This window comes from Actinoplanes sp. NPDC051475, from assembly GCF_040689425.1.
Taxonomy (GTDB): Bacteria; Actinomycetota; Actinomycetes; order Mycobacteriales; family Micromonosporaceae; genus Actinoplanes.
On the sequence record NZ_JBFAZZ010000032.1, the window covers coordinates 1 to 42,230 of the forward strand.

General features: G+C 70.3%; 32 protein-coding genes, 3 pseudogenes and 1 other annotated feature. Of the genes and pseudogenes, 19 read left to right on the forward strand and 16 right to left on the reverse strand.

Going from position 1 to position 42,230, the window contains the following annotated elements; all coding sequences use genetic code 11:
* Window positions 1–84 (reverse strand): annotated as a pseudogene (locus AB0368_RS37230) (deaminase); the annotation flags it as partial.
* Between the two features lie 163 nt (window positions 85–247).
* On the opposite strand from AB0368_RS37230, the gene AB0368_RS37235 reads away from it, so the two are divergent.
* Window positions 248–517 carry a hypothetical protein gene (locus AB0368_RS37235; RefSeq protein WP_366158762.1) on the forward strand — a complete coding sequence of 90 codons (270 nt, stop codon included), beginning with the start codon at window positions 248–250 and terminating at the stop codon, window positions 515–517.
* Between the two features lie 842 nt (window positions 518–1,359).
* Here AB0368_RS37235 and AB0368_RS37240 read toward each other — a convergent pair.
* Both AB0368_RS37240 and AB0368_RS37245 read right to left on the reverse strand, forming a co-directional pair.
* The gene (locus AB0368_RS37240; RefSeq protein WP_366158763.1) at window positions 1,360–2,247 is read right to left on the reverse strand and encodes an SDR family oxidoreductase; all 888 of its coding nucleotides are present in this window, start codon (window positions 2,245–2,247) and stop codon (window positions 1,360–1,362) included.
* Window positions 2,244–3,740: an NAD(P)/FAD-dependent oxidoreductase gene (locus AB0368_RS37245; protein WP_366158764.1), complete on the reverse strand. Its 1,497-nt coding sequence runs from the start codon at window positions 3,738–3,740 to the stop codon at window positions 2,244–2,246. The genes AB0368_RS37240 and AB0368_RS37245 overlap by 4 nt, the downstream gene beginning before the upstream one ends.
* 298 nt (window positions 3,741–4,038) lie before the next feature.
* On the opposite strand from AB0368_RS37245, the gene AB0368_RS37250 reads away from it, so the two are divergent.
* The 6 genes from AB0368_RS37250 to AB0368_RS37275 are packed head-to-tail and all read left to right on the forward strand — an operon-like array spanning window position 4,039 to window position 16,319.
* The gene (locus AB0368_RS37250; protein ID WP_366158765.1) at window positions 4,039–11,148 is read left to right on the forward strand and encodes an amino acid adenylation domain-containing protein; all 7,110 of its coding nucleotides are present in this window, start codon (window positions 4,039–4,041) and stop codon (window positions 11,146–11,148) included.
* On the forward strand, window positions 11,145–12,314 hold the full coding sequence (locus AB0368_RS37255; protein ID WP_366158766.1) for an FAD-dependent monooxygenase: 1,170 nt from the start codon (window positions 11,145–11,147) through the stop codon (window positions 12,312–12,314). The genes AB0368_RS37250 and AB0368_RS37255 overlap by 4 nt, the downstream gene beginning before the upstream one ends.
* 22 nt (window positions 12,315–12,336) lie before the next feature.
* The gene (locus AB0368_RS37260; RefSeq protein ID WP_366158767.1) at window positions 12,337–13,086 is read left to right on the forward strand and encodes a 2-oxo acid dehydrogenase subunit E2; all 750 of its coding nucleotides are present in this window, start codon (window positions 12,337–12,339) and stop codon (window positions 13,084–13,086) included.
* Window positions 13,083–14,045: a phytanoyl-CoA dioxygenase family protein gene (locus AB0368_RS37265; protein ID WP_366158768.1), complete on the forward strand. Its 963-nt coding sequence runs from the start codon at window positions 13,083–13,085 to the stop codon at window positions 14,043–14,045. The genes AB0368_RS37260 and AB0368_RS37265 overlap by 4 nt, the downstream gene beginning before the upstream one ends.
* Window positions 14,042–15,424 (forward strand): condensation domain-containing protein, encoded by a 1,383-nt coding sequence (locus AB0368_RS37270; RefSeq protein WP_366158769.1) that lies wholly within the window; start codon window positions 14,042–14,044, stop codon window positions 15,422–15,424. The genes AB0368_RS37265 and AB0368_RS37270 overlap by 4 nt, the downstream gene beginning before the upstream one ends.
* Complete coding sequence (locus AB0368_RS37275) at window positions 15,417–16,319, forward strand: SDR family NAD(P)-dependent oxidoreductase (protein ID WP_366158770.1); 903 nt, start codon at window positions 15,417–15,419, stop codon at window positions 16,317–16,319. The genes AB0368_RS37270 and AB0368_RS37275 overlap by 8 nt, the downstream gene beginning before the upstream one ends.
* A 160-nt stretch (window positions 16,320–16,479) precedes the next feature.
* On the opposite strand, the gene AB0368_RS37280 is transcribed toward AB0368_RS37275, so the two are convergent.
* The gene (locus AB0368_RS37280) at window positions 16,480–16,920 is read right to left on the reverse strand and encodes a protealysin inhibitor emfourin (protein ID WP_366158771.1); all 441 of its coding nucleotides are present in this window, start codon (window positions 16,918–16,920) and stop codon (window positions 16,480–16,482) included.
* A gap of 953 nt (window positions 16,921–17,873) precedes the next feature.
* A complete protein-coding gene (locus tag AB0368_RS37285; RefSeq protein ID WP_366158793.1) occupies window positions 17,874–18,140 on the reverse strand; it encodes a hypothetical protein in 267 nt (88 codons plus the stop codon).
* Here AB0368_RS37285 and AB0368_RS37290 point away from each other — a divergent pair.
* From AB0368_RS37290 to sulP, 4 genes are all read left to right on the forward strand, one after another.
* A complete protein-coding gene (locus AB0368_RS37290) occupies window positions 18,039–18,419 on the forward strand; it encodes a hypothetical protein (RefSeq protein ID WP_366158791.1) in 381 nt (126 codons plus the stop codon). The two genes, AB0368_RS37285 and AB0368_RS37290, sit on opposite strands and share 102 nt — an antisense overlap.
* 514 nt (window positions 18,420–18,933) lie before the next feature.
* Window positions 18,934–19,119: a hypothetical protein gene (locus AB0368_RS37295; RefSeq protein ID WP_366158772.1), complete on the forward strand. Its 186-nt coding sequence runs from the start codon at window positions 18,934–18,936 to the stop codon at window positions 19,117–19,119.
* Window positions 19,120–19,248: 129 nt separating this feature from the next.
* The gene (locus tag AB0368_RS37300) at window positions 19,249–19,413 is read left to right on the forward strand and encodes a hypothetical protein (protein ID WP_366158773.1); all 165 of its coding nucleotides are present in this window, start codon (window positions 19,249–19,251) and stop codon (window positions 19,411–19,413) included.
* A 93-nt stretch (window positions 19,414–19,506) separates the two neighbouring features.
* Window positions 19,507–21,213 (forward strand): sulfate permease, encoded by a 1,707-nt coding sequence (gene sulP, locus AB0368_RS37305; RefSeq protein ID WP_366158774.1) that lies wholly within the window; start codon window positions 19,507–19,509, stop codon window positions 21,211–21,213.
* Window positions 21,214–21,690: 477 nt separating this feature from the next.
* Here the strand turns inward: sulP and AB0368_RS37310 are convergent, their stop codons facing one another.
* The 5 genes from AB0368_RS37310 to AB0368_RS37330 all read right to left on the reverse strand — a co-directional run bounded on the left by AB0368_RS37310 (window position 21,691) and on the right by AB0368_RS37330 (window position 27,233).
* Window positions 21,691–22,647, reverse strand: a complete 957-nt coding sequence (locus AB0368_RS37310) for a nitroreductase (RefSeq protein ID WP_366158775.1) — start codon at window positions 22,645–22,647, stop codon at window positions 21,691–21,693.
* A 35-nt stretch (window positions 22,648–22,682) separates the two neighbouring features.
* Window positions 22,683–23,684: a nitroreductase gene (locus tag AB0368_RS37315; protein ID WP_366158776.1), complete on the reverse strand. Its 1,002-nt coding sequence runs from the start codon at window positions 23,682–23,684 to the stop codon at window positions 22,683–22,685.
* A gap of 256 nt (window positions 23,685–23,940) precedes the next feature.
* Window positions 23,941–25,665, reverse strand: coding sequence for a GAF domain-containing sensor histidine kinase (locus AB0368_RS37320; protein ID WP_366158777.1), 1,725 nt, complete (start codon window positions 25,663–25,665; stop codon window positions 23,941–23,943).
* Between the two features lie 57 nt (window positions 25,666–25,722).
* Window positions 25,723–26,235: a flavodoxin domain-containing protein gene (locus AB0368_RS37325; protein WP_366158778.1), complete on the reverse strand. Its 513-nt coding sequence runs from the start codon at window positions 26,233–26,235 to the stop codon at window positions 25,723–25,725.
* Between the two features lie 749 nt (window positions 26,236–26,984).
* Window positions 26,985–27,233: an SHOCT domain-containing protein gene (locus AB0368_RS37330; protein ID WP_366158779.1), complete on the reverse strand. Its 249-nt coding sequence runs from the start codon at window positions 27,231–27,233 to the stop codon at window positions 26,985–26,987.
* A 196-nt stretch (window positions 27,234–27,429) separates the two neighbouring features.
* On the opposite strand from AB0368_RS37330, the pseudogene AB0368_RS37335 reads away from it, so the two are divergent.
* Window positions 27,430–28,416: pseudogene (locus tag AB0368_RS37335) on the forward strand (pyruvate formate lyase family protein); the annotation flags it as partial.
* Here AB0368_RS37335 and AB0368_RS37340 read toward each other — a convergent pair.
* The gene (locus AB0368_RS37340; protein WP_366158780.1) at window positions 28,412–29,056 is read right to left on the reverse strand and encodes a response regulator transcription factor; all 645 of its coding nucleotides are present in this window, start codon (window positions 29,054–29,056) and stop codon (window positions 28,412–28,414) included. The pseudogene AB0368_RS37335 and the gene AB0368_RS37340 overlap by 5 nt on opposite strands.
* A 215-nt stretch (window positions 29,057–29,271) precedes the next feature.
* Here AB0368_RS37340 and AB0368_RS37345 point away from each other — a divergent pair, with 215 nt between their 5' ends.
* A complete protein-coding gene (locus AB0368_RS37345; protein ID WP_366158781.1) occupies window positions 29,272–29,823 on the forward strand; it encodes a cation-transporting P-type ATPase in 552 nt (183 codons plus the stop codon).
* A gap of 597 nt (window positions 29,824–30,420) precedes the next feature.
* On the opposite strand, the gene AB0368_RS37350 is transcribed toward AB0368_RS37345, so the two are convergent.
* From AB0368_RS37350 to ppdK, 3 genes are all read right to left on the reverse strand, one after another.
* On the reverse strand, window positions 30,421–31,098 hold the full coding sequence (locus tag AB0368_RS37350; protein ID WP_366158782.1) for a hemerythrin domain-containing protein: 678 nt from the start codon (window positions 31,096–31,098) through the stop codon (window positions 30,421–30,423).
* A gap of 228 nt (window positions 31,099–31,326) precedes the next feature.
* A complete protein-coding gene (locus AB0368_RS37355) occupies window positions 31,327–31,650 on the reverse strand; it encodes a hypothetical protein (protein ID WP_366158783.1) in 324 nt (107 codons plus the stop codon).
* 9 nt (window positions 31,651–31,659) lie between these two features.
* Window positions 31,660–34,317 carry a pyruvate, phosphate dikinase gene (gene ppdK / locus AB0368_RS37360; protein ID WP_366158784.1) on the reverse strand — a complete coding sequence of 886 codons (2,658 nt, stop codon included), beginning with the start codon at window positions 34,315–34,317 and terminating at the stop codon, window positions 31,660–31,662.
* Between the two features lie 129 nt (window positions 34,318–34,446).
* Between ppdK and AB0368_RS37365 the strand changes: the two genes are divergently transcribed.
* From AB0368_RS37365 to AB0368_RS37385, 5 genes and pseudogenes are all read left to right on the forward strand, one after another.
* Window positions 34,447–35,487: an alcohol dehydrogenase catalytic domain-containing protein gene (locus AB0368_RS37365; protein ID WP_366158785.1), complete on the forward strand. Its 1,041-nt coding sequence runs from the start codon at window positions 34,447–34,449 to the stop codon at window positions 35,485–35,487.
* Complete coding sequence (locus AB0368_RS37370) at window positions 35,484–36,158, forward strand: SRPBCC family protein (protein ID WP_366158786.1); 675 nt, start codon at window positions 35,484–35,486, stop codon at window positions 36,156–36,158. The genes AB0368_RS37365 and AB0368_RS37370 overlap by 4 nt, the downstream gene beginning before the upstream one ends.
* 21 nt (window positions 36,159–36,179) lie before the next feature.
* The gene (locus tag AB0368_RS37375; protein ID WP_366158787.1) at window positions 36,180–36,506 is read left to right on the forward strand and encodes a CBS domain-containing protein; all 327 of its coding nucleotides are present in this window, start codon (window positions 36,180–36,182) and stop codon (window positions 36,504–36,506) included.
* 2 nt (window positions 36,507–36,508) lie between these two features.
* Complete coding sequence (locus tag AB0368_RS37380) at window positions 36,509–36,778, forward strand: BON domain-containing protein (RefSeq protein WP_366158792.1); 270 nt, start codon at window positions 36,509–36,511, stop codon at window positions 36,776–36,778.
* Between the two features lie 789 nt (window positions 36,779–37,567).
* Window positions 37,568–38,815, forward strand: a pseudogene (locus tag AB0368_RS37385) (IS3 family transposase).
* Window positions 37,849–37,977, forward strand: a sequence feature (AL1L pseudoknot). It overlaps the preceding pseudogene by 129 nt.
* Before the next feature lie 261 nt (window positions 38,816–39,076).
* Here AB0368_RS37385 and AB0368_RS37390 read toward each other — a convergent pair.
* Complete coding sequence (locus tag AB0368_RS37390) at window positions 39,077–40,363, reverse strand: ABC transporter substrate-binding protein (protein WP_366158788.1); 1,287 nt, start codon at window positions 40,361–40,363, stop codon at window positions 39,077–39,079.
* A complete protein-coding gene (gene fucP, locus AB0368_RS37395) occupies window positions 40,360–41,691 on the reverse strand; it encodes an L-fucose:H+ symporter permease (protein WP_366158789.1) in 1,332 nt (443 codons plus the stop codon). The genes AB0368_RS37390 and fucP overlap by 4 nt, the downstream gene beginning before the upstream one ends.
* Window positions 41,692–42,044: 353 nt before the next feature.
* Between fucP and AB0368_RS37400 the strand changes: the two genes are divergently transcribed.
* The coding region (locus AB0368_RS37400; protein WP_366158790.1) for a hypothetical protein at window positions 42,045–42,230 on the forward strand (186 nt) is incomplete at its 3' end.

The following is a 42,230-nucleotide window of genomic DNA, read 5'->3' on the forward strand; positions in this document are numbered from 1 at the left end:
GTGCGTCTCGTCGTCAGCGATCCCCTCCTGGTGGTCGACGCAACCGTCCAGGGTGAGATTGAGACTGAAGATGAGCGGTCCCATGGCCCGCGAGTCTAACGACACTCGGCGGCGCCCCGGACGCGCACGAACCGGTCATTAACGTCGTTTTTCACCAGGTCTGCTTACCCTGTTCGGCGGCGCCGAATCACCGCCACGAGCGCTCCCATCATCTCGGCGCCGGGTTTGCGGGTATGAAGATCCGGTCTTGCGGGCCGTTGGGGCCGCGACGGCCCCCACGGCCCCCACGGCGAACGCCACCGCCACCGGCCTGCGATCGTTTCTGAGTCAGCACACCGCACCGCATGGGGGAACGAGAAATGAAGCTCTTCAGCTGGTCCGGTTCGCGGACAACAAGGTGATCACCACCGCGACGTACCACCGCGCCTATGTGGTGAAGGTGACCAACACCAACGGCTGGGGTGGCTGCGCCGCCCATGACGGCAAGATTCTGCTCGGCCGCTTGGAGCTGGCGTGACGTCTTTAGTAATCTCGGCCGTTGAGGAACATCAGAACGAAAAGTCATGCTAAAGGCGGGCCTGGCGTCAGCGAGCTCGAGGCACACGCGCCCCGTCTCGTTGAAGTCGTCGGTCTGGACGAGCCCGCGCTCGCGGGCGTCGCCAGCTCGACACGGGTCCCAAACTCACGCCCGATGAAACCTGCCGGAAGATGCCGGGACCCAGACTCCCGCCCACCCGGGACCGCTACTCTCGCCGAAGACGGCGGCGGTGGAAGATCCGCGCGCGTGCGGGGACGACGCCACGGTGGGGACGCCGACGCGGATGGGGCAGGGAAGATCCCCGCGCGTGCGGGAGGACCAATGGGGTATCCCCGCGATCGCGCCGGTGCTGGGAAGATCCCCGCGCGTCGGGGACGACAACACGCGTGCCCGCCGGGTCCTGCTGTGGACGGGAAGATCCCCGCACGTGCGGGGGCGACCAGCAGAAGGATTACGACACCGGGGAACCCAAGGGAAGATCCCCGCGCGTGCGGGGGACGACTCACGTGTGCAGGCCGGCAGCGGTGACTCCGGAAGATCCCGCCGCGATCCGACCGTTCGACTCGCCAGGAGGTCCGCACACGCCAGAACAACCCACGACCGTGACGCCAAAGCCTGCGCTCTCGACGGCCGCCGCAACCACGCAAGCAACTGCTTCCGCTCGTCATCAGTGAGCCTGATCGGCGCCGCAACCCTTGACAACGATTTGGCGACTCATGACAGAGGTGCATTGATGACTTCATAGACCGGTCGAGCCCCAGCGTAGGAAGAGGCCAAGGTCACGTCGCCGACCGTTCAGTTGGATTCGTTCCGTTGGCTGTCTACTTGCCGAGGGCTTCGGTGTGCCGGCCGAAACTGCGGCCCAGCCGCCGGACCTGGCCTTCCAGCTCCGGCACTGTCCGTGCGGCGACGCGGCGCAGCGCCATGTCGGCGGCCGCACTGCCGAACATGCAGCGGACAAGCTGTGCCACCGCGAGGTACCGGGGTACGTAGACGCGGCGGCTGCGGCGGGCGACTCCGCGAAGGAACGCCCGGGCGCACCTTTCCGGGGTGGTGTAGAGACCCAGACGCCGAGGCAGGCCGCTCAGCATCTGACCGAATATGGGCAGGTCCTCTTTGACGTCGCGCATCATGTCGGTGTCGACCCAGACCATGTGGGCAGTGCCGACCGTGACGCCCAGATGAGCCACCTCGAGGCGGAGCGCGTTGCCGAACTGCTCGATCCCGGCCTTGGACGCACCGTACGCGGCCATACCGGGCAGCACGATGAACGCCGCGGCGGACGAGACCAGCAGGTAGTACCCGTGACGTGCGGCGACGTGTGGCAAGGTCGCCGAGACGGTACGCACCACCCCGATCAGGTTGACCTCGATGGTGCGCACGAGCGCATCGACCGGGTCGACGGCGACCGTGCCGTTGTTGGTGATGCCCGCACTGGCGAGCACGACGTCGATGCCGCCGAGCGCGGCGACCGTGCCGGCGACGGCGCGCTCCAGCGCCTGCTGGTCGGTCACGTCGCACTCGAACCAGGCGTGCTGCGGCCCCAGCTCCTCAGCGAGTGCCGCGAGCAGCCGCGGCTCCAGGCCGAGCAGCGCAACCCGGGCTCCCCGGGCGGCTGCGGCGCGCGCGGTCTCGGCGCCGATTCCGCGAGCCGCACCGGTCACGAGCACGACCTTGCCGGCCAACTCGCCGGCCAACAGGTCTGTCATGGCGTCCCTCTCATCGCGCAGGAGCGATCCTGGACCACGTCGTAGTCGTCTGGCTGGAACCGTGCGAGCCGGCGGCGGAACGCCCATGACGTGCCGGGCCACATGGTCCAGTTTCTGCCGGCCGCGTCCAGGTACCAGCTTCGACAGCCGCCGGCGTTCCACACCGTTCCGGCCAGCCGGGTGTCCATTTCGGCGGTGTACGCCGCCTGGACGTCGGCGCGCGGCGAGAGCGCCGCATACCCGCCCTCGCGGAGGAACCGGAGCGCGTCGAGCACGTGACCGTGCTGCGCCTCCATCATGAGCACCACCGAGCTGTGACCGAGCCCGGTGTTCGGCCCGAGCATCAGGAACAGGTTCGGGAAGCCGGCGACCATGGTCCCGAGGTGCCCCGTGGGGCTGCCCGACCACTGCTGAGCCAGGGTCCGCCCGGCCGGGCCGCGGATCCGGTGCGCGATGGGCGGGTCGCTGACTTGGAAACCGGTACCGAAGATGAGGACGTCAACGCTGCGTTCGACGCCGTCGGCGGTCACCACGGCGTGTGGTCGTACCTCGGTGATCGGTTCCGTCAGGACCTCGACGTTTGGCCGGGTCAGGGCCGGCAAATAGTCGTTCGACAGGACGATCCGCTTGCACCCGACGGTGTAGCTGGGGGTGAGCCGGGCGCGCAGCGCCGGGTCGGGGACGGACCGGCGCAGGTGGCGCGCGGCAATGCGCTGGACCAGCAGCTGAGCCAGGCGAGGGTGCCGGTTGGTGACTACCAGAGTCTCGCGCAGCGCGCCGATGGTGCCGCGGGCCAGTTGCTGCAGCACCGGCGCGGCGCGGTAGGCACGGCGCTCCAGGCCGGTGATCCCGCGGTCGCGGCGGGGCAGCACCCATGGAGCAGTGCGCTGGAACACGTACAGCGCGGCGGCCCGCGGGGCGATCTCCGGCACGAACTGGGCGGCCGACGTACCCGTGCCGATCACGGCCACGCGACGACCGGCCAGTTCGGTGTCGTGGTCCCAGCGGGCGGAATGGAACGCCGCCCCGGCGAAGCTGTCCAGCCCGGGCAGGTCCGGCATTGATGGCTCGGCGAGTCCGCCGGCGGCCGCCACGAGCGCGTCGGCGGTGACTGCGCCGTGGCTGGTCTCGATCCGCCAACAGCGCCGGTCGCTGTCCCAGGTCGCGCCCGTCACCCTGGTGTTGAGGCGTAGGTGCCCGGCGATGCCGGACCGCCGTACGCATTCGCGCAGGTAGGCCCAGATCTCGGGCTGCGGCGCGAACATGCGCGTCCACCCCGGGTGGGGCGCAAACGAGAACGAGTACACATGCGACGGTACGTCGCAGGCGCTTCCCGGGTAGGAATTGTCCCGCCAGGTGCCGCCGACCTCGCCCGCCTCGTCGAAGACCGCGAAGTCCTCGACGCCGTCGCGCCGCAGCCGGATCGCCATGCCCAGCCCGGCGAAGCCGGCGCCGACAATAGCTACGTGCAGGTGCGGAATCGCTTGTCTCACCCGGCCTCCAATGTGGTTTCCCCGGCAGGCCGTCGATTGAAGCTCCGCTGTGGATCGATCGCCGACGCTACGTGAATCTCCTTCGGGTGGCCAGCTCGAGCGGATGTTGGATCTGTCACCAGAGTCGATGAATCGTGGGGGTTCCCGCCACTGCTCGACGCGCATAGGGTCGTCGACGTTGCAAAAAGACCCGGGCGGGTTGTCCGCAGCGAACCACGGTCCCTGGGCGACGTGTGAATTTCGCGTTTCCCGCGTGTAAACGCATTGATGCTGACCGGCTCACCTTCCTGAGGATGTTATGAACGCCGATTTGTTGATTCCACTGACCGCCTACCAACGCGACGTCTGGGCCGCGAGTTCTCAGTTTCCGCGGCTCCCCCTGTTCAATGTCGGAGCGACCGCTCGACTCGCGGGAAACGTGGACCTTGCGGTGCTCAAGGAATGTTGCGAACGTGCCATCGCGCGCAACGACGCGTTCACGCTCCGGCTCGCCGAATGTGACGGCGCCCCGGTCCAGTGGCGTCAGCCCGAGCCGGCCCGGATCGACATCCTCGACTTCTCCGGCGCGCCGGACCCCGCGGCCCGATGCCGGTCCTGGATGGAGCGGGCGGCCCGCCGCCCGATCGATCTCACCGGCCGCCGGCTGTACGAGATGGCCCTGCTGCGCGAGAGTGACTCGGTCTGCTACCTGTACGGGACGGCGCACCACATCATCGTCGACGGCTGGGGAGCCGACCAGCTCGTACGGCAGATCCTCGCCGACTACGCGCACGCCGCGCAAACGGGCCAGGCCCTGGCGATCACGCCGGGTTCGTACCTGACACACGTCGAGGAACACGCGCGCTATCAGGGATCGGATCGGCGAGAGCGCGACCGGGAGTTCTACCGGCGCACCTTCGCGGATGTCCGTCCGGCACTGTTTCCGGCCAGGACGCCGGCTGCCGAGGGGGACGGCGCACGGCGCAGCGACCGCCACACATTCATGATCGAGCGTGATCTGGTCGACCGGATCCGCCAACGACAGACGTCCGTGTTCTCATTTCTCACCGCGGCGCTGGCCATCTACCTCGCCCGGGTGCACCGCACGGACGAGGTGGTCCTCGGTGTTCCCCATCTCAACCGGCACAATGTCCGGGAGAAGCAGACCGTCGGCCACTTCGTGAATATGCTTCCGCTGCGGGTGCCGGTGCATGGCGGCATGTCGACGTCCGAGGTGGCGACGGAGATAAGCACAGCGACGTTCGCCACAAAGCGCCACGAACGACTCTCGCTCGGGGACGTTCTGCGCGCATTGCCGTCGTCGACAGAAGGGTCCCGCCGCCTGTTCGACGTCACCGTTTCCTATCTACGGCTGTCCACCTCCGATGAAATTCCCGGATTGTCGGTGGAGAAGGTCGGGCTGCCGCACGGGCACGACCAGGACGTCCTGACGGTGTATATCAGGGAGTACGACGACATCGGCGCGGTCCGGGTCGACCTGGACTACGCGCTCGACGTGTTCGACGAGGATTTCCCCATCGCGTCCGCGGCCCGGCACATCGAAACGCTGATCCGTTATGCGATCGACGACCCGCAGACGCCCGTACAAGACCTTGCGATGATTTCCGGCGATGAATACCACGACATCGTCCGGCGCAACAACGACACCCGGACGCCGTACCGGGCGGACGTGACCCTCCACGCGCTTATCGCCGAGCAGGCCGCCCGGACGCCGGACCGCGTCGCCGTCGCGTGGAGCGGGACGGATGGCGACCTCACCTACGCCGACCTCGACGCGCGCGCCACCCACGTCGCGCGGGCACTGAGGGAGCGCGGCGTGCGGCCGGACGACCGGGTCGCCGTCCGGATCGAACGCAGCCCCGAGCTCATCGTCGCGTTGTTGGGCGTGCTGAAGGCGGGCGGGGCGTACGTGCCGATCGATCCGGGCTACCCGCCGGACCGGATCGAGTTCCTGCTGGCAGACAGCGGGGCCAAGACGGTCCTGACCGCCCACGACCCCGCCCTGGCCCCGGACGCGGGGTCGGTGGCGCAGCTCGCCGAGGCGGCGTCGCCGCACAGCCTCGCCTACGTGATTTACACCTCCGGTTCGACCGGGCGGCCCAAGGGCGTCATGATCGAACACCACTCGGTGGTGAATCGCCTGTCCTGGATGCAGAAGCGCTACCCGATCGGTGCCGACGACGTCGTGCTGCAGAAGACACCGAGCTCGTTCGACGTGTCGGTCTGGGAATTGTTCTGGTGGGCGGTGCAGGGCGCCCGAGTGGCCCTCCTGCCACCGGGCGCCGAAAAGGAGCCAGGCCGGATCCTGCACGCCGTCGCCGAGCACGGCGTGACGGTGCTCCATTTCGTACCGTCGCTGTTCGGTCCGTTCCTCGATCTGCTGGAGAGCGCGCCCGAGCGGCGCACGGAGGTGGCGTCGCTGCGCTATGTCTTCTGTAGCGGCGAAGCTCTACCGCCGACGCTGGTCGAGCGGTTCAACCAGGTGTTCGCCACCACCGAGGCGCCGCGGCTGGTGAACCTCTACGGCCCGACCGAGGCAACCGTCGACGTCTCCTACTTCGACTGCCCGGCGGACGCTACACAGCCGGTACGCCGGGTGCCGATCGGCCGGCCGATCGACAACCACCGGCTCTACGTGCTGGGCATGCGCGACCAGCCGCAGCCGGTGGGTGTCGCCGGGGAACTGTGCATCGCCGGCGCCGGGCTGGCCCGCGGGTACCTCGACCGGCCCGAGCTGACCCGGGAGAAGTTCGTCGACGACCCGTTCCACCCGGGCGAGCGCATGTACCGGACGGGCGACCTCGCCCGGTGGCTCGCCGACGGGACCATCGAGTATCTGGGGCGCATCGACGACCAGGTGAAGATCCGCGGCAACCGGGTCGAGCTCGGCGAGGTGCAGAACGCCCTGTCGAATGCGCCCGGGGTGGGTGGCGCGGTGGTCGTCGACCGGCGCACCGCGGTACGCGGCGTCCACCTCGTCGGGTACTACGTCGCCGCCGACGAGATCGATCCGGTGGTGCTGCGCAGCCACCTCGCGACCACGCTGCCGGAATTCATGATCCCGGCGTACTTCGTGCGGATCGACGGCGTCCCCCTGACGCCGAACGGGAAGACCGACCGGCGCGCCCTGCCCGCACCGTCGCTCGCCGACGCCGCACCCGAGGCGCAGCCCGGCAACGAGGTGGAGGCCACGCTCGCCGCGATCTGGTGCGACGTGCTCGAGACGAGCACCGTCGGCGTCCACGACAACTATTTCGGCCTCGGCGGCGACTCGATCCTCATGCTCCGCATCCGCGCAGCGGCCGCCCGCCGCGGGCTGCACTTCGCGCTGACCGACCTCATCGCCCACCCGACCGTCGCGGAGCTGGCGACGCGCGTCACCACCGCCGCGCCGGACCCTGGCGCACCAGCGCTGGCTCCGTTCGCGCTGATCGCGGGCGTCGACCGGGCGCGCCTGGCAACGGCGCTGGACGCCTACCCGATGACCCGGCTCCAACTCGGGATGCTCTTCCACAGCCGCGAGCACGACAACTCGGACGTCTACCACGACGTCTTCCGGTACACGCTCAAGCTGACCTGGGAGGAGGCGGCCTTCCGCCGAGCCTGCGCGGCCCTGGTGGCCCGCCATCCCGTCCTGCGCTCGTCGCTGCACCTGGCCGACTTCTCCGAGCCGTTACAGGTGGTGCACCGCGAGCCAGGAACGACACTGGACGTCGTCGACCTGCGCTCGCACTCCGAGAGAGCGGCGGAGGCCGTGGTCCGGGAGCACATCGCCGCACGGCGCCACCACAGGTACACCTTCGAGGCACCCGAGCTGCACCTGCTCCGGATGCACGTCCGGCCTTCCAGCCTCGACCTCGTGTTCAGCTTCCACCACGCGATCCTGGACGGCTGGAGCGTCGCGAACCTGGTCGGTGAGCTGTTGCAGGACTACCTGCACGCGATCGGCGTGAACGTCGAGCCGGTCGCCGCGGCCGTCGAGCCCTCGCTGGCCGCCTACGTGCGAGCCGAGCAGAATGCCCTGTCGGACGAGACGACCCGGCGATACTGGCAGGACCGGCTGCACGGCGCCGCACCCGCCCCGGTCGAAAGCTTCCGGCCCTACGAACCGCCCGGCGACGGCGCGCCCGTCACACGTCGCGTCCCGCTGCCGGACCGGCTCGACCGGGCGATCCACCGCTTCGCCCACGACCACGCGGTGGCCCTCAAATCGGTGCTGTTCGCGGCGCACTGCCTCACGCTGCGGCTGCTGACGGGCGGCGACGATGTGGTCACCGGACTGGTCACGCACGGACGGCCGGAACAGCCGGACGCCGAGCGGCTGGCCGGGCTGTTCCTCAACACCGTGCCGGTCCGGCTCGACCCCACGCCCCGCAGCTGGCTCGACACGGTACGCGCGGTGTTCGACCAGGAACGGGACGGCCATCCGTACCGGCGGTACCCTCTCAGCGCCATCCAGGCCGATCACGGCGCCGAGGTGCAGACCGCCTTCAACTACGTCAACTTCCATCAGCTCGCACCCTTGTTGGCGAGGGCGGGCGTCGAGCTGTGCGACTTCGAGATCTGGGAACGCACCAACTTCGCGCTGCTGGTCAACGCGATCACCGACCCTCGGGACGGGCGCCTGCAGCTGCGCATCGACGGCGACGGCCGCACGGTCACCGCAGCGCAGGCCGATCTGTTCGGGCGCCACTACCTGGAGATCTTGCGCCGGATCGTCGACCGTCCGCGCGAGACCGCCGATTTCGCGTTTCTCGCCACCACCGGCGCCGACGTGGTGCGGCGGTTCGAACACCAGGCGCTGCAGGACCCCCGCGGGGTAGCCCTGGTCTTCTCCACCGGGTTCAATGCGCAGCGGTGGTCCTACGAGGAGCTGGACGTGGCCGCGAACCGGGTGGCGCGGCGGCTCATCGAGCTTGGGGCGCTCCCGGGCGCACGGGTCGGAATCGCGATGGACCGCTCGCCGGAGATGATCGTCACCGTCCTCGGCGTCGCGAAGGCGGGCGCCGCCTGCGTCCCGCTCGACGTCAGCTACCCGGCGCAGCGCATCGCCGCCATGGTCAGCGTGGCCCGGCCGTTCCGGATCATCGCGCACGCGCGGCACGCCCACCTCGTCGACGACCCGGCCCTGCTGCTGCCCGCCGAATCGGTGACCGCGGCCGACACCGCCGACGAGCAACCCGCGCTGCCGGCGATCGCCCCGGACAGCGTCGCCTACGTCCTGTTCACCTCCGGCTCCACCGGCGAGCCGAAGGGCGTGGCGATGCCGCACCGCGCGCTTGCCAACCTGGTCGCCTGGCAGAACCGGCGGGCCAGCGGAGCTCTGGGCGGGACCACCCTGCAGTTTGCGCCACTCAGCTTCGACGTCTCCTTCCAGGAGATCTTCTCCACCCTGTGCGGCGGGGGAACCCTGCGGCTGGTCCACGAGGACGAGCGGCGTGACATGGCCTCCCTGCTCCGCCTACTCGACCGCGACGGCGTCGAGCGGGTATTCCTGCCGTACGTCGCCCTCCAGCAGCTCGCCGAGGCGGCACAGGCCCTGGATATCCACCCCCGGAAGCTGCGGGTACTGATCTCCTCCGGTGAACAGCTACGGGTCACCGCCGACATCCGCCGGTTCTGCCGCGCGCTGCCCGGCTCGATGCTGGAGAACCAGTACGGTCCGACCGAGACGCACGTCGTGACCGCCTTCACGATGAGCGGTGATCCGGACGGTTTCCCGGCGCTGCCGCCGATCGGGCGGGCCATCGACGGGGCCGAGGTTCACCTTCTCGACGCCGGGCTGCGCCCGGTGCCCGAGGGGGCCCGGGGAGAGATCTACGTGGGCGGTGCCTGCCTCGCCCAGGGCTACGAGGGCCAGCCGGACCTGACCCGCGAACGCTTCATCACGCACCCCGCCGGCCGCCTGTACCGCACCGGAGACCTCGGCCGCCGGCTGCCGGGCGGTGACATCGCCTGCCTCGAACGGGTCGACACCCAGGTGAAGGTGCGCGGCTTCCGGGTGGAACCCGCCGAGGTCGAGCTGGCCGTCCTGGGGCTCGCCGCACACCACCCCGGCATCCGGGAGGTGGCCGTGGTGGCGCGACGCCGGGATACCGAGGCGTATCTGGCCGCGTTCCTGGTGGGCGAAGAATCGCGGGTCGACCTGGAGGACGTGCGGCGGCTCCTGCGCGCGTCGCTGCCCGCACACCTGGTTCCGGCACGGTTCACCTGGCTGCCCCGGCTGCCGCGAACGCCGAGCGGCAAGCGGGACGACGCGCGGCTGCGGGAGATCCGGCTGGCACCGGCGGCCGTCGGGGTGCCGCGCACTCCGCCACGTGACGAATACGAGCGCGTCGTGGCCGACCTGGTCGCCGAGCTGTTGCGGGTGCCCACGCCGGGCGCGCACGACGACTTCTTCGCCCTCGGTGGAACATCCCTGAGCGCCATGCGAATCGTCGTCATGATCGAGAAGCGGTACGGCATGAACGTCCCCCTGTCGGCGTTCGTGAGAACCCCGACCATCGCCGAACTGGCCCGCAGACTTCGTAGCGGTGGCACGCTCACGGCCTTCGACCCCCTGGTGCCGATCCGGGCCGAAGGCAGCCGGCCACCGCTCTTCCTCGTCCACCCCATCGGCGGCAACGTCCTGTGCTACGTGCGGCTGGCCCAGGCGCTGCCCACAGACCAGCCGGTGTACGCGTTGCAGGCGGCAGGGACGGAGCCGGGGACCGAGCCCTTGCGCGACCTGCCCGCCCTTGCACGCAGCTACGTGGACGCGGTCCGGCGGGTGCAGCCGGACGGCCCTTACACCCTCGGCGGCTGGTCGTTCGGCGGGTTCGCCGCGTTCGAGATGGCCCGCCAACTGCGGCGCTCGGGTGCGGAGGTGGACAACCTCGTCCTACTCGACACGATCATCCCGACAATTGACGGGCGGCCCCCGGTGAACCGGCACCTGCTGTTCGAGTGGTTCCTGTGGGAGCTGCTGTGGCTCGAACGCGGTGGCGCCGCCGCCGCGACGACACTTCCCCCCGGACTCGACGACGGCGAGGCGTTCGACTTCATCCTGCGGCACGCGATCGACGCGGGCGTCCTGCCCGCCGGAAGCTCGCCCACCTATGTACGTCGCCTGTTCGGCGTGTTCGAGGCCAACTGGCAGGCGCTGCTCAGTTATCGGCCGGAACCGGTCGACCAGGACCTGACCCTGCTACGGGCCAGCGCGCCGCTGCCGGACGTGCTCGCGCCCGCGCACCGCGCGGTCGGCAGCATGCACCTCGACCCGACGAACGGCTGGTCGACCTGGACGAACGGCCGCGTCGACGTCGTGGACGTCCCCGGTGACCACCTGCAGATGATGGAGCCACCGCACATCACCACGGTCGCCCGGCGGATCCGCGAAGTGACCTGCGCCCAGTGGAGCGCGCGGTGAGGCCGGGTCGCCGGCCCAGGGTGATCGTCATCGGCGCCGGGATCGGCGGCTTGACGGCGGCGGTCGCCCTGCGACAGGTCGGCATCGACGTGGCGGTCTACGAGCGGGAGGAAGAGCTCCGCCCGGCCGGCACCGGACTGTCGATCATGAGTAACGCGGTGTCCGCGCTGGGCACGCTCGGTATCGACCTGCACCTGGACAAGCGCGGTCGGGCCATCGAGACCTTCCAGTTCCTGGCCCGCGATGGGCGTCCCATCCGGGCACTGCCGCTCAAGGAGATCGGCGACCGGGTCGGCGCGCCGAGCGTCAACATCAGTCGCGCCGACCTGCAACAGGCGCTGCTCGACCGCCTCGACGGGCAACCGGTCGAGCTGGGCGCCACCGTGACCGGCTTCGAGGCCACCGCCGATGGCGTCCGCGTCGAGTTCGCGGACGGCCGCGAGGCACACGGCGACGCGCTCATCGGCGCCGACGGATTCCACTCGGTGATCCGCCGCCAGATCGCCGGTCCCACACCAACGCGCGAGCCGGGATACGTGTGCTGGCTGGCGGTCGTACCCTTCCGCCACGAGCGGCTCAGCGACGGGGCGGTCCGCCATTACTGGGGGGCCGGGCAGCGGTTCGGGCTGATCGACATCGGCCACGAACAGGTCTACTGGTGGGGCACGAAGAACATGCCAGCCGCGGTGGCCCGCGGGTGGCGCGGCGACAAGGACGAGATCGCGCGGGCGTACGCCGGCTGGGCCGACGAGGTGGGCGAGGCAATCCGGATCACCCCCGCCGAGGCCATCGTCAGCGTCCCCGCGCAGGACCGGCCCTTCCTCAACCGGTGGGGGACCGGCCCGGTCACCCTGCTCGGCGACGCGGCGCATCCGATGCTGACCAGCCTCGGCCAGGGCGCGGGCACCGCCATGGAGGACGCCGTCGTGCTGGCCGGCAGCCTCGCCGAGGCTGCCGACGTGCCGCGGGCCCTGCGCCGCTACGAGAGCCGCCGCCGGTCACGGGCCCGGCGGATGGTGCGGATGTCACGCATGCTCAGCCTGATCGAGCAGTTCGAACATCCCCTGCCGAGGCGGTTGCGGGACGCGTACTTCCGGCGGGTGCCCGCCCCCGTGCTGTACCGGCAGAACGAGTCCGTGCTGACGTTTCCGGCCCACACCCCTTAGGAGGAGCGCGTTGGGACAGTACGTGGCTTTTCCCAAGGCCCGCAGCCACATCCACTATTTCATGCGCCAGGCCCGGAAGGTGGCGCCGATCCAGATGATCGCCACCGTCGACCTGACGCGGGTGCGGCAGGCGCAACGCCGGTACCGCGAGCAGGGCGTCCACGTGAGCGTCAGCTCGTTCGCTGTCAAGGCGGCGGCGCTCGCCCTCGGCAAGTACCCGGAGGCCAACATCACGGTCCGGCGGTCGCTGCGGCCGAGGGTCTACCGCCACGATGCGGTGAACTGCCTGATGCTGTTCGACAAGCAGGTCGACGGCGGAGCGGCGGTGGTCTCCGCCCGGATACCCGGTCCCGACCGGATGGATCTGCTGGCCATCCAGGAGGCCGTCGATCACTACCGGGCGACACCGTACGAGGACAACGACGGCCTCCGGGACTTGCGTACCCTGCACCGCCTGCCGTTCTGGCTGGGCCGGATCGTTTATCGGCTGGTCACCCGTCATCCCCGCCGGCGGGCCGAGGTGGAGGGCAGCTTCACCTTCACCCGGATCAACCAGCCGCGGGTGATCGCCGCACTTCCGCAGATCAACAACACCCTGGGTCTCGTCGGCTCCGCCACGGTGGACACCCCGGTCGTCCGCGACGGTCAGGTCGTCGTCCGCCCGGTCATGCACCTCGTCCTGGCGTTCGACCACGACGCGATCGACGGGACGCTCGCCGCCAAGTTTCTCGATGAGACCTGCAGGATTCTCGACGACTGGAATCAGCCATGATCGGTACTCTGCCCGCCACGCCACACCGCGACCTCACCGCTGCGGAGTTGGAGACGCTGGACCACGACGGGGTGATCTGCGTCCGTGACGTGCTCGACGCGCAGTGGGTCGACCACGTCCGGATCGCCCTCGACGAGGCCGCCGCCGGACCGACCCTGTCGGGCCGTTTCCTGTCGCGGCGCAAGAAGGGCCTCTACCACGACATGTTCGTCTGGTTGAAGCACGACAAGATCCGCGAGCTGTGGTTCCATTCGCCGCTGGCCCGGTTCGCCGCGCAAGCCATGCGCGCCGAGCGGATCAACCTGTTCTACGAGGACATCTTCTGCAAGGAGCCGGGCAGCACGATGCCCACGCCCTGGCACCAAGATATGAGCGCGTGGCCGATCACCGGCCAACAGATCATCAACGTATGGGTCACGGCCGACTCGGTCACCCGCGAGAACAGCGCGCTCGAGTTCGTTCGCGGTTCGCACCGCTGGGGCAAGGACTACCGGGTCGAGTCGGCCACCTCCGACTCGATCCTGCTCGCCAACCGCGATCTGGAGTGGGCCCCGGACATCGAGGGCGACCGCGACGCGTTCGACATCGTCCAGTGGGACATGCAGCCCGGCGACGCACTGTTCTTCAGCCCGCGCATCCTGCACGGTTCCCGAGGGAACCCGTCACCCGGCAGGAACCGCAGGGCCATCTCGTTGCGGTTCACCGGCGATGACATCCGCTACGACCCGCGACCGCACACCATGCCCCTGCTGTTCAAGCACGGGCTGGCCAAGGGGGATCCGATGGGCGGCCCACTGTTCCCGGAGATCCTGCCCAACCCGCCGGCCGACCCCGGGCGGTCGAAGCCGACATACGATCTCGGCGCGCTGCTGGCCAACGCCGGTGACCACATCCGGTCGGAGACGGCCCGCTTGGTCCGCCCCGAGCGGTTCCGGCGTGACCCCTCGGCGATGCGATGAGCACCTCCGCGGATGAACACGCCGGCCCGGACGTCCGGCGGCCGCTGAGCCCGCTCGAACGGTGGTATTGGATCGCCGACCAGATCTCCCCGCTCAACGTGATCGCCCGGGTCCGGTTACACGGACGGTTCCCGCCGGAGCTGGCTCGACGCTCGCTTGACGGATTGCAGGCCCGACACCCGCTACTGCGGGTCGCGATCACCGACGATGCCGGCCGGGCGGCGGCCTTCGTGCCGAGCACCACCACGATCGCGCTGCGGCAGGTCACGGCGACGACCGCGGACGCGGAGACGCGGTGGCAGCAGGAGATCAACGACCGGGAACTGGTCGACCGGCTCGTCTGGCGCACCGGGCCGCTCCTGCGCGCCGTAGTCGTCAGCCGCGACGACGAGGTCCACGACCTCGTCCTGACGGTCGCGCACTGCATCGCCGACGGCACCACCGCACTCTCGCTGCTCCAGCAATGGATCCGGCTCGCCGACGGATACCGATCGGGTTCCAGCGCACCGGGCCCCGCCCGGAGCCTGCCGGCCCCGGAGGACCTTTTCCCGCGCCACCACCGTGGCACGAGCGGCGCCCTCGCCGTCGTCCGCGCTCAGCTGCGTGACCAGATCGCTCGGCTGCGGTGGCGGCCCCGGCGGATCGCGGCCAGCGCAGCGGTACCGTTCGACCGCCGACGCACCGGGTTCATCCACCGGTCGCTGTCCGGCGCGCAGGTCGACGCGCTCGCCGACGCGTGCCGGCGAGAGGGCACGACCGTGCACGGAGCGCTCGCCGCGGCGATGGCGACTGCCGTCGCCGAGGCCGCCGGCACCGGTGCGGGCGGGCATGTCATCGTCGGCTCGCCCGTCGACTTCCGGCGGGACCTAGACCCGCCGGTGTCACCGGACGAGGTCGGCGCGTACGTGGCGACGGTACCGTCGTTCGTCCCCCACCGGCCGGGTGCACCGCTGTGGCCGACGGCCCGCGCCGTCAGCGGCGATCTCGCCCGACGGCGACGGCGCGGCGAGCACCTTGCCATGATCACCCTGCTGCGCTGGGCGGCGCCGCTCTCCCTGGCCACGAGCACCCCGTTCCTGCGCCGGGTGGAGCGGCAGGGACCGGGCAGACTGTGCCTGTCGAACATCGGTCGCCACACGTTCCCGGACGAGCTCGGCCCGTGGCGCCTGTCCGGCGCCCAGTTCATCGCCGGCATCTCCGTCTCGGGCTACTTCGTGGCCACCGTGAACACCACCCACGACCACCTGTTCTGGAACTTCACGTACGTCGACGGCATCGTGCCCCGCACCCGCGCGGAGCGGCTGGCGGACGCATGCGTCACCACCCTGTTGTCCGCCGTGGCGGCGGACTCGCGCCGAGGAAGGACCACAGTTGTCTGAGCAGGTCGTCGGGCAAGGCCGAGCGGTCGTCGTGTCGGGCGCGTCCACCGGGCTGGGCCGTGCGTGCGCCCGCCACCTGGACCATCTCGGTTTCCGCGTCTTCGCCGGCGTCCGCCGGTCGGCCGACGCCGAGGCGCTCCAAGCCGCGTCGTCGCCCCGGCTGCACCCCATCGTGCTCGATGTGACCCACGAGGAGTCCATCGCGCAGGCCGCGGCGCTGGTGGCGGCGCAGGTCGGCGACCGCGGCCTGTGGGGATTGGTCAACAACGCCGGCATCTGCGTCTCGGCACCGCTGGAATGCGTGTCTCCCGCCCAGCTACGCCACCAGTTGGAGACCAACCTGATCGGCCACCATGCGGTGATCCAAGCCTTCCTGCCCCTGTCGCGCATGGCCCACGGGCGGATCGTGAACGTCAGTTCCGGTCTCGGGCGGATCGCCAGCCCGTACCTGGGCGCCTACGCCGCGTCGCAGTTCGCCAAGGAGGGATACAGCGATGCGCTCCGACGCGAACTGCGGCCCTCGGGCGTCAGCGTCTCGGTGGTGCAACCGGGTGCGATCAGGACGCCGATCTGGGAGAAGGTGTCCGAGGTGGGACACGGCGTCCTCGACGGGGCACCAGAAGAGGTCGCCGAGCGGTATCGGGATTCCTTCTTGCGGTTCCTGGAGAGCAACGATCGGCGGGCCAGGGCGAGCGCCACCCGGCCGGAAGACTTCGCCGGCGCCGTCGCGCACGCAATGACCGCCCGGCGCCCGAAGACACGGTACCGCGTGGGCCGCGATTCGCGGCTGACGAGCGTACTGGCCCGCGTCCTTCCCGACAAGATCCTGGACGCGGCCTTCGCAGCCATCGTCGGTGGCCTGCCGCCGGCGAGGGCAACCTCGCCGGAAAGGTAGATGAACAGCCGAGGCGCCAGGTCCCTCACGAGCTTGACCGCGCGCGCCAGCGGCGCGACCAGCTCGAGATCTCGAAGCTCCGTGGATCCCCGAGCACGACAGTGGTATGAACGCCGCCGGCCCGTCGTGGTCGAAGGGCCGGCGCACGCTGCGGTGATGCTCAGCATGCCGGCGTGCCGGTCACGTCGAGGCTGATCTGCCGAGTGAGGTCGATCGTCCGCCACAGCACGGTGGGAGCGTCGGCGCCTTCTACGGTGGCGACGGCCTTGGTTGTTCCGTCGTTGTACCGCACAGTCACGGTGTAGGCGAAGCGGTCCGCGCCTGGGGTGCTGGCCGGGTACGTGGCGTCGAGTCGCTGGAACCGTTGGGTCGACGCGAGGCGGACGAGTTCGGGTGTGTCGACGTGAGTGGTGGTGGCGTCGACGACATAGCGGTTGTGGACGCCGGCGAATCCGCCGGTCTCGGACAGGGTCACCTGTGCCGCGGTCGGGTGAGGCGCGGCTGTGGCAGCTCCGGCCGTGGCGGCGAGTCCGACGGTCGCTGCGAGGATCGTGGTGGTGGCGAGCATGCCCCGGTTGATGGTGCGCACGATGGTCGTCATTCCAGACACCTTCTTCGTGGGAACGGTGGAGTGGTGCGGATCATCCCGCTGTGGCGGGACCCGAAGCAGCTTCCGGTTTGATTTGCCGTTCTCTGCTGACTCACTTCTATCACCGTGTCGTCTGTGGTGTTCGGAGGCGAAAGGCCCGTCAATAGGGCTGGATGGACCGTAGTCGACTTACGCTCGCAAAATTTGAACATCGCGTATTGGTGGACGACCGTGCACGTCGCGGGGCTGTAGTAGGCGTTTTGCACTCCGCGGCAGTCGTCCTCCTGTCGCGCTTATGCCCATTCAGGGGGTCGAAGGGCCCGGCCGAGTCCTTTGCTTGCGCCGCTTTGTGAAGCGACATGCGGAATGTTAACGGCGCGGCTCCGGCTCCACGCTTGCGGATGTTGATGACTTTGCCTCGATCTGTTCCGAGCTCGAATGAATGACTGGAATGTGGCGGACCCCGGATAGGCATTGTCGCCGATCAACGAGGGGCTGGATGTCGGCTTGGACCGAGAATTCGCGCGTACCTGCTGACATTTCGTCCAATCGATATCGAGGAATCTCCGCGATGGGTGGCCGCAGCTCACTGGAGCGGGATCGCATAGGCAGCTGTCGCGGTCTGGACAGGACGCTGTTGGGCGCAACGACTCGGCCAGTCTCAACGTGGCGATACCGGCGGCAAAGGCGGGGGCCGCGAGTCCGAGGACGACTGCCGGAGGGATGCTGTGGGGGGAGCGCACCATGCCGACCCCTCCCGGCGGACAGATGACGCCCGAGGCAACGTCCGTTCGCATGGCGGCGCACTGTGCGTGTCGTCACTGCGTCATATCCGCCCGCCCGGACCGTTCAAGGGATGTCCGTCTCCCGCTGCTCCGGTAGACAGGACACATGACCCTGGTGCATGCCGTACCGTCCAGCCGCCGCCCGGTGTCGCGCATGGAGACCGTCATCGGGGCCGAGCGTTACGCTCGCCTGCGCGCGGGGGCGGACAGCTTCCGGCACCGGTTCTCCGGCCGCACCATCTGGAACGTGAACTCGACCGCCGTCGGCGGCGGCGTGGCGGAGATGCTGCAGGGGGTCTGGTCGGCTACGTCGAGGATTTCGGCATCGGGATCCGCTGGCTCGTCATCCACGGTGACGCGGACTTCTTCGCGATCACCAAGCGCCTGCACTACGCGGTGCACGGCCACGGTGACCCGGCAGCCCTGGATGCAGCGGCTGCCCACCACTACACGCACATGCTGACCGCGAACGCGGTGGAGCTGCCCGACCACGTGCGGCCGGGAGACATCGCGCTGCTGCACGACCCGCAGACGGCCGGGCTCGCCGCACCGCTCGCCGAGGCCGGAGCCACCGTGGTGTGGCGCTGCCACATCGGCGCGGACCGGCCGACCGGCGTCACGGAGGCCGCGTGGGGGTTTCTGCGGCCGTTCCTGACCGCGGCCCACGGCTGGGTGTTCAGCCGGCGGGCGTACGCCCCGGACTGGCTGGATCCGCAGCGGGTGTGAGTAATTCCCCCGTCGATCGACCCGTTCTCCACGAAGAACCGGGACCTCGACGCCGACGCAGTCCGTACGGTCCTGGCGACCATCGGCGTGCTGGATGTGCCGCACGGTGGCCCGCCCGCGCGGTTCACCCGGGGGGATGGCACCGTCGGCGAGGTGGTCGGGGCGGCCGCAGTGGTTGCGGACGGCCTGCCCGGTCCGCACGACGACCTGGTCATCCAGGTGTCGCGGTGGGATCGCCTCAAGGACATGACCGGGGTGATGCACGGCTTCGCCGACCATGTGGCCGACCACCGCCCCCGGTACCTGGCGCTGGTCGGTCCCGCGGTGACGAACGTCGCCGATGACCCGGAGGGCGCCGCCGTCTACGCCGACTGCCTGCTGCAGTGCCGTACGAACCGGCCATCCAGAACGGCAGACCCACCCCGGCCATCGACCGGGGGTCGACCACGTCGCCTTCGTCGTAGACGAGCTGGCCGGACTCGTCCAGGCGGCGCGGACCGCGAGGCGGCGCGTTGTGGCCACCGGCCTCGAAGCCTTCCACGACGAAGCCGTCGGGCCGGGTGACGGGGTTCGCGGCGAGCGCCTCGGCCAGGTCGACGGAGGCGACGATCGCGTCGAAGCGAGGACGCCGGAGCGGTCGCTGACCAGGCGTGCCGTACGCGCGGGCGTCGAACCGGATGGCGTGCTCGCCGTCGGTTGACAGAAGAAGGCTCTGGGCCGCAAAGGCCCGCGCTGGACCGCGACCTGAAGAGGATGGTCTTCCGGCCCTGCCGGCGGCCGCGGCGCCGGCGAAGACTCAGGGGTATGCAAACCGGTGGAGGAGGCCGTGATGACCGTCATCTGGCTGATCGTCTGGCTCATCCAGGGCACACCCGATGTCGCGTCCTGGGGATCGTGGAACAGCTGGGGGATCGCGCTCTTCGTCTGCCTCGGCATCGACTTCATCGGTGCGCTGGGCGCCGGCGGCCGGTCCCGGCGACCGCGCGACGTCTGATCGGGACCGGGCGTCAGCCGCGGGCCGCCAGACGATCGCGGAATCGGTTGGTCCGGCCACCGGCCTTCGGGGCCGGAGGTGCGAAGATCGGGCATGCGCACGCGGTGGCCCATGGACCGGCTGGTGCCGGGACTCGTGATGCTGCGAGGGTACGAGTGGTCCTGGCTGAGGGGTGACGTGGTTGCCGGGTTGACGGTGGCCGCGTACCTCGTGCCCCAGGTGATGGCGTATGCGGGCCTGGCCGGATTGCCGCCGGTCGCCGGCCTGTGGGCGAGCCTGGCGCCGCTGGGGCTGTACGTGCTCCTCGGCTCGTCGCGGCATCTGTCGGTGGGGCCCGAGTCGACCACCGCGCTGATGACCGCCGCGGTGGTGGCGCCGCTGGCGGGCGGCGATCCGAGCCGCCATGCCGTGCTGGCCGGCGCCCTCGCGCTCGTGGTCGGCGTGCTGTGCCTGGTGGCCTTCCTCGCGCGGCTGGGGTTCCTCGCCGACCTGCTGTCCAAGCCCGTTCTCGTCGGATACATGGCCGGGATCGCCGTCACGATGATCGTCGGGCAGCTCGGCAAGCTCACCGGGCTCCCGGTCAGCGGCAAGAGTGTCCCCGCCGAACTGGCCTCGTTCGTCCGGGATCTTCACCGCCTACACGTGGGCACCGCGGTGTTCGCTGGAGCGCTCCTCGCTCTGCTGTTTCTCGGCCAGTGGCGACTGCCGCGCGTCCCGACGCCGTTGTTCGTGGTGTTGCTGGCCACCCTCGCCGTCACCGTGTTCGATCTGCAGCGGCGTGGGATTGCGGTCGTCGGGGCGGTGCCCGGCGGACTGCCCAGCCCGGTGCTGCCGGACGCCGGTGACCTGCGGCAGCTGATGCTGCCGGCGGTGGGCGTACTCGTCGTGGGGTACACCGACACGGTGCTGACGGGCCGGATCTTCGCGGCCCGCGGCGACTACCCGGTGGACGTGAACCAGGAATTCCTGGCCCTGGGCGTGGCGAATGTCGGTGCCGGCCTGCTGCGTGGCTTCCCGATCAGCAGCAGCGGCAGCCGCACCGCGCTGGCACTCGCCGCAGGCGGCCGAACCCAGGTCTACTCCCTGGTCACCCTCGTGAGCGTCGTCTCGGTACTGCTCTTTGCCGGGCCGATGCTGGCGCGCTTCCCGACCGCGGCGCTGGGCGCCATCGTGGTGTACGCCGCCACTCGCCTGGTCGACGTGCCGGGCTTCCGCAGACTTGCCAGGTTTCGGCGCAGCGAGTTCCTGCTGGCGCTGGCGGCCCTCGCCGGCGTGCTGGTCTTCGACATCCTCTACGGCGTGCTGCTGGCGATCGGCTTGTCCGTCGCGGAAATGCTGCATCGAGTTGCCCGGCCCCACGACGCGGTGGAGGGCTTCGTTCCCGGCCTGGCGGGCATGCACGACATCGACGACTACCCGCAGGCGAGCACAGTGCCCGGGCTGCTGGTCTACCGCTACGATTCGCCGCTGTTCTTCGCCAACGCCGAGAACTTCCGCCGTCGCGCTCTCGCCGCGGTTGCCGACCAGCCCGAACCGGTCGCCTGGTTCGTCCTGAACATGGAGGCCAACGTCGAAGTCGACAGCACCGGTCTGGACGCGGTGGACAGTCTGCGCGCCGAGCTGGCGGCGCGCGGCGTGGTGTTCGCGCTGGCCCGGGTGAAACAGGACCTGCTCGTGGCGCTGAGCGCGTACGGGCTGGTCGCAGCGATAGGGCCGGACCGCGTCTTTCCGACACTGCCCACCTCCGTCGCCGCGTATCGCGAGTGGCGCCGCACCCTGCCCGAACCCGGCTGCGAATGATCCGTGCGACCCTTCTCGCGGCCTTGACGCGCGTTTAGTCCACGATCGAGTCGAGTAGTCGACGGTATGCCTGGAAGCCGGCGGACGACGCCGGCGCGCCGACTGCAGCCCGGCCCCGGACGCTCGAAGGTCTCCTGGCCCGCCAGCTGATCGATCATGAGATCACCTGCCGCCAGTACCGGCGGGCCATGCAGGACCTGGCTGTGCGGGACGCGGAGCGTCATCCGTCACCGGACCTGCCCGACGAGATTCCGCCGGGCGCCCCGACGACGTGAACGACGGAAGCCGGCCACGACGCAAGGGTCTTCGCGCACCGTTGTGGTTCCCGGCCGCGGATCTCTGGTGTGGAGACGTCGGAGGAGGCAGCATGCCACCGCCCCACGCACCAGCAGCCCAGCCCGGCCACCACGGGCCCGACCCCCGAGTCGGGGCTTAGACTCTTCCCAGGGCTGGCTCGCATCCGCGCCGCGGCGGTCATTACGTGAGCACGTCGTCCACGTCCCTGCGCGGTGCGGGGCGCCCCGGGTCGCCGTACCCGATGCGCAGTGCCATTTGCGGCGTCCCCATGCGGCGCAGGGAGAGGCGGAGCTGCTCGCGGGCCGCGGGCACCTCGATGGGCTGGGAGATCATCGAGGCGGCCAGCCCGGCATGGGTGATCGACAGCAGGACCCGTTGCAGGGCCTGTCCGGCCCGCAGCTGATCGGTGGGCCCGTCACCGGCCACGCCGAGGATCGCTACCAGCGGCTCGGGCTCGAAGTCCCGGCCCGGGGCGCGATGCCGGTCGGTGAAGGCGCGCTGCGGCAGGAGGTCCTGCGGTTCTGCCACCGGCGCCCCGGCCGTCACGGGAACTCCGTCCACTGCGGCGTCGGCGTGTGTCCAGTCTGCAAGTTCGGCCTGGTAAGCGGCGTTGCGCCGCAGTACCCGGTCGGCGCTCTGCGCTATCTGGGCGAACCCGCTCAGCGCCGTCATGCCGACAAGCAGGTCGAGCCAGGCGCCCTCCGTGCGGGCCACCTCGATGAGCCGGATCCGGGCCTCGGGAGGCACGGGGTCGGGCCAGAACGGCCGGCGGTTGCTGTAGCGGCGGGGGATCGCCGCAAAGAGGTCTTCTTCCTCGTAGGTGGCCGCGCGCGGCTGCGCGGGCACCAGCCGGGCCGCAACCTCAGGCTCCTTCGGGTACGGCCGGAGCCGCACCTCGGCCGGGGCGCCGGCGGCGGCCAGCGCGATTCGGGCGTTGAGCGTGGCGGCGCCGCAGGCTATGCGCAGCGCCCAGCCGCTGCTGTCAGCCGCGGTGAGTTGCCTAGCGGGGTCGCTGAGTACCTCGATACCGCCGTCGCGCAGGCGCAACGACCATGGCTGGCTGTTGTGCATCGACGGGGCCCGGACCGCCGCAGTGGCGGCGATCCGCAAGGTCGAGGCGTCGTAGGGTCGCGTCATCACGGCAGTTCCTTCTTTCGCGGCCGTCGCCGTGGTCACTCGTCGCAGGTCTCGATGACGTCGGCGGCCCGGCGCCGCGGGGCCGGCGGCAATTCCTCAGCGGAGTCGAGGTATCCCAGGCGGATCACCACGTATGGCTCGCCGATGCCGGCCAGCAGGTCGCTCAGCAGGCGCCGCGGCCACTCCACCTCGATGGTGTCGCTCAGAGGCGCGGTGGCCAGACCGTCGGCCGTGGCCGTCAGCAGCAGGGCCGACAGTGCCTCCCCGCCGCGGAGCAGATCTTCCGGGAGGTGGGAGAGTCCGAAGAGCACCACGTACGCGGCGCCGAGGTCGAAGCCGTCGCCGGCGGCCAGGCCTGCGGTGCCGTCCGGGGCGTAGTCACGCACCGGCACACGCCGGGGTGCTCGCTGCACCGCGGTGGTAGCCGGCACGCCGTCGCCGCTGTCCTTCGGCCGATGGGTCCACCGCCACAGTTCTTCCCGGTACGCCGGATCGTGCAGCTCCGCGTCGGCGGCGCGGCCGGTGGAGGTGGCCAGCATCGGCATCTGGTCACGCCGCACGACGTGCAGGTACGCGCCCTCGGCCTCGACCGTCCGGCGCAGTCCGGTGAGGATGTCCTCGCCGACGGGTTGCTCGCCGAACGCCCGCCGGTCGGTGCGACGGCGGGGGATCGCCGCGGCCATGCGCTCGGCATCCGGGTCGGCTGCCGGTGTACCCGTCACCGTGATCAGCGCCAGCAGGTCCGCATCGCCACCCTCGGGCAGGCGGATCACATGCGCTGCCCAGCCCGCCGCGGCCAGGGCCACCCGAGCGTGGTGCAGCGCGGCACCGCAGCTCAGCATGAGCAGCCGGCGGTCGGGGTCGGTCGCGGCAAGGGACCGGTTGAGGTCGGCGTACAGCTCGAGACGGTCTCGGCAGAGACGCCACCGCCACGGTTGGGTGTTGAACACGGAGGGAGCGTGCAGGGATGCGCGGGCCGCGGCCTCGAGTGCCTCGGCGACCCGGCTTCGCGCGGGTCGCTCGGACGATGCGGTCATGACGGAGACCTCCTGCCTTCCCCCTCTACGGTGCGGGATCGGACGGTGCCTGATCAGGGCCGAAAGTCCCCTGCACCGGGAGGCGCTGGACCCGGCGGCCCGGTCCACGGCGACGCGACGTCCGGCCCTGCCTCAACCGGCCGCCACCGGAGAGGCCGACCCGCAACGAGGATGCGCCTGGCGCGGCCGTCTGCCTTTCCTGACCCGCCACTCCCATTGCCCGGTGTGGGTGATCAGGGAAGGCGACGACGGTCGATCACCGGGTGAGCGGAACACGCCAGATCAGGACTGTGCCACCGTGTGGGCCGGGGCTGAGATCGAGGTTCCCGCCCAGGTCAGCGGCCCTCTGCGTCATGTTGACGATTCCGCCGCGAGCCCGGCCCGGATCGATGCCGACGCCGTCGTCCTCGACGCTCACGGAGACCTCATCGCCGTCGGCGTGCACGGAGACCCGTACGGAGCTTGCGTCGGCATGCCGGGCGACGTTGGCCAGGCCCTCCCGGACGACGGCCAGCAGCGCGGAGGCCACGTCGTCGGGGACGACGCTGTCCAGGGGTCCCGAGACGTCCAGAACCGGCCGGAAGCCCAGCGCGTCGGTCGCGGCGTCGACGGTGGTGCCGAGCTCGCTCCGCAGCGACGAACCGACCGGCGAGCGTAGCTCGAAGATCGACCGGCGGATGTCGCGGATGGTGGCGTCCAGATCGTCGACGACCGCGTCGATGCGCTTGGCGGCTTCGGGGCGCAGCGCCTGCGGTGCCAGACCCTGCAGCTGCATGCCGGTGGCGAAGAGGCGTTGGATGACGACGTCGTGCAGGTCGCGCGCGATGCGTTCGCGGTCCTCCAGGACGGCCAGGAGCTCGCGTTCCTCCTGAGCGCGGGCCCGTTCCAGGGCCAGGGCGGCCTGCCCCGCGAAGGATGACAGCAGGACCGGAACCTCGTCCGCGGCGACAGTGCCCGGTCGCTGGACGACGATCAACACGCCCTGCAACGTGCCGGATCCGGTCATCGGCGCGGCGAGCGCGGGACCTTCGGGCACCGGACCCGGCCACTGCGCCGCCTGCGCCAGGTCTTCGACGAGCCGATACTTGTCCAGGCCGAAGGCGTGCGCCGCGGCGCCGTCGACCACTACCGTCCCGCCGGCCAGCCCGTCGTACGCGTCGTCCTCGCCATCCGAGACCTCGATGGTGTAGCGGGCGTCGTCGTCGTACAGCAGCACCAATACGACACGCGCCCCGGACACCTCCCGGGCGCGGCGGGCGATGAGCTGGAGGGCCTCCTTGCGGCGTACGGTGCCGAGCAGCACGGAGGTGATCTCCGCGGCGGCGGCGAGCCAGCGTTCGCGGCGCTGGGCCACGGCGAAGAGGCGGGCGTTGTCGATGGCGACGCCTGCGGCGGCGGCGAGGGCGACCACGATCTCCTCGTCGTCGTCGGTGAACTCGGCGGCGCCCTGTTTCTCGGCGAGGTAGAGGTTGCCGAAGATCTGGTCGCGGGTGCGGACGGGCACGCCGAGGAAGCTGTGCATGGGTGGGTGGTGGGGCGGGAAGCCGTACGAGCGCGGGTGCTGGGTGATGTCGGGCAGGCGTACCGGGCGGGGGTCGGTGATGAGTAGTCCGAGGACGCCGCGGCCGTGGGGCAGGTCGCCGATCTTGGCGTGGGTGGCGGGGTCGATGCCGTGGGTGATGAAGTCGGACAGCTCCCGCCGGTCGGGGGTGAGCACGCCGAGGGCGCCGTAGCGGGCGCCGGCGAGGTTGCAGGCGGCCTGGACGATGCTTTGCAGGGTGCTGCGCAGGTCGAGGTCGGTGCTGATGCCGACGACGGCGTCGAGCAGGGCGCGCAGGCGTTCGCGGCTGGTGACGACCTCGCCGACGCGGTCGAGCATTTCCTGCAGGAGCTCGTCCAGGCGGACCCGGGACAGCGGGACAAGGCCGAGCCAAGGTGCGTCATGGTGCCGGGGCGTCGCGGCGTCGCCATCGAGCTCCATGACCGCCAGCCTATCGGCGCGGCGCCGCCTCCGGAACGCTCCTCGTCCCGGCCGACCTCAGACCTTGTGGAGTTGCAGGGCGGTGGCCGCGAGCTCGGCACCCCAGTGGCGTGCCCGCTGCTCCTCGTCCGGAGCCAACGGCCCGGCCGTTCCGGTGACCAGGAAACTCTGTGCGGGCCGCACGATGCGGCAGCCGAGCCGTCGGAGCTGTCTCTGCGCCCTGCGGCCGGCCGATCCGGGCAGGAACGGCTTGTCAACCTTGGTGTCGAAGGCGGCGGCGGCCACGCCGCCCAGCGTGGGGGCGCAGACCAGCCACTCGCGCAGGCCGGCATCGACCGCACCGGGCCGCACTTCGCCCTGCTGACGCGCCTGTTCCCGGGTCGACGGGCGGGTCATCCCGAAGGCGTGGGTGGGTCCGCCGGCGACGAGCAGGTCGACGCCGAACGCCCGCGGCATCGTGGCTACGTCCGCGACGGTGACCTCGTATCCGTCCCGCAGTCCATCAGCGATCGCCCGTGCCACCTTTTCGGTGTTGCCGTACATGGATTCGTAGATGACCAGTGCCTTCATGGTGGCCTCCTTCACGGTGTCGGATACTTGGCGAGGATCACGCGCAGCCGGTCGACGAAGCGCAAGGACTCGTCGTGGTCGCGCTGCCAGCCGTTAGCCCGTGAGCCTCCGGAGACCAGCACCATGGTGCGGCCTCCCTTCCTGTCCCTCCACCTTCGTCGCCTCCGCCGTGTCGCGCCCAGGGTCGAACGGCCCGCCACCTGCTGGAATCTGGCATGTGGACGCCGCCGAACTGCGTCGCATGTTCGTCTCGGCCGCGCACTGCTGACCTGCTGCCGTAAGTCTGCTCTGCCCGGGCCGGTCGGCCCCTGTCCCGCCCGCGCGGTACGCCGAAGCTGCAACTCATGACGCAGATGAAGGCGGCACCTGCTTCGGTCGGCGAACGGCGTCCTCCCATCGAGCGCTTCCGGGACCTGCGGACCGGGTCCGGCCGGTCGAGGACAGGGTCCACCAGCCCGCCGAGCACCTCCAGCTCGCTGCGGGTCAAGCCGTGCAGCGGCGGCGATTCGCTCACGGGCAGCACCGTCCGCAGACGCCCGGGTGGCAATTCGGCACAGGGCAGTGCGGTGACCCGTACGATCGGTCCTCGATAGGTTTGCGGGTCTTGTGGGCAGAGGAATGTGGTGTACACGCTGCCGCGACGCGATGGGGCAGCCATCACCGTCACTGGGGAGCCCTCGTGTCCTCAGTGAGCGGCGCGGCGCGGGCCGAGCCGCACGTCCGTCTTCCGACCGGTCACCCGGCCGCCGCTATCGACGCGACGCCCGCAGAGCGTGCAGACGCTGCTCGTACTCCTCGGTGTCGATGTCGCCACGGGCCAACCGGTCGGCCAGCACCCGCTCGGCGTCCTCCGCCGAGTCGCGCGGAGCCGGGGGAGCGGTGTCGCGGTCCAGGAGCGGACGCGCGAGAACGACAACCAGCAAAGTGGCCAGCAGCGCCACGATGAGAACCATGAGGATCCAGCCTCCGGCACCCATGCCGCTTCCGTAGTACATCATGATCCCGATCCCCTCTGTGCGGCTCAGGTCCATGCTGCCCTCGTGCGCGGCGTATGACAGGGGCCGAACGGCCTGACCGGCCGCTGCCGGTGTTCCCCTCCTCGCCCCGGTCGTCATTTCCAGCGTGGCTGGCGGCCACGGTGGGAAGCAGGGCGGCCGTACCGCTTCGGCGGGCCGCTCGGCCCTGCCAGCAGTACGGGAGCTCGTCGACGACTTCGTGATCAAACTGCGGATCATCCGGTTCCTGCGCACCCCGGAGTACGACCAGCTGTTCTCCGGCGACCCGACCTGGGTCACCGAGGCTCTCGGCGGCATCGGCTGCGACGGCCGGTCGCTGGTCACCCGCACCAGCTTCCGATACCTGCAGACCCTCTACAACCTCGGCCCCGCGCCCGAACCCAACCTCACCGTGCTCTGGTCACCGCGACTACCGGAGGGCTTCAAGCGGTTCTGCGCGCAGGTCTCGATCGACACCAGAGCTCGATCCAGTACGAGAACGACGAGCTCATCCGCCCGGCCTACAACGACGACACCGCGATCGCATGCTGCGTCTCGGCGATGCGTGTCGGCAAGGACATGCAGTTCTTCGGCGCCCGCGCCAACCTCGCCAAAGCCCTGCTGTACGCGATCAACGGCGGCCGAGACGAGATGACCGGCGAACAGGTAGCCCCCGCCGCCGCACCCGTCACCGCCGACGTCCTCGACTACGACGAGGTGATGGCCGCCTACGACCGGACGCTCGACTGGCTCGCCAAGACGTACGTCGACGCGCTCAACGTCATCCACTACATGCACGACAAGTACGCCTACGAACGCCTCGAGATGGCCTTGCATGACTACCCCGTGCACCGGTTCCTGGCCACCGGCATCGCCGGGCTGTCCGTCGCCGCGGACAGCCTCAGCGCCATCAAGTCCGCCCAGGTCAAGGCGATGCGGGACGAGACCGGCCTGATCGTCGACTACGGCATCGACGGCGAGTTCCCGACCTTCGGCAACAACGACGACCGAGCCGATGCCATCGCCGTCGACCTGGTCGAACGGTTCATGGGCCAAGATCCGCCGGCAGCCGGCCTACCGCGGCGCCGAGCCGAGCCTGTCGGTGCTGACCATCACCTCGAACGTCGTCTACGGCGCCCGCACCGGCAACACCCCCGACGGCCGGCGAGCCGGCGAGCCGTTCAGCGGTGCGGCCGCTCACCGAGCAGACGGGTCGCGAGCACCGCCGCCTGGGTGCGTCGTTCCAGGCCGAGCTTGGCGAGGAGGCTGGAGACGTAGTTCTTGACCGTCTTCTCCGCCAGGAACATCCGGCCGGCGATCTCCCGGTTCGTCAGCCCTTCGGCGATGAGCTCCAGGATGCGGCCCTCCTGGTCCGTGAGGGACGCAAGCTCGGGCGGCTGCTCCACGCCGTTGCGGATGCGCTCCAGCACCCGCTGGGTCACCGCCGGGTCCAGCAGCGACTGCCCGCCGGCCACCCGGCGTACGGCGTCGACCAGGTCGGTGCCGCGGATCTGCTTGAGCACGTACCCGGACGCCCCCGCCATGATCGCGGCGAACAGCGCCTCGTCGTCCTCGTACGAGGTGAGGATCAATCCCTTGATCGACGAGTCGACCGCGCGCACGTCCCGGCACACGTCGATGCCGTTGCCGTCGGGCAGCCGGGCGTCGAGGACCGCGACGTCGGGCCGCAGCGCGGGGATCCGCCGAGCCGCCTCCTGCGCCGAGCCCGACTCGCCCACCACCTCGATGTCCCCGGCGGCGTGCAACAGGTCGGCGAGGCCGCGACGGACCACCTCGTGGTCGTCGAGCAGGAAGACACGGATCATGTGTCCTTCCTACCCGGGCCGGGTCCCGGCCGCAAAGGGCCCGACGGTCGACGACCTCCCGGCCGGGCGTCACGGCCCCTCACGCCCGCCGGAGGTTTGCTCCGCGGGCGGCCAGACGGCGGAGGCAACAGACACGGCCATCCGGGCCCTTCGGCCCTCAACGCCGGGCGGGAACTGCCCGACCCTGGACGTGGAACCGACGCGGAAGGGGCATCGTGGGAACGACAACAGCGCCGGCGGATCGAGGACTCACCGCCGAGGAGGCGATGGCGCGGCTCGTATCAGAGGGTCCCAACACAGTGGCCGCACCGATACCTCGCGGCCTCGTCGGCCGGATCGGGCGACAACTCGCCGACCCGTTGATCGCCCTCCTTCTCGTCGCCGCGGTGATCACGACTCTTCTCGGTGACTTGCCGGACACCGCGGTCATCGTCCTGGTCGTCACCGTCAACACGTTGATCGGCGTGATCCAGGAGGTCCGCGCCGACTCCGCGATAGCGGCGCTCGACCGCCTCGCCGCCCCGACAGCCCGTGTCGTCAGGGACGGCAGAGACGTGATCCTGCCGGCCGCTGACCTCGTCCGCGATGATCTTGTACGACTCGAGGCAGGCGACGTCGTCCCGGCCGATGTACGGCTGAACGAAGCACAGCGTGCGACCTTCGACGAGTCCTCGTTGACCGGTGAGTCCATTGCCGTACCCCGCGTCACCGACGACGAGGCCGCCGCCGGAACGGTAACGATGAGCTCGTGGTCGCGGTCGAGGTAACCCGGCTCGTGCGAGGTGATCGTCGACGGCGTGTGGGTGTCCACGTCGTAGATTCCGCGGCGGCGCTCCTCGACGAACATCCGCTGCAGCCGCTGCCAGATCCGCTCGGTGCGGTGCGTCGGCCCGGTCAGGAACTCCGGCCCGCCGGCGTACGGCTCGATGTTGTCGTGGATGAACCCGCCGATCGTCTCGCGCCAGCCGGTGCCGCGGAAACCGCGCCAGGCATCGTGGCCTGCAGTGGCCATGGGCCGTCCTCGTCTGCCTCCAGCCTTCCCTGGCCCGCGGCGACTGGTCAGGGCCAGAGGTCCCGGCCGGTACGGACCGTCCGGGACCTCCAGGTACGGGCGCGATCTTGTCGTCGCCGCTAGCAGCCATTCACAAATCAGAACGAGACGGATCCGGGGGCGGCCGGCGAGCTCGACCTCGATAGCGTCGAAATGCTTCGGCGCCGCGAGCAGGCTGCATCCGTCATGTGCAGATGGTGACGGAGGTCAGCGGCTGCTCAACTCGGGCCGGGCGAGCGCTGTATCGGGATCCGGCTGGAGGTCCCAGCCCCTGAGTAGCCGGCCCTCGGGCCGGGCGCAGCGGCCTCCGTGCTCAGCCCGGCGGCGGAGCCGGATCGCCACTGGAGGCGCACAGCCGGGTCAGGTACCGCCGGTGGGCCGGCCGGGCGTACCAGCGGATCAGCAGCCGCACCGGGGATGGCATCTGGTGCAGCAGGCCGGCCCGTTCGCCGGGTGTGGCGTCCTGCAACATCATCACCACGAAAAGCAAGCCCTTGCGGAGCGGCATGCTCCGGCGTCCTCGCCGGCTGAGTTCAGCCCATTGGGCGACGGTGAGGTGTTCGGCCACCGGTGGCAGCACCGTTGCCTCCTCATCGTCCAGGTGTTCCTCCAGTACCGGGTGCAGGCGTTCCAGTACGTCGGCGAGCTGGTCACGGGTCGCCGGGTCTGCGGTTGCGGCCCACGGCCCGAGCAGCTCGTCGGCGGCTGCGAGCAGGGCGGCGGCGTGCTCGTGCTGGGTTTGCATCCGGGCGGTGACCTCGGCGCAAGGCTGCGCCTCGGCGACCAGCCAGGGCCACAGCAGTTCGTCCTCGTCGCTGTGGTGGTGGTGCAGTGCGCCGGTGAGCCAGCGGCAGTGGGCCGCCACGGTGGCGGACCGGCGGGCGTCACCGGGCGCGACGCCGCGCACCAGCGCGGGCGCCAGGCGGAATTCGCGGCGGAACACCCGGTGGACGATGACCATCTCATTGGTGTCCGGTCGCGGATGTGGCAACTGTCTCTCCTGCGTTCGTGATGCGGGGTCAGGATGCAGGACGGCTGGACCGGCGCGACGACACGACGCGCGGCGCGTCCGGGGGACACTGCGCCGTGTCGCCGATCGGATCCGGTACCGGCATGCCGACAGGCGGGGCCGGTGGCCAGGATCGTCGGACCCCGGGATGGTGCATGAGCCCGGGTGATCAGCCATCGAGATCGGAGGTCCCCGTGGGCAGGACCGTCACTACTCCTCGGCCAGCCGATGGGCGCGGAGCAGGTGAGCCCACCATGGCCGGGCGGCGCGCAGCGGCGGGCGGGTCGTGCGCTTGAGGCTGATCCAGCCCCCGGGGCCCATGGTCACCGCGCCGATCGCGGGGCGCCGCCGCAGCGCCAGGCCGATCGACAGCCCGGCGCCGGTCACCGCCGCGGCGGTCAGCGCGGCCAGCGAGACGGCGGTGGCATCCACGGCCGGCACGAACCGCCCGTTGATGTAGGCGCCGATCTCCCGGTCGCCTCGGCGCACCGGCGTCACCGTGGCCGGTGTCCGGTTCTCCGTGGTGGTAAGCATGACGGCCTCCTATCGGCTGTCCGAGCCGGTCGCTCGGGTCGTGGCCCGTCCGGCCTCGAGCCGGGCGACAGGTACGCGGAACGGTGAGCAGGACACGTAGTCCAGGCCGGCGTCGTGGAAGAACCGAACCGAGGCGGGGTCGCCGCCGTGCTCGCCGCAGACTCCCACGGTGAGGCCGGACCGGACGGCGCGGCCGCGGTCGACGGCGATGTGGACGAGTTCGCCCACGCCGTCGACGTCGATGGTCTCGAACGGCGATGCCGCGAAGATGCCCAATGCGAGGTAGCGGCCGAAGAAGGCGCCCTCCACATCGTCGCGGGAGAAGCCCCACGTCATCTGGGTCAGGTCGTTGGTACCGAACGAGAAGAACTCCGCAGCGGTGGCGATCTGCCCGGCGGTCAGGGCCGCGCGCGGCACCTCGATCATGGTGCCGATCCGGATCGGGGGCGCGCCCGGCACGCCGGCCAGGATCGACTCGGCTTCCGCCCGTACCGTCTCCAACTCCTGGACCGCGCCGACCAGCGGGACCATGATCTCCGGCCGCGGGTCGCCGCCGTCGGCGACCCGCGCCGCCGCGGCCTGCGCGATCGCCCGGACCTGCATGGCGAACAAGCCGGGCACGACCAGGCCGAGGCGTACGCCGCGCAGGCCGAGCATGGGGTTCTGCTCGTGCATCCGGCGCACCGCCGCGAGCAGCGTGCCGTCGTGGCCGGGGTCCTCACCGAGCGCCTCCGCCCGGGCCACCCGTGCGGTGAGCTCCTCCAACGGCGGCAGGAACTCGTGCAGCGGGGGGTCGATCAGCCGGATCGTCACCGGCAGGCCGTCCATGACGGCGAGCAGGTCCCCGAAGTCGTTGCGCTGCAGGGGCAGCAGCGCTGCGAGGGCCTCGTCCCGCTCCGCCTCGCTGTCGGCCAGGATCAGCCGCTCGACGAGCTGCCGGCGGTCGCCGAGGAACATGTGCTCCGTGCGGCACAGACCGACGCCGGTGGCACCGAAACGGCGGGCGCGGGCGGCGTCGGCGGCCGTGTCGGCGTTGGCGTGCACCGCCAGCCGGGCGCTGTGGTCGGCGTGGGTCATCAACCGCTCCACCGCCGCCAGCAGCGGGTCGCCATGGGCGCTCAGTTCACCCTCGAAGTAGCGTACGACCGGCGAGGGCCGCACCGGGACGGCGCCCGGGTACACCTTGCCCGTGGTGCCGTCGATCGAGATGACGTCTCCGGCGTGCAGGGTGCGGCCGGCCACCGTGACCGAGTCGCCGTCGATGCGGAGCTCTTCGGCGCCGCAGACACAGGTCTTGCCCATTCCACGGGCGACCACGGCAGCGTGCGAGGTCTTGCCGCCGCGCGAGGTGAGGATGCCCTGGGAGGCGATCATGCCGGGCAGGTCGTCGGGGTTGGTCTCGCGGCGTACCAGGATCACGGGCCCGGTGGCCGCGGCCGCGGCGGCGGAGGCGAAGACGATCGCGCCGACGGCTGCACCCGGAGACGCGGGAACGCCGACGGTGAGCGGCGGGGGAGCGGCGTCGGTGTCGAAGCTGGGGAACATCAACTGGGCGAGTTGCTCGCCGGAGACCCGTTGCAGCGCCTCGTCGAGGCTGATGGTGCCCTCGTCGACCAATTGCGTGGCGATGACGAAGGCGGCGGCCGGGGTGCGTTTGCCGACGCGGGTCTGCAGCATCCACAGCTTGCCGTTCTCGATGGTGAACTCGATGTCGCACAGGTCGCGGTAGCGCTGCTCCAGGCGCTGCATGATCGACAGTAACTGCCGGTAGCTCACCGGGTCGATCGTGGCCAGCTCGCCGAGGCTCACGGTGTTGCGGATGCCGGCGACCACGTCCTCGCCCTGGGCGTTGCGCAGGTAGTCGCCGTAGGCGCCGCGGCGCCCGGTGGCCGGGTCGCGGGTGAAGGCCACACCCGTGCCGGAGCTCTCGCCCCGATTGCCGAAGACCATGGCCATGACGTTGACCGCGGTGCCCAGGTCCTGCGGGATGCGCTCCTGCCGGCGGTAGAGCATCGCGCGTTCGGCGTTCCACGACCGGAACACCGCCCCGATCGCGAGGAACAGCTGCTCGTGCACTGCCTGCGGAAAGTCGCGGCCGGTGTGTTCCTGGAAGACCTTCTGGTACGCGTACACCACATCTTGCAGCTGGGCCGTGCTCAGCTCGGCGTCCGTGGCGACGCCGGCGGTGGCCCGGGCTGCGGCGAGTTCGGTCTCGAAGGCCCCGCCGGGCACATCGAAGACGGTCCTGCCGAACATCTGGATGAGCCGCCGGTACGAGTCCCAGGCGAACCGCTCGTCGCCGTTCTGGCGACCGAGGCCGGCGACGCTCGCGTCGTTGAGGCCGACGTCGAGGATCGTCTCCATCATTCCGGGCATGGAGAACTTCGCGCCCGAGCGCACGGACAGCAGCAGCGGATCGTGGGCGTCGCCGAAGGTCTTGCCCATCCGGGTCTGCATGAGCTGCAGGTGGTGCTCCACCTCGCTCAGCAGGCCGGCGGGCATGGTGCCGGTGCGTAGGTATTCACGGCAGGCCTCGGTGGTGACGGTGAAGCCGGGCGGCACCGGCAACCCCATCCCGGTCATCTCGGCGAGATTGGCGCCCTTGCCGCCGAGCAGGTCCTTGAGGTCCTTGTTGCCCTCGATGAAGTCGTAGACGTATCCGGTCATCGCGGTCGCACCCCTTCTCTTTCCTCGTTGGTAGCCCGGCCGACGGCCTGCCCTGTAGGGCCGGACGTCCCTACTCGAGAGGTCCCGACAGGACGAGGGTGGAGGTGACGACAGCGAAAGGAGCCGGTTATGAAGGGGCTTGTCTACGGCGGGCCGGGAGTCCGGTCCTGGAAAGAGATTCCCGATGCGCGGATCCAGGACCCGCGTGACGCGGTCATCCGGGTCGACGCCGTCACGATCTGCGGTACGGACCTGCACATCCTCGGCGGCGACGTGCCCGAGGTGACATCCGGCCGGGTGCTCGGCCACGAGGCTGTCGGCACGGTCGTCGAGGTGGGCGGTGGCGTCGCCGGACTGACACCGGGAGACCGGGTGCTGGCGTCGTGCATCTCCGCCTGCGGGATCTGCCGCTACTGCCGGGAGGGCGTGTACGGGCAGTGCCGTGGCGGCGGCGGTTGGATCCTCGGTCACCTCGTCGACGGCGTGCAGTCGCAGTACGCGCGGATCCCGTTCGCCGACCTGTCGACGTACAAGCTGCCGGAGCAGGTCAGCGACGAGGCGGCCGTGTTGCTCGCCGACATCCTGCCGACCTCGTACGAGGTCGGCGTCCTCAACGGCCGGGTACGCCCGGGCGACACCGTGGTGATCGTCGGTGCTGGACCGATCGGACTGGCGGCCGTGGTGACCGCGAGGCTCTTCTCACCCGCCCACATCGTCGTGGTCGACAAGGCGGAGAGCCGGCTGCAGGCGGCGAAGATGTTCGGCGCCGACACGACAGTGGTGGCCGGTGCGGAGGATCCGCTGGCCGTCGTGCAGGCGCTGACCGGCGGGCTGGGCGCGGACGTGGCGATGGAGGCCGTCGGTACCCCGCAGACCTTCGAGCTGTGCGCGACGCTGGTGCGGCCCGGCGGCCGGGTCGCGATCATCGGCGTGCACGGCAAGCCGGCCACGCTGCACCTGGAAGACCTGTGGATCCGTGACGTCACGATCACCACCGGCCTGGTCGACACGTCGTCGACGCCGAAGCTGCTCGACATGCTCGTCGCCGGGCAACTCGACCTCGGGCACATGGTCACGCATCGATTCGGCCTCGAGGAGTTCATGGCGGCGTACGACGTCTTCGCCGATCCGGCACGCTCCGGCGCCCTGAAAGTGGTGCTGTCACGATGAAAACACCCACACTGCTCGCCGCCGCCGTTCTGACGGCGGCGGCCGTGACCTCCTCACCGCCGGTCCGCCGCCGGCTGCTGACCTGGGGCGCCACGCCCGGGGAAGCGGCCGGCCCCCTCGCCGGCGACGACCTCCTGCCGGACGCCGGCCTGATCTCCACCCGCGCGATCACCATCGCCGCCACGCCCGCGGCTGTCTGGCCCTGGCTGGTGCAGATGGGCAGCGGCCGCGGCGGCGCCTACACCTACGACTGGATCGAGAACCTGTTCGGCCTGAACATGCACAGCGCCGACGAGATCCTCCCGCAGTTCCAGCAGCTCGAAGTCGGCGACGTCCTGCCGCTGGGCACGACGGGACCCGACATGCGGGTGGAGATCTGCGACGCGGAGCGGACCCTGGCGATCCGCTCCACCGACGGCGCCTGGGTATGGACCTTCGCGCTGCGCCCGGAGACCGGCGGGACGCGGCTGATCAGCCGCAACCGGATCAGAATCCCCGGCGCCGGGCGGATCCGCCGGTTCCTCTACGACCTGGTGATGACGCCCGGCAGCCTCGTCATGGAACGCCGGATGCTGCTCGGCATCAAGCAACGCGCGGAGCGGCTCGGCGCGTCCCGCGACGCCGGGCCCTTCGGCCCTGACCCGTCGCGCGCCGACTCCCGTAGCGTCTGAGGTGAGCATCAGGAGGCAGTGATGAAGACCTGGACCGTCAACGATGTGATGACCCAGGAGGTGGTGTCTGTGCCGCCGACCGCCTCCTACCGCGAACTGGTCGACCTGCTGGTCGGCCGGCACTTCAGCGCCGTACCGGTCGTCGACGACTTCCGGCGCGTGACCGGCATGGTGTCCGAGGCGGACCTGCTCCGCAAGATCGAGTACGCCGGTGAGGAGGAGCCCCGCCTGTTCGAGCGGCGCCGCCGCCGGACGGACCGGGCCAAGGCGCTCGCCGGAACCGCCGCCGAACTGATGAGCACCCCGGCCGGAGGCTCGTCGGCATCGTCACCCGCGGCGACTTGCTGAAGGTGCACCTGCGTCCGGACGACGAGCTTCGCGCGGACATCGCCTCCGGTGTCCTCGCCTTCGCCGCCGACGTGGCGCAGTCGATCACCGTCGAGGTGAGCGAGGGTGTGGTGACGCTGTCCGGGCGCGTGGACCGCTGGTCCACAGCCGATTTGATCGCCCGCCTCACCCGGCAGATCGCCGGGGTCGTCGGGGTCGTCGGGGTCGTCGAGGAACTCACGTTCGACTTCGACGATCGGAACATGCTCACCGCAGGAACGATTCTGGCATGACGGCTCGTGCGAGGCCCGCCCGCCACCGGGCCTCGCACCCGTACCGCGAGGTGGCCAGCCATGGCGTCGTTCAGTGTCTTCGGCTTGTCGACAGTGCGCGGCTTCGTTGCTGACCTGCGACCGGATCTCGCTGACCAGTCACCGGATGGAGTAACCGCGACTTGCAACTGCCAGGCGGCCCGGCTGCGGTCAGCGCATCGTGGGAGCGGTCCTTTCGGCTGTGTGGCACCGGCGGCAAGTGCGAACCTGCGGTGAGTTGAATTCGGTGTTCAGATACAGCCAGGGTCCCCACTCGTGCGCGGTCCGGGTTTCCGTCGCGCCGCACCGTTCGCACCGACGGCACTGGCCGCACCGATCAGCATCGGCGTAGGCGTACTCGCCCCACGTGTGCCGGGTGACCTCCTCGGTCTCACCGCAGACGTCGCACGTCCGGACCATCTCGCAGCGGCTGCCGGGGTACGACCACCGCCCGGAATGCCGTCCTGTCGCACATAGGCCTCTTCTGAACACGCTCATCTCGGCTCCTCGTCCGTTGCTGAGTCCATCACGGTCCTCAAGGCCAAACTATGACGATGTCTGCAGACACCGTCAGGGCCGACAGACCCACCGTTCAGTGCAAGTCGAAAGGCCCGCGGCCGCCTGTCCTCCAGCCCTACTGCCCGACAGGCGGAAGCGGTGTGCTGAAGGTGCGAACAGTCAGCACCCGGCACAAGGACGGGTCATCATGAAGCGTCGTTTTGAACCGCCTCGGGTTTGATATCGGCCCGACCTCTTGTGGAGGATCGAGTCATGTCACGCCCTTCCCCGTACCCCGCCGAGCTGCGTCAGCGGGCGGTGCGGATGGTCGCCGAGGTGCGACCGAACTACGAGTCCGACTGGGCCGCGATCACCGCGGTCGCCCAGAAGCTCGGCGTCGGCACCGCGGAGACGCTACGGAAATGGGTCCGCCAGGCCCAGGTCGACACCGGCCCTCGCGCCGGGGTGAGCACGGACGAGTCCGCTGAATTGAAGCGGCTGCGCCGCGAGAACGCAGAGCTGCGCGGCGCCAACGAGATCCTCAAGAGCGCGTCGGCTTTCTTCGCGGCCGAGCTCGACCGGCCACAGCAACGCTCGTGACCTACATCGACGAGCACAAGCACCTGTTCGGCGTCGAGCCGATCTGCCAGGCTCTGACCTCGTTCGGGTGGCCGATCGCGTCCAGCACCTACCGCGCTGCCTGCCGGCGGCTGCCGTTTGTCAGGGCCCGCCGCGACGCGCGGTTAACCAAGCAGATCCGCCGTGTCCATGCAGATAACTACGGCGTCTACGGCGCTCGGAAGGTGTGGCTGGCCTTGAACCGTGAGGGCGTCGAGGTGGCCCGGTGCACCGTCGAACGGCTCATGCGTCAGCTTGGCCTGCGCGGTGTCGTGCGGGGCAAGACCCGCCGCACCACCATCGCGGACCAGCACGCGGCGCGGCCGGCGGATCTGGTGCAGCGTCGGTTCAGCGCAGACCGGCCGAACCGGTTGTGGGTCGCCGACTTCACCTACGTGCCGACCTGGTCCGGCATGGTCTACGTCGCGTTCGTGATCGACGTGTACTCCCGGCGGATCCTGGGCTGGCGCGCCGCGAGCAGCATGAAGACCGCCCTGGTCCTCGACGCGCTGGAGATGGCGATCTGGGCTCGTGCCCGGCACGGCGCCACCGACCTGTCCGGGTTGATCCATCACCACGACGCGGGCAGTCAATACACGTCGATCGCCTTCACCGAACGCCTCGCGATGGCCCGGCGTTGACGCGTCAGTCGGCACGGTCGCGGATGCCTACGACAACGCTCTGGCCGAGTCCACGATCGGGCTGTTCAAGACCGAACTGATCAAACCTCACGGGCCGTGGAGGACCTGCGACCAGGTCGAGATCGCCACCCTGGAGTACGTCGACTGGTACAACCACCGCCGCCTGCACAGCAGCGCGGCGGACCTGCCACCAGCCGACTTCGAAGCTCTGCACCACCCCACCGAACCCCGCCTCAACGAGGCGACATCCCAACCCATCTAGCCGCTACCGAACCCGGGGCGGTTCACCCCGATATCTGGCGGCGCTGGGCGTGACGGCGTACCGGGCGGCGTTCGCTCGCCCGAAGGCCGCGATGGGCCCGCAGGAGGAGCCGATCGGGCGTGCCGGTGTAACCCAGCGGGCTCAACGCGCACTACCCGGTGGACACGCTGGCCGAGGCGTTCGCCGAGCTGCGGGAGGCGGCGGCATGACGACGCGGCCCGCGCCGGACGCCCGGGGCGCGGGTCGGATGGCCGCCGCGACTCAGCGCGGCGGGATCTTGTCGCGGGAGACGGCGTTGGTGAGGGCGTCGGCGAAGGCGTCCGGGTCGCGCGTGCGGACGTAGGTCGACACGGCGTCGTAGAAGCCCTCCTGGAACTGCGGACTCATCGCCTCGCCGTGCGCCACGGACAGCAGCACCGGCGAGTTCCAGAGGCTCCTCGACGAGCTCTGCTGGTACGCCGGCAACGACGAGACGTCGACGTTGCGCAGCACGGGCACCGAGCCCTTCGCCGTGCTGAAGGCGATCTGTGTGGACGGCTCGCTGATGCCGCTCAGGAAGGCGAGCGCGTTCCTGGCGTTCCTGGCCTTGCTCGCCGCGACGAAGACGTCGACCACCGCGAGGAAGCTGTCGCGGGTGCCGGGGAAGGCGACGGCACCGAAGTCTTTACCCTCCTGGGCGCCGCCGGCCACCAGCTCCCCGTATGCGGAGTCGTTCATGGTCTCGAACGCGCACCCGCCGGCCGTCAGCTTCTTCGTCGCCGCGTCCCACGTCAGCCCGTTCGCCTCGGGGTCGGCGTAGGCGAGCAGCTCGCCGAACGACGTCAGCGCCGCCCGAACCCGCCCGCTGCGCCAGTTGAGATCGTCGTCGGCCATGCTCTGCCAGCCGCTCACCCCGATGGTGCTGAGCAGGGTGTTCTCGAACAACTCCACCGTCGTGAACGGGTCCCTGCCGCCCAGGCACAGGGCGGTGGAGCCGGCGGCCTTGACCTTCTCCAGGTCGGCGAGGAACGCGGCGAGCGGGTAGTCATCCGACGGCGGCGAGACGCCCGCCTTCTTCAGCAGCGCGGTGTTGAACCACAGCACGTTGCTGCGATGCGCACCCGTCGGAATCCCGTATGGCTTGCCGTCGCGCAGGAGCGACCGCAGGATCACCGGCTGCATGGTCGTGCGCAGCGCACCGCCGTCGACGACGGACGTCACGTCGCGCACGGCGCCGCGGTCGGCGTAGCCCTGGACCGACTTCCCGGCGAACGTCTGCCAGACATCGGGCGGGTCGCCCTTCTGCAGCCGCTTGGCCAGCGCGACGATCGCCTGCGAGCCGGCGCCGCCGGCCACCGCCGCGTTGACCGGGTCGACGCCGGGATTCGCCCGGCCGAAGGCGGTCAGCAGGGTGTCCAGCGCGGCAGCCTCGGATCCGGATGTCCACCACGACATGACCTCGAGCTGTTGCGTGGCCGCGTCGGCACTGGTCGGCTTGTCGCCACCGCAGGCGCTCACCGCCATCATCATCAGCGCGACGGCCGCCGCCGCGCGGCGCCGGGCGCTCATGCCACGCTCCCGGCGACGGTGTTCGGTGCCCTGAGGTCGTAGAGGGCGTAGAGCCCGACGACCGCGAAGCAGACGGCGGGGACGATGAACGAGATGGCGGCGCTCGTCTCGTCGACGAGCTTGCCCTGCACGAGCGGCATGATCGCACCGCCCACGATCGCCATCACCAGTCCGGCGGCACCGAACTTCGTGGCCGGCCCCAGCCCGTGCAGGGCGACGCCGTAGATCGTGGGGAACATCAGCGACAGGCAGAAGGAGAGGCTGACCACCGCGATGACGCCCGCCATGTTCGGGCTGACCATCGCGAACGCGCACAGCAGGACGGCCAGGAAGGCCAGTGCGCCGAGCACCTTGGTGGCGCGGATCCGGCCGATGACCCAGGTCATCAGGAACCGGGAGCCGAGGAAGACGAGCAGGCTCAACTGCAGGTAGAAGCCGCCCTTCTGGAGGCTGCCGTGCAGTGCCTGCTCCACGTACTGGATCAGGTAGGTCCAGGTGCAGACCTGGGCCGCGACGTTCGCGAACTGGGCTATCACGCCGTAGCGGTATCGCCTGGTGCGCCACAGCACCCGGAACAGGCCCGTGGTGCCACCCTCGTACGGGCCGGCGTCGGGGAACTCCTCGACGATGGGCGGCGCCTTCTGGCTCGCGATCGCGACGGCGATGAGGACCAGCAGGAAGGCCAGTCCCAGGTACGGGGCCATCACGGCGCCGAGCTCCCCCGCCCGGATGGTGTGCAGCTCGGCCGGTGTCAGCGACGAGATGTCCACCGGGTCGGCGAGCTTCGGCAGGATGAGCGTGGCGGCGAGGAGCACGCCGATGTTGGTGCCCACCGGGTTGAACGCCTGCGCGAGGTTCAGCCGGCGGGTCGCGGTCGGCTCCGGGCCCAGCGACATGACGTAGGGATTCGCGGACGTCTCCAGGATCGAACAGCCGGCGGCCATCGCGAAGAGCGCCACGAGGAATGCCTCGTAGGTCATGATCTTGCTCGCGGGATAGAACAGGAACGCGCCGAGCGCGGCGAGCCCGAGTCCAGTGAGGATGCCGGTCTTGTAGCCGAACCGCTGGTTGATGAAGGCCGCCGGCAGCGCCAACAGGAAGTACGCGCCGAAGTACGCCAGCTGGACGAGCGACGCCTGGAACGTGCTCATGTCGAAGATGCGCTTGAAGCCCGCCACCATCGGCGTGGTCAGATCCTGCGCCACGCCCCAGGCCGTGAAGCACCCGATCAGGGCCACGAACAGCAGAATCATTCCGTGGCCGAGCAGCGGCTGCCGCCGTTCGCGTTCGGCCTCGTCGCTGGCTGACGTCTGGGCGATGCTTGCCATCCGCGCTCCTTGCCCGAAGCGTTGCCCTAGGCGGCCGCCGGAAGGCGGGCCGCCGCGAGAGAGCCAGATCGTGCACGGCTGAGGCCCGGCCCCGCACCTCAAGCCCGGCCCCGCACCTCAAGCCCGGCCCTGCACGGTTGCTACCGCATCGTCGCCGAACGTAACTCCATTGAACTCCTTCGAAACGTTTGTGAAAAGACGCCGGTCTCATCGGCCTGCGCGAACGCGTACGGGTCAGGGCTCGATCCGCTCGGGAACCGTGACGATCACCGGCTCCGTCTCCTCGGCGAACGGGGTGACCGGGCTGTCGGAGCACACCGAACCTGCCCGTCGGTGTCGACGACTTCGCCGCCGTGCGTATCGATGTCACCGGCATGGCCCCGGGCAGCTACAAGGTCGGGGTCAAGGCGACCTACACCGGCGGCACGTTCGAGGGGCAACTCACTGCGCGGCGAGCGCGAGGAGGACGCCGCGCTGCCGGTGAGCTGGCGGCGATGGCCTCCGGCGATTCAGCGCGCGCGGCGGTAGTGCATGGCCAC

What these genes read in the sequence shown, in the direction of transcription:
- AB0368_RS37365 (WP_366158785.1), top strand. Translation starts at nt 34,447, where the DNA reads ATGAAGGGGCTTGTCTACGGCGGGCCGGGAGTCCGGTCCTGGAAAGAG.
- AB0368_RS37390 (WP_366158788.1), bottom strand. Translation starts at nt 40,363, where the DNA reads ATGAGCGCCCGGCGCCGCGCGGCGGCGGCCGTCGCGCTGATGATGATG.
- AB0368_RS37320 (WP_366158777.1), bottom strand. Translation starts at nt 25,665, where the DNA reads ATGGAGCTCGATGGCGACGCCGCGACGCCCCGGCACCATGACGCACCT.
- AB0368_RS37340 (WP_366158780.1), bottom strand. Translation starts at nt 29,056, where the DNA reads ATGATCCGTGTCTTCCTGCTCGACGACCACGAGGTGGTCCGTCGCGGC.
- AB0368_RS37375 (WP_366158787.1), top strand. Translation starts at nt 36,180, where the DNA reads ATGAAGACCTGGACCGTCAACGATGTGATGACCCAGGAGGTGGTGTCT.
- AB0368_RS37355 (WP_366158783.1), bottom strand. Translation starts at nt 31,650, where the DNA reads ATGCTTACCACCACGGAGAACCGGACACCGGCCACGGTGACGCCGGTG.
- AB0368_RS37315 (WP_366158776.1), bottom strand. Translation starts at nt 23,684, where the DNA reads ATGACCGCATCGTCCGAGCGACCCGCGCGAAGCCGGGTCGCCGAGGCA.
- AB0368_RS37250 (WP_366158765.1), top strand. Translation starts at nt 4,039, where the DNA reads ATGAACGCCGATTTGTTGATTCCACTGACCGCCTACCAACGCGACGTC.
- AB0368_RS37310 (WP_366158775.1), bottom strand. Translation starts at nt 22,647, where the DNA reads ATGACGCGACCCTACGACGCCTCGACCTTGCGGATCGCCGCCACTGCG.
- AB0368_RS37330 (WP_366158779.1), bottom strand. Translation starts at nt 27,233, where the DNA reads ATGATGTACTACGGAAGCGGCATGGGTGCCGGAGGCTGGATCCTCATG.
- fucP (WP_366158789.1), bottom strand. Translation starts at nt 41,691, where the DNA reads ATGGCAAGCATCGCCCAGACGTCAGCCAGCGACGAGGCCGAACGCGAA.
- AB0368_RS37325 (WP_366158778.1), bottom strand. Translation starts at nt 26,235, where the DNA reads ATGAAGGCACTGGTCATCTACGAATCCATGTACGGCAACACCGAAAAG.
- ppdK (WP_366158784.1), bottom strand. Translation starts at nt 34,317, where the DNA reads ATGACCGGATACGTCTACGACTTCATCGAGGGCAACAAGGACCTCAAG.
- AB0368_RS37300 (WP_366158773.1), top strand. Translation starts at nt 19,249, where the DNA reads ATGACCGTCATCTGGCTGATCGTCTGGCTCATCCAGGGCACACCCGAT.
- AB0368_RS37265 (WP_366158768.1), top strand. Translation starts at nt 13,083, where the DNA reads ATGATCGGTACTCTGCCCGCCACGCCACACCGCGACCTCACCGCTGCG.
- AB0368_RS37270 (WP_366158769.1), top strand. Translation starts at nt 14,042, where the DNA reads ATGAGCACCTCCGCGGATGAACACGCCGGCCCGGACGTCCGGCGGCCG.
- AB0368_RS37240 (WP_366158763.1), bottom strand. Translation starts at nt 2,247, where the DNA reads ATGACAGACCTGTTGGCCGGCGAGTTGGCCGGCAAGGTCGTGCTCGTG.
- AB0368_RS37280 (WP_366158771.1), bottom strand. Translation starts at nt 16,920, where the DNA reads ATGACGACCATCGTGCGCACCATCAACCGGGGCATGCTCGCCACCACC.
- sulP (WP_366158774.1), top strand. Translation starts at nt 19,507, where the DNA reads ATGCGCACGCGGTGGCCCATGGACCGGCTGGTGCCGGGACTCGTGATG.
- AB0368_RS37370 (WP_366158786.1), top strand. Translation starts at nt 35,484, where the DNA reads ATGAAAACACCCACACTGCTCGCCGCCGCCGTTCTGACGGCGGCGGCC.